This window comes from Neolewinella persica DSM 23188 (assembly GCF_000373105.1).
Lineage (GTDB): Bacteria > Bacteroidota > Bacteroidia > Chitinophagales > Saprospiraceae > Neolewinella > Neolewinella persica.
The window spans coordinates 1-57671 of sequence record NZ_KB890427.1 but is presented as its reverse complement, the minus strand read 5'-3'; the positions used below and the strand labels follow the sequence as shown (position 1 = coordinate 57671).

The window sequence follows — 57671 nt, the reverse complement described above, 5'->3', positions numbered from 1 at the left end:
CTTTGGGGTCCGGCTGATCAATCTTAGTGGCTTTGGCCACAAATGCGGTATACTCTTCCAGGCTCATTCCTGCCTCTTCAGCTAATGCGGTACACGGAAAAACGCAAAGGCTTCGTTTGAGGCGACGATCGGCCGTTCGTTCAAAGTACGTTTTCATCACCGGCTTCATGGCCGCCCGCTGGGCGGCTTGCTGGGCCGGAGATGCTGGCGGGGAGCGCAGATTAAAGGGGGCACGGATATTTATGTAGGCTTCGAAGTCCTCGATGGCCTTACGATAAAGGGTGGGCACATAGCCGAATTGATCTTCGCTGCCTAGTTCCCGCATGGCAGCTCCGTCTCCCTGAACCGACAGGGCATACTCCAAATGGCCACCGGCCTTGAGTACCTCACGGCGTATTTCAGCTACCAGGGGGGCTGCTTGAGTTGTGGAATTTACGAACAACCGTTCACCTGGTTGTAAGCTCACACAATAGTTGACGAGCAGCCGGGCGTAGGCATTTAGTTGGGATGGTTTCATGTATGGGCGGTTATCAGTTAGGGAGCCCGAAAAAGGGAAAATAAAAATCGGCTTAAGACAAAAGTGCAAAAAAGGGGGCTGCAATCATAACCCTCCACCAACAAACCGGATAAATAGCTGTCTGTGGGTTTAATTTTACCCCCTAACCGAATACTCTATGGGCAACCTTAGGGTACACTAAGCCTAACTTCACCTCCACAAAAAATGCTTATGCTCCGTATCCAAATCTTGCTCTTTACCTTCTTCCTTTGCACCTGCGTCCTCGCCCAATCACCAATGGCAGAAACACTGAAAAATAACCTAGCTTACGTCTGCCCTCCCTGCAATAGTGTTTGTGACGAATTGAAGTTTGGGGAGGCAGGAAAATGTCCGCACTGCTCCATGACGCTGGTTCACCAAGACTCGTTGGAGCCTCAGCCTGAAGCCCCTACTACTATCGCCTTCTACCTCCAATCCGGTGTAGAAGTCCTGGACTTTGCCGGCCCACTGGAAGTACTCACCTACGCCGGTTTTAAAGTCTTCACCGTTTCGAAGAGCCTGGATCCGATCATTTCCCAAGGTGTATTGAAGGTCCTCCCTGATTACAGCCTGGAGGATGCTCCCGAAGCCGACATCATCGCCGTATTTGGAGGTAACGGATTCAACACCAGCCAGGATACCGCCGTCACCAACTGGATTCGCCATCAGGAGAACACCCAACTACATTTCTCCGTCTGTACCGGTGCCCTTATCCTCGCAGAAGCCGGCATACTGGACGGTAAAACCGCTACCACCTTCCACAACACACTGGACTACCTGGAAGAAAGCTATCCAAAAATTAAGGTGCTACGTGATGTTCGCTACGTCGATAATGGCAACGTAATCTCCACGGCAGGCATCAGTGCCGGCATTGACGGTGCCCTTCACCTGGTAGCAAAACTCAAAGGGTATAATGCTGCCCGGGCTACGGCCTATAATATGGAATACGACAACTGGCAACCGGCAGACGGGCTATTGTTGTCGTCTGACGATCCGTACCGCCAGATTCCTGCGGAAGCAGTATTGTCTGAGTACGTAGGTATTTATGAGCACTGGAACTTACCGGAATTACAAATCCGGTACAACGCACGCGACAGGGGATTGGAGGCCATCTTTCGGGAATTACGCTTTCCTCTTTATTTCGAAGCGAAGGACGTATTCAAGGATGTGGGAGGTGACACAGTCACCTTTGAGCGGAGTGCAGATGGGCGGGTAATTGGTTATCGTCGCTCCTACGAGCCTGATCGCTTGATGAAGCGGCTATAACGTGTGCGATCAGCGTTCCCGCAAAAACTTTACCCGGTCAAGATTTCTGCTCAGTATCCGTTCGTAGCTCGCGGGCATCAGGCGGGTGATCTTGTCGATAAAGCGGGCGTCAGCACCGATGGGGATTCGGTTTTTACCTCGTTCGATTCCGTTGATGATAACGGCCGCAGCCTCGGCAGCCGTTGTTTTAGCGTTCTTATCGAATGTTTTGACGAACCGCGCATTAGCGGCATCATCGCCGCCTTCAGCGTTACGGGCGATGTTGGTTTTGATGCCACCAGGATGTACGCATACTACCTGCAAGCCCGTTCCCCGCATTTCCACCCGGAGTGTTTCCGTGAACCCACGTACGCCGAATTTACTGACATTGTAAGGCGCCTGCCCTGGAAAACCCATCAGACCAAAAACGCTGCTGATATTGACCAGGCAGCTTTCTGGCTGTTCCCGAAGGTGGGGCATAAAAGCAAGCGAGCCGTAGATAACGCCCCACAAATTAACGCGAATCACTTTTTCGTAGTCCTCGATCTCGCTGTGAATTATGGGATTAATCGCCAGGGTAAAACCAGCATTATTAACCACCACGTCTATCCGGCCCAATGCCTTCCTTGCGCTGGCAGCAAAGTTCTCCACGGCAGTACGATCACCAACATCGAAGGCTTCCATATAGCCACGCGATTCTTCCGGTATAATGTCCCATGTCTCGGCCAATGTTTCTTCTTTGAGGTCGTTCAGGGCAAGGATTGCCCCTTTGGCGGCAAATTGCATGGCTAATTCCTGGCCTATGCCGGAACCGGCTCCGGTGATCACGATTACCTTATTTTTGAAATCTTGCATGGTCGCAGCTTTAGCGCTAATTGTTTGAGCAAAGGCCAACAACCGATCAGGCGCAGCCAGAGAAGCACAGGTGCAATAAAGGGTTTTTTGACCAGCAATGTTTCGGAAACCTGATTTTCCTTGATTATTTCGGATCGACGAATACGCGGATGCCAACCTCTATTGTAGCCTGCCAGGGGCGGACAGCGGTAAATTCCTTCCGGCTCATTGACAACAGGTGGTACTGCAATACCGGCATAGCGTACATCCCGACACTATCATTGAAATGGTAATCAAAACCACCTCCCAGGCGGCCGACTACCGTCGAATTTCGGAAAGAATCGATGGTGTCATAGTCTTTCGTTGTTTCTGTAAAAACGGTTTTTATTGCTGTGCCCCCATATTTGCTCAGGCCAACCCCTCCTTCCACAAACGGACGCCAAAGGCCCCGCGCAGGAATTTCGTGACGTAGTGCAATAACCCCCTCTACGTTCAGGTGCCGGTTCCTTGTTCGCCAATCTTCCTCCGGTTCTCCCGAAGGTTGGTTAGGGTCAAACCCTCCAGAACCATCGTGTTGGGTTCCCCAACGAAGATTGTCGAACCTTAGCCTTTCGCCATATTGACTGAACTGCAAACTGGTACGCAACAAGGTTCGCTGCCCCACTAGGATACTGGCCCCAAAACCGAAGCGACTTGCTATGACCGGGCCAGATTTGAAGAGGCCACTCTCCATGCCTGTGGGTGTCCCAGAAATTCCGGTCCCTCCGAACACTTCAAAAGAGCCGTAGCATTGCGCTCCAATCATTAATGGGAAAAAGAAAAAACATAGCGTGAGGTATTTCATGAGAATGAGTTTAGGGTAAAGCTTAAGGTCTCAGCTGCGACTTATGACATTCGCTCCTCCGCGTGCTCCGCGCATTGAAAGCTGAAAGCCCTAAGGCGCCCCTAACGAAATCGATCGTTTTGGGCTTGCAGCCAAAACCTCAGGCTGTTTCTTCTGATCAGACCGAAAAACCGGTCTATTCCGCACATGTACCCTGAATTTTAACATTTCGTTTCGACTTCCCGCCCGTTCAGGCGTTGCTTCTCCATGACCATCCTAGATCTCCTGCGTCGGCACCCCCGCTATCTGACTTTCGGTTTCCTGCACTTCTTTTTCAGTGCCGTGGGCCAAACCTTTTTCATCAGCCTTTTCGTAGCCGACATGACGGCAAGGATGGCCTGGGGCGATGGTACTTTTGCTGGAATTTACTCCGGGGTCACCCTGGCGGCGGCCTTTGCTTTGCCGTTCATTGGCACCCAGGTAGACCGCCTCAAGGTCCGCTACGTCAGTACCGTCACTGCAATTGCGCTCATCTTCGGCTCGGTCACCCTTGGCCTTACCTCCAATATTTACGGATTGGTGGCGGCGCTACTTGTTGTCAGGTTGGGCGGTCAGGGGGTGATGACGTTGATTGGGTCAACGGTCATTGGCCGGTATTTCAACGAAGGGCGGGGTAAAGCACTTTCCGCTTCCATCATTGGTATTTCCGTTGCGGAAGTCGTTTTACCTCCGGCCGTAGTATGGCTCATGGTACGTCATGGTTACACCACCGTCTGGTTGGTCGCTGCAGCCGTCTTGCTGGTCGTCTTCATACCGGCCATCTGGCTCCTCATTCGGCGAAACGATAACTTTCAGCGAGCGGATACCGTAGCGGCAGAGCACCTTGTCACTGCTTCCGATAAAACCGAACAAGTATCGTGGACACGATCGCAGGTACTACACGACCGCAGGTTTCAATTGCTTATTCCTGCTTTCGTTTTCATTCCTTTCGTGTTTACCGGGCTAGTTTTCAACCAGTCATTTATTGCCGTCGAACGCGGCTACACTGCCACGTGGATGGCCTTGGGCCTGAGTGCCTATGGCCTGAGCAAGGTTTTTTGTCTACTCTCTGCCGGTGGCATCTCCGACCGTTTCGGACCGGGGCGGATGCTCCGGTTCGTTTACCTCCCCGTATTATTGGGCCTGCTGTGCCTTACGGTCATCGAAGGGAAGTACTCCATTCCGGTATTCTTTGTGCTCACGGGCATTACTGCGGGGATGGAATCCGTCATTTGGCCCTCACTTTGGGCCGACCGGTACGGGCCACGGTTCCTGGGCAGCATCAAAAGTACCGTCCGTTTTCTTGTGGTACTGGCCTCGGCTTCAGCACCAGTTATTTTTAGTTTCGGGCTGGGGTTTGGCATCCAAAACCTATTGATTGGCCTTATCGGCTACGGTTTATTATGTGTAGTATTGGTTTGGGTGGAGTATGGATTACGGGAGTGACTTTTGGGCGCGGACGCGGGTGCGGGGGTACGGTAAAAGAGAAGGCGGGGAAGCACTTGATGAATGCGGCGGGGTTGGTGTACTTCCGAAAAGTGCAGGGTGTACTTCCGTAGAAGTACGGGTTACTACAGCATTCAAAGTACTTTCAGCAAGTCCCATCCTCGTACTTCCGTAGAAGTACGGGCTACTACAAGAGTCAAAGCACTTTCTAAAAAAGTGCCATCCTACCCACTCCCAGCCCCCCCTTGCCCGAGTCCTGCACCTGCGACCGCGCAAAAAAATACGGCACCTCCAGCTCTGGAGCCGGATGGTGCCGTCGAACCTACTTCACAAAATTCTTTATCGCTCATCGCGCTAATCCCGTGGCTGCTCCCTGATGAGGAGTGCTTCAAGGCGGGCCAAACGAGTCTCGAGGCTATTGATTTTCGTTGCCTGCTGATCGATTATTTCTTGCTGCTCCTGCACTGCCTTAAGGGCAATGACGCTAAAGCCGGCGTAGTTAACCCCATACAGTTTATCTTCTTTGGAGTACGACACCAGTTCAGGAAAGATCGGAAGTACCTCCTGGGCCAGGAAACCAATAGTAGTTTCTTGCTCTTGGCTTGACTTGTATTCATAGGTGGTTGGGCGTAACAGGCGTACCTTATCCATTACTGAGCCAATTACGGCAACGTTGGTTTTCAGGGTTTCATCAGAAGACTGGGTGTAAGCACCTGTGTTCGCATTAATAAAGCCGCGTAGCGAGCCACCGTAATGAAAACGAAGGGCAAAACCGTGGGTAACGTCCCAATCCTGATTCGCCGTATTATCACTGAAGCGAAGGCCGGTGCCTACCGTTTGGCTACGTTGGTGAACGTGCAGACGAGCGGTTGGCGTACCGTTGATGCCGACCTCACCGTCTCCAGTGATCGTCATCCGATCCGCAGCGCCGGAAGCGTTGCGGAAATAGAAGTTAAGGCGAGCCGAGGAGGTCGTTGCGGAAGGCAAGCCGGCCACATGCCAGAAGGCACCACCGGCAGCATTATTCGTCAGCTCCAGGCGGGCATAATCGTTACCCACTTCTTCCAGTTTCAGCTGCGGTTTAAAAATGGTACTGTTGGCCAGTACGTGGGACCAGGCGCTGACACTGCTAATGCTTCCTACCTGAAATTCTCCATCCTGCCGGAACCGGAACCGGGTGATATAAGTGTTGGAGCCGCTGGGCTTGGACCGCAGCTGAAGGTCCGAGCCCGTACCAATGGTACTGAATGACCAGCGGGCGCCGGTGCCAGGATAGCCGATTTCAAGATTTCCGAGGTTGGATTGTACGAGCAGGTTTCCTCCTACGTGCATTTTCTCCTCCGGCTCATCGATACCGATACCAACGTTGCCCCGTCCAGTAGTGAGGGCTGCAACTCCAGAGGAGGTAGTGTAAAAGTGGCCACCAACGCCGCCGCCAAAGCCGTAGCCCTGTACGCCTACCCCTTCCGCAGAATTAGAGACGCCCTGCACCCCGGCATAGAAGCTGTTCTCCGAACGACCGTATACTCCATGAGCAAGTGTCGAAAAGCCCATCACCCCAGCCCGGTTACCCGGGATTGTTGAGGAACCCGTTGATCCCACTAGACCGAAACTGGCGTTGGTACTAATATTATGGACATGGAAGGCACCGCCGGATGGTTCTGACACCTCGTCGAAGTAGGGCAGGTCCAATGTAGTACTGCCACCGCCAGGCAGGTTAACGTTGCCGCCACCGTTGCTTAAACTCAGGTTGTTACCGGAGAGGCTAAGGGTCTGGATTTCGTTGGTAGGGTCGGCATCGGCGTCGTCCACTTGGTCCTGGAAAGCGCCGCCGCCGTTAGACAAGGTAACGGTGGGACCGACCTTAGTAAGTGTTTGCAGTTCGTTGTTAGGGTCTGCGTCGGCATCGTCCACTTCATCAGTGAAAGAACCACCACCGTCGGAAAGGGTCACGGTACTGCCTGCCTTAGTTATGGTCTGAATTTCGTTCGTCGGGTCAGCATCCGCATCGGTACCACCGCTGGGGAGTGTTACGGTACCGCCGCCGTCGCTCAGGCTTAATTCATTGGTGCCTGCATTAAAGCTGAGGCTCTGTAATTCGTTGGTCGCATCGGCATCCGCATCGTCCGTATCAATTGCAGAAATTAGTGGCGTAAGGTCCAGTGAGCCCCCGCCGTTGGAAAGACTAATGGTGGAGCCAGAAAGGGTAATGGTCTGAATTTCGTTCATCGGATCCGCATCAGCATCAGTGCCGCCGGAGGGGATGGTAATGGTGTTACCACCGCTAATGGTGAGTTCGTTGGTGGCTACGTTAAAGGTTAGGGTTTGGTTGTCCGTGCCGCCACCGCCAGAAGGAATTGTAACCGTACCGCCGCCATCGCTCAGAGAAAGCTGGTCTCCGGAAATGGTAATGGTCTGGATTTCATTCGTTGGGTCAGCATCCGCATCGGTGCCACCACTGGGAATAGTAATGGAGTTACCCCCGGCAATGCTTAATTCGTTGGTGGCAATGTTGAAACTGAGGTTCTGAATTTCATTTGTTGGATCAGCATCCGCATCATCAACGCCGTCCTGGAGGACGGAAAGGTCTACGGCGTTTCCGCCTTCGATACTGAGGGTCGTGCCGGATAGCGAAATGGTTTGGTCATCCGTTCCACCACCACCGCCGCCAATTTGCAGGGTTACGGAGTTACCGTCCGTTAGCGTTAACGTTTGTGTGACGGGGTCGTAGATCAGATTTTGTAATTCATCGGTGGGGTCACCGCCATTGCCAGACCCGCTCTCCTTGGCGTAGAGCGCATAGGGGACAGAGAGGAGTTGACTGGCCCCCAGGTTAACGTAGCTGTCACCACCCATCGGGTCGATGTCGATTTTGAGGAAGTAGCTGTCTGTTCCCCAGTCGATCGTGTTGATGTCGCCAGAGAGGGCACTACCATTACCGATGTGGAGGTCGAATACACCAAGGTCGGTGGTCGTTACCTCGTGGCGTTCTGAATAATCTACGGCACCGGAAGGACCGCCGCGCAGTAAACTGACGCGTACGGCTATATTGTCGGTAGCCATTACGTCATTGGCCGCATCACGGGCTACCGCCTGAAAGCGAAAACCACTGGGTGCCTGGGCGTAAAGCCCCGCACTGGTTAGGAAGAGTAAGAATAAGAGGATAGCGTGTCTCATGGATAATATATTTGGGATGATGTCTTTCCCTTTCATGCCAGGTGGACCCCATGCGTTACACTTTTCGCGAAAAATGTTTAACCCGGCAAAAAACCTTGCCATTAACCTTTCCTCGCACCTGCGGCCCCGCCTCCCAGGCAGTATCAAGACCAATAAAAAGCCCCCCCGAACCAATGTCCGGAGGGCCTTCAAACGTGTTTCGCAATTGAAATTTCGAGGGATTAGAGATTTGTGTTGAGACTATTAATTTTTATTATCTCCGGATTACCCGCAAGCTTTTCAATGGCCGCCCCTCCCGCAGGATCGTAAAAAAGTAGGTGCCTGAAGGGTAGGTTGCCAACGAAACTTCCGCGCGTTCCAGGGGCAGTACGCGCTCCACTAAGTGTCGGCCAAGTAGATCGGTCACCCTTAGTTGATCATCGTGTTTCCAGTCTCCCCTGAGGTTGACTAAATCGGCAGTAGGATTAGGGAACACCGTAATGTCCAGGTTTATCTCGGGGGAAGACCACACGGAAGTACTCAATAATTCGTAGATGCCGTGGTGAAATCCACGTTCGAGAATAAGACCGTTCGTCGTCCGGTCAATCGCGATTTCACCGACGGTAAAGTGGATGTTTCCTACGTTAACCGCAGAGAAGTAGCTGCCGGCGGAACCGACCACACTACGACTCAATTCCTGAGCGGTAAGAACCGAACTCAGGACAAAGGCGAAATAAATCACCAAGCCAGCCCGGAGCATTTTTTTCAGGGCGCGGACGCGGGTGCGGGGGGAGGTATAAAGAAGCATGGGTTGATAATCTTTGGGATGATAAAAATAAATAAATGGTTAGCGCATGAGGGTGATTTGCCCCCGAACCAACTGGCTGGTGCCGTCGGTGTAGCGGAGGGTGGCGGAATAAATGTAGGTGCCCGGAGGTAAAGGCTGCGTTCCGTCGGTGCCATCCCATCCAGCCTCAGAAGGTGGTAGTTCTGTTGTTTGCTGTTGGAACCGGATGCCGCCCCAGCGGTCAGCAATTTGGAGGCCAACTACGGCCTCCGTACGGGGTCCGGCAAATATTTGCCACCGGTCGTTATGATCGTCGCCATTGGGGCTGAAGGCCGTAGGAGCAAAAAAGCGCCGGTTGTCTTTTACAAATACCATAGTACTGTCGGTCACCGAACAGCCCCCAACTGCAATTGCTTCTACCTTGAACTGAGTATCGGCCATCGGGAAAGCCATTGGGTTGGGGCAGTCGTCGCAGGAAAGAAACGAAGTACCGTTCCAACGGTATTCAACTACTTCAAAATCGGTCGTCAAGGAAAGGGGTAAAGAGTCTCCTCGTTCTATGGTGGTTTCAGGCGGCAACGATGAAGTAATATTGAGTGGGGGAGGTTCCGTTAAGGAAGCAGAACCCGTCACGTTACAGCCATCGGCGTTTTCCACCATCAGTTCATAGTTGCCCGCGGGGAGATTCGTAAAGATGGTGTCCTGCTGGAAACTTTGTCCACCGTCGATGGAATACAACAGATCGGTATCACCGGAGGCGACAAGTGCTAAGGTACCCGAGCTACCGCCCGGGCAGGCCGGGGAGGTGGGGTTTGCCTGCTCAATTACCAGTTCTGTTACCGCCAGGTTGTGGCTTAGTTCCAGGGTACAACCGTTGAAGTCGGTCAGGGTAAGGGTGTAAGTTCCGGGGGCGGAGACTGGCGCATCGTCGCCGTCATTCCCCGTACTCCAGGCGTAGGAAGCGAACGCGCCGTTAACCTCTAAGCTGGCATTGTTGCCAGCGCAGATCCGATCAGGGCCGGAGATGACCGGCCGGGTGGCAAAGGCAACGGAGACTTCGTAGGTCTCACTGCTGTCGCACCCCGCTACGGTCATGAAATGCTCCGTGAAGGTCGTATCTGCCAAAATGCTACGCCCTCGAAATTGCTCTCCAAGGCAAAGGTCGATGAGGTAAAGTTCTTCGTAGGCAGGTAGTATGTTAAGGAATGTACTGACGATGCTGTCGCAAGTACCGTCTGCAGTTTTCAGTACCGTACGATGGTTCCCGCCGGTTGTTAGTGGCGTTGAGCCCACAAAAACGGTATCTCCCTGGCAGCGGGTGAGCCCCTGGCTAAAGGAGGGAATAACGACCGAAAGTCGGGTGGCGGAGGTCGTCTGCCGGCAGGCAGCATCGGCCAGGCAAGCCGGACTGAGGGCATACGCAAGGCGATAACTGATGCCGGAGGCGGGGCTGTTGATTGTTAATGTAGCGTCACCAGTTCCTGTAGCATTCCAGCTTGTTCCACCATCAAAGCTGCGCTCCCACTGGTAGAGGTAGACCTGACCATCCGTCAACGGACTCATGAAGGTGAAAGGACCTTCGGTGCATACTGTGGTCGTCGGCGGGAAGTCCTGCCCAGCGAGAACGCCGGAAAGCAAGGAACAAAACCAGAAAAGGATGGACCACCTGAGCATGGGCAAGGGATGTTTGTTCTTTGATGTCCGTTCCACGGGCAGATGTTACACTTATGTCGTGATAATTTTCGCGCCACCGTATTATCTTACGGCATGGCGGAGTACAAAAATCAATCAGAACCGGAGACAGGGGGTTTGAAGAACTGGCTGGACAATCTCCAGCAGGAAAGCTGGCAGCTGGAGCTCATCATCAGCGGTGTGGTCATCTTCCTGATGTTGGGCGCCTACGGGCCCATCATGGATGTTCAGCCCTTACTTGCCAAGAACTATCTGACGGGAGGGGGGCTTTTTGTCGTTGTTGCCGGAGGATATTTTATTTTCATCATCGCCTACTACGCTCTCCTCATCATTTTCATCATCCACCTGGTCCTGAGAGGCTTCTGGATTGGAGCCATCGGCCTGCGTTCCGTTTCCGGAGATTTTGACTACGATGTACTCGACTATCAGCCAAAATTCAACAGTTGGCTCCACAGCCAGTTGGGGTCTTTTGATGATTATATCGAACGCCTGGAGGTGCAGTGCAGCGTAGCCTTCTCCTTTGCTTTTCTTATTTTCTTCAGTGTGCTTAGTGTGGGCGCGTTCACCCTGGTAATAGCAGGAGCTACATTTGGCATGGCCACCATCTTAGGTGCCAACAATCCAGACGCGGCCTCCTGGAAGAAGGCGGTTGTTGCGGGGACCAACCTCTTCAGCTTATTTTTGGGCGTCATTTACCTGATTGATTTCACCAGCCTCGGCTGGTTCAAAAAGAAGCGTTGGTTACAACGCATCTACTTCCCATTTTACCGGTTGATGGGCTGGATTACGCTGGCGCGGTTCTACCGGCCCTTCTACTATAATATGATCGACCACCCTTTTGGTCGGAAGCTGGTGAAGCGGCTGTGGCTGATCATTTTCGGGACCATGCTGGCGACCTCGGTGACCATCATCCGGAATCCTTTTTACCCTACCAGCAAGACGATTAACAGCGTAGTTAATGAAGCCGTCTATCTCGACAATGTAGCCGTTGAAGAAATAAGTCATTCCCTCCCCAGCCTGGCCAGTCGGTACGCGGAACGGGATTACCTGGAGATTTTCGTCCCCTACCTGGGTGTACAAAACGATCGCACCATTATCCATTTATTCCCGGATTTAGCTCCGGCACTGAAGGGAAGTTTTGCTATCGACGGGCCGATAAATATGTGGAGTGCCCGCAACCGGTCCGTCAACAATGACAGCTTGCTGGTGGCCCAGCGGGCCATTCACCGGCTTTACCTTAACGACAGTTTACTGGCAGACGTACCGTGGCAATTTTATGAGCATCCTGTGCGGGAGCAACAGGGCCTATTGTACGATCTTCCGGTCTATGACCTGCCGCGGGGCCGGTACACCTTGCGTTTTGAGGAGTACACGCTGTCTTACCCAGATAGTCTGTACTGGGATAAAAAGGCCGAAATTCTGTTTGTGCGTTGAGTCGTAAAAAGGAAGGTGCTTTCGGGGCGGGGCCGCAGGTGCAAGGGAAGGTTAAGGGCATTGAAGGTTTAGGTATGCTCCCTGCGCTTAAAGTACCTTACCTTGCACCCGCGTCCGCGCCACAAAAGTGAACCTTTAGCAAAGGCTTACCTTTACATCTAAGGAAAGTAATTCCACCAACAACATCACCATCCAAAATTTACCACGATGACTCATCAACTCTACGACTTCGGCATGATCGGCCTAGGCGTCATGGGGCGTAATTTCCTCCTCAATGTAGCCGATGACGGCTTTGCAGCATTAGGTACCGACATCAACGAAGAATCCGTAAAAGCGCTGAATGAAGAAGGCGAAGGGATGAACGTGAAAGGGGTGCACACCCAGAAAGAATTTGTCAGCCTGCTGAGCAAACCCCGGAAAATAATGCTCCTGGTTCCAGCCGGTAAGATCGTGGACAAAGTCATTGAAGGACTGTTGCCTCTACTGGATGAAGACGACATCATCATCGACGGTGGAAACAGTCATTATGACGATACCAACCGCCGCTATGAGTTCCTGAAAACAAAAAATATCCGCTTCTTGGGAACGGGCGTTTCCGGGGGTGCGGAAGGTGCCCGCCGTGGGCCCAGTATTATGCCTGGCGGTGATAAGTCTGCCTGGGAGGTCGTCAAGCCCATCCTGGAAACCGTTGCCGCAAAAGTAGACGGTGATCCCTGTGTCACTTACATCGGCGAAAGCAGCTCTGGTCACTACGTAAAGACCGTGCACAACGGCATTGAGTACGGCCTCATGCAACTGATCGCCGAAGCTTACGACATCCTAAAGCGCGTCGGTGGCATGAGTAACGACGAAATGAGCGCACTCTTTGACAAGTGGAACAAGGGCCGCCTCAACAGCTATCTGGTCGAGATCAGCGCCGACATTCTCAAACAACGCGATGATGAACTGGACGGTCATCTTCTCGACGTTATCCTCGACAAAGCAAAGCAAAAAGGTACCGGTAAGTGGACCAGCCAAACGGCGATGGACCTCGGCGTTCCAACCCCAACCATCGATTCGGCGGTTACCATGCGCGGTATTTCCGCGTTTAAGGAATTCCGTCAGGACATGTCTACGCTTTACAATGTTGTACATCCCCATGAAGTCCTGCTGAAGGGAGACGGACTGGCCAAAGCAGTAGAGCAAAGCTTGTATTTCAGCTTCGTCATCTGTTATGCCCAGGGCATGCACCTGTTGGCAGAGGCCAGCGAGGAACTCAACTACGACCTGGACATGGAAGGTATTGCACGGATCTGGCGTGGTGGCTGTATCATCCGCGCTTCCCTTCTGGAGCAAATCCGCGGTGCATTCAGCAACCATCCGAAGCTCAAGAACATGATTTCCACCCGTCAATTTCGGGACGAATTGCACGGTTGCCGCGAGGCCATTGTAGAAGTTATGCACCTCACTAATGAACGGGGCATTTCCACCATGTGCATGGCTTCCGCGCTCCAGTACTTCGATGCTTTCCGCTCAGAACGCCTCCCGCTGAACATGGTACAGGCCCAGCGGGATTACTTCGGTTCGCACACCTACGAGCGTATCGACCAGAAAGGAACTTTCCATACTAAATGGGATAAGTAGGCTAAAGCTTACGTGTTGCAAGCAAGGCAAAGAATCTTATCAATGGCTACCCGACGAAGCCACAATGAGACAATGCTGCCAGACCTCACTTACGTGTAGGTACAATTAATTTTACAAAAACCTGTTTTTCAACTAACAACTATTGGCCAGAAGCGTTATAGTACCTGTTATAACCAACTAGGCCAGGATTAAACACAGTCTCCTGGCCAATAAATTCAAGTAATATGAAACGCTTTTTTGCACTAATTGCTATTTCCTCTCTTTTTGTCGCCTGTGGCGGCCCAGAAGGTACTGCCGTTGAATCTATGGATGCCGTAGACGCCGCTGCTGAAACTACCACCGAGCTGGTAGCCTCCGCTCAGTACAACGTTGACCCTGCTGCAAGCATCGTCAACTGGGAAGGAGCGAAGATCGCTTACGGCCACGTTGGTACCGTACCGGTTACAACTGGCCAATTGATGGTCGCGAATGACAACATCGTAGGTGGTAAGTTTTCTATCGACCTGCGCAAGATGGAGAATACCGACATCCCGGAAGCCGAGAAGAAGGCCAAGCTGATTGGTCACCTGCAGAGCCCTGACTTTTTCGATACCGAAAAGTACCCAATGGCCGAGTTCACCATTACCCAGGTACAACCTGCTGAGGCTGATTCGGGCCACACCCACAACATCACCGGTAACCTGATGATGAAAGGCCAGGAACGCAGCATCACTATTCCAGCTATGGTTAGCATGGAAGGTGGCATGCTGAAGGCTTCCACGCCTAAGTTCACCATCGACCGCACCGAATGGGGCGTGAACTACAACAACAGTGGCATTGCTGGTATCATTAAGGATGACATCATCAATGACAACCTCGGTCTCCAGATCGAGCTTGTTGCTGGCAAGTAAGTGAATTAAGTATCGTCTTAAGAGACGATCGTTAGCCCTCGAATATCTTCTTCATTGCCTTGTGCAGGAGTGGATGTTCGGGGGCTTTTTTATTGTGGCCAAAGGCTACCTCACCCGTTCGTAGACTAAGGTTTGCCCCAGGAAGGTTTCAAAATTGCCAAAAAAGTGGGCGTAGAGGACGCGTTCGGGAAAGATGTTGCGCGGCCGGAAGGCGCGCAGCAGCCGCGCGTCGTCTGCCTGGCCGGTAAGCAGTTGCTGCATCAGCTCACACTCTTCGACTTTATTGCAGTTGTACACCTCCTCGCAACAGGCCGGGAGGCCGAAAGGAGTAGTCATACTCTTGTAGTAGCGGCTGAAATACGTTTCGTGGAGGATGGCGTAATCCCAGTCAATGTCCATAAAGAAACGGGTACGACGCAGGTTTTTATGCTGGACATAGCCGGAAACGGCGACTTTAGCGTCGGCGGGGAGTTCGTTGTTCACGAACTCGCGCATGGCGTAGCGGGAATCAAACCAGTGGTTACTCTGGCCCACGACGGCAAAAGCCAGGGTGTAGGCAAGGACTGCCGCAGGCAGCCACGGGCGGTTTTTAAACCATTGCAGGCCGTAAGCCGCCAGCAAACACACTGCCGGCATAAAGATGTTGACCCGGCGAATGAAGGCAGTATCCACCGACCAGCGAACGAGGAACTCCGTGGCTAACCAGCCGAAGAGGTAAAGCAGGAGCCAACGACGAGGCTTCGCCCAACCCTGCTTTTCAGTTTCTTCATTTGCTCCTGCGTCCCCGCCCCGAAAAAGCTTGCGCAAGCCATACAATGCAAGACCAAAAACGGGTAAGCCGATACCTGCAATGACGCCGGCAGGGTAAACAATGAGGTTGTCCCGAAAGTGGTCATCAACCGGAACGCCTTCCCGGTTGAGCTTGCTCAGGGTTCGGAAGGTCGACTGAATATTGTTCCACGACCAGCCGTAGACGAAGGAGGCGATGAAGCCAGCCACCAAGGCGATCCCGAGCACCACGTACCACCAGGAAATGCGGCGGGTGATGGCGAGATAGAGGAGAAAAAGTCCGCCCCAGGCAAAGGGCAACACGTCAAATTTAAAAGCCATGGCTCCGGCGGTACCCAGCGCCAATAAGAGTAGGCTGACGATGTCTCGTTTGTCGTCTGCCGCTGAGCGGGCAAATCGAATACTGCCTAAAACAGCCAGGTAGCTCCAGAAAATATAACCGGAAGCTGGCAGGCAATAATGGCTGTAAGTAGCGTTGACGTCGCAAGCCGCCATTAACAGGGCGGCTACGCCGGCCATGGGAGGACTCAGGCCGCTGGCGCGGCCCATAGCCCAGACCACAACGATCAATAATAAAGAGAATACGGTGGACAGCTGACGGCCAAGTAAAATAAAATCGTGGTACCCTGGCGGCCGGTCGGCCAGCGAATACCAGCCGTAAGCTACGTAGGCCATGAGGTGACCGTAGCCACGGACGTTCCAGGGCGGGTTTTTATAATCACCGATGTCCGGACCACTTTGCAGGTCATTGTAGCGGGTGATGGCGATGTGGACATGCTGGCCCTCATCTGGCTCGAAGGTTACCCAGTCGTCCTTCATGTCTTGAGTAAACCACCCCGGTACGCGCAGCGCCAGGCCCAGGAACAGCGCCAACGGTAATAACCAGCGGGTGGAAAATGGCAGTTGCATCAGAGGCCGTTGAAATAGGTCTCCAGGTAAGCCCAGTGCTCCCGCCAATTACGCAGGATCAGGATCAGGCCAAGCAAAATTGCGAAGAACAGGATTTGCTTGGCCCGGCGACCGGCGGCGTCGTTGCGCTCGCGGCGGCTTTTGTAGCTGTGGCGGGTGGATTGTTTTGGCATTTGGCAAAGGTAAAGTTTGATGGGGGAACCATCGTACTCAATCAATATCCGCAAACGCACTTTCCGTTTAGAAAGGGCGCGAACGCAGGTACAAGTTAAATGGATGGGCAAGCTTCGACCAGACATGCTCACAGATCGAAGCTAAGGGTGGTATATTCCCTCCTTCACCCATTCTTTTATTCACTCATTCACCATGCCCATCATCCTCCAGGGAATCAACTGGGACGAAAAGTCCTCTTACCAACAAGGCCCGGCGAAGGCACCGGCGCTCATTCGGGAAGCCCTGCATTCCGGCTCCATGAACCTCTCCTCAGAACTGGGAGTGGAACTGGGCAGCCTTGGCCTTACCGATGCCGGTGATTTTCCGATCACGGATTACTTCAGCATTGAAGGGATTACCGCCAGGCACCTGGCGGGTGGCAATAAAGTGTTTACGCTGGGGGGAGATCATTCCATCACTTACCAGATCATCAAGGCACACGCGGCACATTATCCCAAGCTAGATATTCTGCAGATCGATGCGCACAGCGACTTGTACGACGAATTTGAGGGTGATAAATACTCCCACGCCTGCCCCTTTGCCCGAATTATGGAAAGCGGGCTGGCCGTACGTTTGGTACAAGTTGGCATCCGAACCCTGAACCCGCACCAGGCAGCACAGGCAGAACGGTTCGGCGTCGAAATCCATGAGATGCGGAACCTGGACCTGAAGGCCATTCCGAAGTTCAATAACCCGCTGTACCTGACGCTTGACCTCGACGGGATTGACCCGGCCTTTGCGCCGGGGGTGTCTCATCATGAGCCGGGTGGATTAACCTCACGGGAAGTCATCTCCCTAATTCAGAACCTCGACGCCAACATCGTCGGTGCCGACATCGTGGAATACAACCCTGATCGGGACCACCAGGGGATGACGGCGTTTTTGGCGGCTAAACTGATGAAGGAAGTTTTGGGGCGGATGGGGAGTTAGGGTTTAGTTTTCAGTCGGCAGGATTCAGTTTTCAGTGGATGGTTAAAATGTCTGATAGGATACTAAGGCCGTGATCAGTATCATTTTACTTCCAACTTAACCCTACAACAAAATGCGAATTTACCTCCTCCTGATCCTGAGCATTGCTGCCGCTAACCTTGGTGCACAGCGTAATAAATCAGCCGGAAAAAATGGCTGGGAAATCAGTGCCAGTTTTTCACCAGATCTGGACAAAACGGTCATTACTGAAAACGCCCAGTTTGAATTTATCCCTGAGAATGTTCCGATCAGCCAACGGCCAAGATCAAGCTTCGATACGGTGATGATCGGGGGAGTTGACAGGCTGTTTAACCGTGGCGGTGCGACTGGTCTTAGGATCAAGCCAGCGGAGGCAGACTTCTGGTACGCAGCAAATGTGAAAGTACATCGTCGTTTGGCCGCATTCGATTTCGCTGGCGGGCTATACTACAGTAGTGGTGGCTACACTAGTCTTCCGACAGAAACAAATGAAGACTTCGGCGGGGTGGTTTCCTCTTCAACCACGGTATTGTATGAGGTAGCCGACGTCCGCTCGCAAAACATTGGCCTGGAAACATCCATGCATTACCACCTGCTCAAAAAGTTCCGGGTACATCCTTACGTAGGTGGTGGAGTATTACTGCTGCACAACCGGACGGAACGCCAGGTAAATAACCGGGTACACAGCGAAGACTTAAGCGTTTTACTTGATTCGCCGAATGCCGGCGTCAACCAGGTTAATAGTTCTTTTAATCTGGAACTGGTCGTCAGCCTGGGCGTGATTTATGAAGTAACCGAGCAATGGTCCGTTGCGCTGGAAGTGAATGGGCAGCATGATTTTGCCCGGGGTTTGGTGGGTTTACAGGTCAGGCGGATGCTGTAAGTAAAGACGTGTGTACGCTCTTGCCCAAAGGGCTCCGCACGGGGCTTCTCATTGCCCTTTCAACCTTTCCTTTGCACCCGCGCCCGCGCCAAATGCTTTATCTTGAGCAGACCAAAACCATCCATTATGCGTCTGCTACTACTCCTTTTCGCCCTTTCTCTTTCCTCTTTTTGCTTCGGCCAGGCCCGCTTCGCGGTGACCCTGCCAAAGAATATGGCGGATAAGCCGCTCGATGGCAGACTGCTGGTTTTGCTCTCCACTAATAACGACGCGGAACCAAGATTTCAAATCACCGACGGTGCAAATACGCAGATTGTGATCGGCGCTGACGTAGAAGACTGGCAGCCCGGAAAAAAGCAACTGGTGGGCTCAGCTGGCCACGACAGCTACCCCATCGCCAGCCCGGCCGAATTACCTGCCGGCACGTATTATGCACAAGTATTACTGCATATATACGAGACCTTCAACCGCGCCGACGGGCACGTAGTAAAACTCCCCATGGACCGCGGAGAAGGACAACAATGGAACCGCGCGCCCGGCAACCTGATCAGTACCCCGACTCAGGTGACCGTGAGTGGAAAACCTGGAGAAGTAATTGATTTGGCTTTCGACCAAGAGATTCCCGCCATCGAGCCAGCGAAGGATACCGAGTGGATTAAGCACATCAAGATCCGCTCTAAGCTATTGAGTGAGTTCTGGGGCCGCGATATGTACTTAGGTGCCCACGTGCTGCTGCCTAAAGACTGGGATAAGCACCCCGACGTAAAGTACCCGCTGGCCGTTAACCATGGGCATTTCCCGTCCGACTTCGGTGGTTTCCGCACGACCCCACCCGATGAGTCGATGCCCTGCGAATACAGCGCCCGTTTCGGTATGGCTTGCTACAACCGAACCGTTCAGCAGGAGGCGTACGATTTTTACAAAGCCTGGTCGGGTCCGAATTTCCCCCGCGTGATTGCCATCGAGATCCAACATGCCAACCAGTACTACGACGACAGCTACGCCGTAAATTCCGAAAACCTGGGGCCCTATGGAGATGCCATCACCTACGAGCTCATTCCCTACATCGAGGAAAAATTTCGAGGTATTGGAGAAGGCTGGGCACGTTTCCTCTACGGCGGAAGTACCGGTGGTTGGGAAGCCCTGGCCGCCCAGGTGCTTTACCCCGACGACTACGGCACCTGCTATGCCGCCTGCCCAGATCCGATCGACTTCCGGGCGTATACCGTCGTTAATCTCTACGAAGATGACTATGCCTACCACGTGGGTAATGGGTTCAAAAAAACGGACCGGCCCGGGCGGAGAGACAGCCTCGGCCACGTCTCCACCACCCTGCGCCAGATGAATATGCGGGAGAAAGCGCTGGGCAGCAAAAGCCGCAGCGGGCAGCAGTGGGACATCTGGGAAGCGGTGTACTCTCCAGTCGGTGATGATGGCTACCCGCAACGCATCTGGGACAAAACTACGGGCAAGATCAACCCAGCCGTAGCCAGCTACTGGAAAGAAAACTTTGACCTGGCCTGGATCATGAAACGCGATTGGGCTACCCTCGGGCCAAAATTGGCCGGCAAGGTCAATATTTACTGCGGAGACATGGATAATTATTATCTCAATAATGCGGTCTACCTCGCAGAGGAATTCCTGGAATCCACCACTACTCCTTACTACAACGGCGAAGTGGCTTACGGCGACCGTGCCGAGCACTGCTGGAACGGGGACCCGACTCAACCTAATGCCATCAGCCGGCTGCGGTACCACCGGATGTTTATCCCGAAGTGGGCTAAGACGGTGGGGGTGTTGGCGCCGGAGGGGGCGGATTTGAGTAGCTGGCGGTACTAAGGGGGGGATAAAGTAAGAAAGAGCTAAAGGAGGGAAAGGGTTAAATGGGAGCGAACCTCTTTCTGCTTATTGACCGCTCGGTTACTGATGGTAATACCTTTCATGTACTGCCACTCCATGATCTCGTGATTCCTTCGGGATCTATTGTAGAACGTTTTCGAAGCAATACCATTTTCGACTTTGACCTATCTCTCAACATAGGTCTGTCATATCAACTGTCAAAGACCCGGGCCCTTGGAGTGGAAGTTGATTCTCATGGTGATCAATTTGCCGGGCCATTCCGGTTACAGCTAAGGCGGCGAATTCAATCACAAAAAAAGGCGCTACCCACCGGATAGCGCCCTAATTATTTAGAATAATGACCGATAAAAGGGACCTTAAGCCAACGCAGTAATCCGCTTCCGCAGTTCCGTTTCAGAAGCCATGCCTTTCAGGCTGCTTTTGATCTTATTGCTTTCCATAAAGAACAAAGAAGGAATGCTCCTTACCTGAAACTTTTGTGCCAGGTCTCTCTGCTTATCAATATTGACTTTTACAATTTCCACCTTACCGGCAAATTCGTCCGCTAATTTCTCTACCGTTGGGAGCAGCGCCTGACAGGGGCCGCACCAGTCGGCATAAAAGTCAAGAACAAATGGTTTGCCACTGGCGACCAAGTCATTGAATTGCTTATTTGATTGAATAGCTTTCATCGTAATTGATTTTGAGGTTATTGATTACGTAAGCAAATTTAGGGATGGTTGCAGGCCATGACATACCAATACTTCCCGACGATGTATCAGTCTTTCCCTAAATCGGTGGACTACCGTAAATCCTATAGGTGGACTTGAATATCGCCGCCTACACTACTTAGTTTGCTGTCGTATCGCCTAATGTTTACTTCCCCAAAACACCCCTTTCTATGGCCAATCGCTTACAATTCGTCCCCTACACCCCCGCACACGCTAAAGCCTGGTTCGACCTCAACGAGGCCTGGATCAGCGAAAACTTCACGATGGAAGACTCCGACTATGCTTCTTTGCGGGACCCACAGGGATATTTTCTGGATCAAGATGGACATATCCTGATTGCGGAGTACGACGGTGAGCCCGTTGGCACAGGAGGACTGTTAAAAATGGAGCATAGCACTTACGACTACGAGTTGGCTAAAATGTGTATTTCACCCAAGGTTCAGGGGCGTGGCTTCGGCTTGCTGCTCGGCCAGGCTTTATTGCATCTCGCGAAAGAGCTGGGGGCAACTTCGGTATACCTGGAGAGCAACGATAAACTAGCTTCGGCCCTTCGGTTATATCAAAAACTTGGCTTTGAGGACGTTGACGGGAGAAATAGTCCGTATGCTCGCTGCAACGTTAAAATGGCCATCGCACTTTAGAGTATGTCTGAGTATTTGCCTGAAGTTTACCTTTTCACCTCCAACGTCGCTTGTAAATCTCCTAACACTCTCTTCATCTTCCGCTCAATGTACTTAAACGGCATCTCCTCATTTCCTGTGTAGATAAAAAGCAGAGAATATTGTTGTTCGGGCACAACGCCCTGTTCGGTGTGTGCTCCAATCAGGTGTTTGTGCAAACGATAAGCCTCTCGCATTCGACGCTTGATCAGGTTGCGGTCGACTGCTTTTTTGAACCGGCGTTTTGGGACGACGAAGGCCGCCTGAAAAGGGAAGGTTCCCCGCATTTCTTCCGTCTCCGCATAGGCCAGCCGAATGGGATAGGATTTGACCGCGCGCCCATCTCTGCCAAATAGCCGGCCGATCTCTTTGCGGGACTTCAGCCGCTCTTTATTATGGAATTTGTCAGACAAGAACAAAGTGTTTTAGCAGTAGACCTCAGAAGTAGAATAACGAGAGAGATAACTGTCCTAATAGACCAATAGACCAATAGACCAAAATACTAGTCAACTCCCTCATAAGCCGCCACCACCTTAGCCATCCGTTTAGAATTAGTGCCAAGGTCGCTGTGTCCCACCCGGCTCGCGCTGCGGTAATGGATCAACTTAGCCTCTTCGTCGAAGAGGAATTCCACATCATCAATGAAGGGAATTGGCCAGGTCTTGAAGGTATAATGCAGGTAGTTCTCCGACTCCGTTTTAAGCCTCGTCCGCTTCATGCCGTCTACGGCCTTTTTAAGACGAGCCTTCGCTTCGGCAAGGCTACCGGTATAGGCGATGGGGGCACGTTTCTTATCTGCCTGGTCCGTCTGGGTACTTACACAGTTGGGGCTTTGGGGGCATGGTTTGAGTTGATCGGGCATTTGGTCGTTAGCGTAAATTAGTTGATTAAGGGCTTGCTTGTCGGCAGCCATTAGGTCTTGTTTCAAGCTTAGGCTGGCCAGTACTTTGTCGTCGTCGATGCCACGTACTTCCGCGAGGAGTTCCGGTCCATCCGTTTTCCAGACATAATGGAGTAAACCGTAGTTCTTCACCCCGATCAAGGAACTGATTCGGTGGCTGTTCGGTTCATCCGCAGCTTCGTAAGAATGTGTCAAACCACTGGCGGTCACTTCATAAATGGGATAATTCCCTTCTTTCACCTCACTAATTTCAGCCAGGTGGCGGTCTCCGCTGAGCAGTAGCGGCATGTTTGGCTTGGTTGCCGCCAGTAAGGCAAGTAATCTCCGCCGGGCAGAAGGGAAATTCTCCCACTTCTCGTAGCCGTGCTCCTGGGGTAAAACCTGAATACTACTTGCGATCACGTGAGCCGCTGCGGGACTATCAGTCAGTTCTTGTTCCAGCCAGGCCCATTGCTCATTTCCCAGGATGTCCCCGGTTTCGTTCTTTCCATACCGGTGTCCTTTTTGTGTGGGTGGAACCACGGCGTCCCGAAAGTAACGCGTGTCCAAAAGTATGATTTTTACGCTTCGGTCTCCCTCCCCAACGGTATAACTCTGGTAGACGCCAGTGTGTTTTCGCACGGGATTTCCGGCCGGGACATCCAGAAAGTCCAGCAGTTGCTCCTTGGCTTTGTCCTTATGAGTCCACTCCTTACCGCCATCGTTAAGGCCGTAGTCGTGGTCATCCCAAATACCAAAAACCTGCGGGACATCACGCAGAAATGCCGTGTATTCAGGCGCATTTTTTTGTTGGTCGTAATCGGCCTTCATCCGGCCCATGTCATCGGTATCGGAATAAACATTATCGCCTAACCAGAGCCAGACGTCGGGTTGATGTTTGCCGATGGTGGGCCAGAAGTCCTGTGGACTTTTCTGCCGGTTACAACTACCAAAGGCGATGGTCAATACTTCTGGAGGAGCTGCATGCTCCATCTGTAGCACATCCGGGCGAACATCTTGGGAAACACCAGCCGTGTAAAATAAGAAAGCAACAAAGGCCAGGACTATGGCCAGAACAATTTTCAGGCTGGTCTTAAGCATAACGACGACGAACTAATTCGATGAATTCCCTGGCGGTTTCTTTTTTGCTCTCATCCGCCCATTCAAACCGGCGAGCCAGGCTGACCATTACTGGCTGAGCGGCAGCCATGGAACCTGATGAATTCAGGGTCCTCAGGGTGGTGTTCAACAGGTCATTATCGTCTCCAAACAGATCCTTACTGAACAGTACCCGGTTGTTGATCGTCAGAGATCGGGTAAGATCAGCTAAAGGCTGACGGCCGAAAGGACTGGCGAGATCGTCTTCAGAAAACAAGTCCCTTAAATCCGAACTAAGAGAGGTATTGATGGCCGGAGCTGGCGTTGGGGCCGACGCTGGTGGCGGCGGTGGAGGTGCTGGCTTAGGCGTCTCCACCACGGGTGCCGGTGGGGGCGGTGGTGGAGGTGTCGGCTTGGGCACTTCCACAACCGGAGGCGGAGGAGGCGCGGGCGCAGGAGCAGGGGGAGGTGTAGGAGCTGGCGGTGGAGCAGATGGTGGCGCAGCCACCACTTTTGCAGGAGCCTCACCATGCGTAGCGTATAGTTCATACAACTCTCGCAGGTACCCCAGCATCAGATCGCGTTCCATTGCGGAAAGTTTTCCTCCCGCATCCAACTGCAGGCTTTTATGTAAGGCATTGATACGACTGATGAGGCGATCGGAGGAAGACTGAGACATGAGTAGTTGGTATTTTGGTCTATTGGTAGTATTGGTCTGTTAGTCCGTTGAGCTTGTATTACATTTGGGCGAAGATACAGGAGTAGCTTGGTTCTTTTAACAATTACCATATCACCTATTTCAACAGACCACAATACCAACGAAGTAAAGTACTAAAAAATGTTTCTCGAACCTCATTTCAGTGGTCAGCGCAGTGGATGGATAGAAGTCATCTGTGGAAGTATGTTTTCCGGTAAGACCGAAGAATTGATCCGCCGGTTAAAGCGTGCCCGCATTGCGGGCCAGCGCGTCGAGATATTCAAACCCAAGATTGACACCCGGTACGGAGAAACCAAAGTCGTCTCCCACGACAGCAATTCCCTGCTCGCCACCCCGATTATCGATACCAGTAAAATCTTACAAATTCCGGACGACGTGACGGTAATCGGCCTGGACGAAGCGCAGTTTTTTGAGCCCGCGGTAGTCTCCCACGTGCAGGAACTAGCCAATAGAGGGAAGCGCGTCATCATTGCTGGTCTCGACATGGATTTCCGGGGGAAGCCTTTCGGGCCCATCTGCAGCCTGCTGGCCGTTGCCGAATACATTACCAAGGTCCACGCCATTTGCTCCCACTGCGGGAACCTGGCCAGTCATTCCTATCGTCTAACGCAGAACCAGGACACCGTTGTTCTTGGGGAAACGGACCTTTACGAAGCACGTTGTCGCAGGTGCTATGGGATGGGGAATATTCTGGAACTTAAGTAATAAGTAGTCTGGTAGTCTTATGGTCTGGTGGTATAGTAGGCTCCGCAAGGGGATGCTCACTACGCTCGTGGGTACTATTCATAGACAGTTTCACCATATAAACGAGCGCAGCGAGCATCCATATGCGGTAGACTACAGGACTACTAAACTACAAGACTAATGATTGTGCCCGCTATGGTCTCCCCCTTCATGGCTGTGCCCGTGGTCTTCCACCACGTTCGCGGCCGCGCCGAGCGCGGCGTTCATAGAAGATTCCACCTTAGCGATTTCACCGGCCTCCTTTCTGATGTAGTTGATGATGGCATCGTTGTCCATACTTTCTCGGAGTTCGTCAAGCGGCTTGAGGTCCTGCATCCAACTCATCATGGCGTCGTTGGCATCTTCCAGTTGCTCGTTGGCGGCTTCCAACACTTCTTTTTTGCTGGCCTCCAGGCCTTCACTATTGAGTGCTTCCTTAATGGAACGTTGCGCAGCGGTGATTTTGCCCATTAGCGGCATCACCCGATCATGGCCTTCCATCATGGCATCATAGGCGGTTTGCTGAGAGGCGCGGGCAGCATCCATCGTTGCTTTTTCGGCAGCGGCGGTGTCTTCTCCACAAGATGTCAGAGAAAGACTCAGAATAAGTAATAAGCTTAGGTAACGCATGGTTGATTGTTTTCTTAGTAGAAAGGTTTTCCGGAGCTACCGGTTCATTTTGCAAAGGTACGAGTCGCTGCGCTCCTGTTGCAGGAGTTGCAGGGTCGCTGCGCTTCTGTTGCAGGAGTTGCAGGGTCGCTGCGCTCCTGTTGCAGGAGTTGCAGGGTCGCTGCGCTCCCGTTGCAGGAGTTGCAGGGTCGCTGCGCTCCCGTTGCAGGAGTTGCAGGGTCGCTACGCTCCCGTTGCAGGGGTTGCAGGGTCGCTGCGCTCCTGTTGCAGGGGTTGCAGGGTCGCTGCGCTCCCGTTGCAGGAGTTGCAGGGTCGCTGCGCTCCTGTTGCAGGGGTTACAGGGTCGCTGCGCTCCTGTTGCAGGGGTTGCAGGGTCGCTGCGCTCCCGTTGCAGGAGTTGCAGGGGCGCTGCGCTCCTGTTGCAGGGGTTGCAGGGTCGCTGCGCTCCCGTTGCAGGGGTTGCAGGGTCGCTGCGCTCCCGTTGCAGGGGTTGCAGGGTCGCTGCGCTCCCGTTGCAGGAGTTGCAGGGGCGCTGCGCTCCTGTTGCAGGGGTTGCAGGGTCGCTGCGCTCCCGTTGCAGGGGTTGCAGGGTCGCTGCGCTCCCGTTGCAGGAGTTGCAGGGTCGCTGCGCTCCCGTTGCACCTCCTGCAACCTCTGCAACCTCTGCAACCTGCTCCTTCATCCCTCCCCTTGCACCAGCGGCCGCGCCATATTTGGGTAAAAAACCGGGCCTACGTAAAAAGGGCGCCCCCAATTCCGGGACGCCCTCACCATTTGAGACTAGTAATACAAGCTTTAATCGAGCTCAATATCTCCGTAACTGGTCGAGATATTAATCGATCCTTTTCCAATGCCCGGCATGTTACCGGTTGCTGAGCGGGAAGATCCGCTCTTGTTGCTGTTTACGTTCTTCGCCCGGCTGGAGTCGTAGGAAATATCTCCGTAACGCGTCCGAAGTTCGAATTCATAGCCAGCATCGGAATCCACATCAATTTCTACGTCAATGTAGTTAACCCGGATATAGACGCGCTCGAACCCGGCCTTGAGTTGATCGATTTCGAGGTCGCCGTAAGAAGCGTCCACCTCAATTTCTTTCACCACCTTACCGATGGATACGTCGCAGTAATTGCCGTCGAGGTAAATACGGTCTACGGTGCCGACTTCAAGGTCATTATAGTTGCCATCGAGGCGCAGCTCACGGGCACTTTCCACCTCTAGTTCTTCGTAACCGGCGTCGATGGTAAGGCGGCCAACGGTGCCGATACGGGTTTCGCTGTAACGACCATCATAGCGTAGTTCTGATGCTTTCCGGATTTCGTTGCCATCGCAGTAACGTACCCGAAAGGTGCTGTTTTCGCCCATCTCGTCGATGCGGGCGGAGCCGTAGCTGACGCTTACTTCGTTACGGCCGGTCAGGTCACCAGCCACCAGGTTGCCATAACCAACACTGATGTTGGTGTTGCCCGACAAGTCAGGAAGGCTGACGTCGCAGTACTTAGCTTCGGTTTCCAGACTGGCCGAGGCGGGCATTTTGACGCGGTAGTAAACCTTGAAGTCATTAGAGTTGGAACTACCTCTGCCGAGGGACGGCCATTCTCCGTTTAGAATTGATTCGATGAAGCCCTTGGAGTTACGCCCGCTAGTACCAATATTCGTTATAGCCGTAGCGCTGTTGGAGCCACCACTAAAGTTGACTTCAATGCGGTCGAAAGTGCGGTCAGCATCTTCTTGGTCAGCGGCAGAAACCTTTACCCGAACGTCAATTTTAACCTCATTACGATCCCAGGTTTCCACCTTGATCTCACCGTAACGATTCGCCAGGCGGACTTCTCCATCGCCATCAACCTGAAAAGTTTCGGTATACGTTTTCTCGTAATCTTGCTTTAGCAAAAAAGGAGCATCGGCCGCCTGCAAGGCGGGGAGCAACAACAGAAAGGCCGTTGCTGCCAGAAATGGTTTTATGGATTTAAGAATCATTGGTAGTTTGTTGAGTAGTAGTAGAAGTAGAATCGTTGGAAGGCAGGTGCTGCTGAATGCGCAACAAGATGTCAAGCTTCGTGCGGTAAGTCTCAATGAGGCGATCAATGAGGACTGCACGTTGGGATACGGGTACTTCGAGCAGGGATGCCCGGATTTCTTCGGTGGCCTCATCAATTTCGGCCAGGTCTTTTTGCAGTTGTGGGTCGTTACTCACCAGTTTTACTTTCGTAGCCTGGGTAGCGATTTCGCCACGGTAGTAGTTTTCAGTTTCGGCCAGTTCCGGACTGATCTGACGGAGTTCTGCCGCCATCTGATCTTCTTCCGCACTCCGGTAACCATTCTGGGTACCAATGGTGAAGGCCGCAGCGATGAGCAACAGCATGGCCGCAGCCACACCCAGAACCCGCATACGTCGACCACGCCCGCCTAAGATGGCGCGCAGCGGCGGCATTGGGGTAGCGCCGGAGACTTGTCTGACTTCGTCTCCGTCCATAGCGGCGAAGACCAGACCCTCGATTCTCGGTGGTGGGGTGCTGTCATCGAAGGCATTGCGATTCTTGGCGATGAAGGTCTCCAACGGATCCTTACCATTACCTGAGGAATCAATGGCGCTTTCGATCTTGCTCCACAGGTCTTCACCGGGAGTTTCGTCATCAAAGGCCGCTCGGTTATTGAGGATAAAATCCTCTAGCTTATCGGTAGACATGGGGAGGATTATTTTTGATCGTTTAATAATGCAGCCAGGCGCTTACGTGCCCGACTGTACTGTGATTTGCTCGTCCCGACACTGATGCCAAGAATATTCGAGATCTCTTCGTGGTCATATCCTTCGAAGAGGTAAAGAGAAAGTACCACCCGGTAACCTTCACTTAATTGTAAGGTGGCGCGTTTGATCTGCTCCACACTTAATTTCAGGGCCTCCGGAGCAGGTTCGGCATTCGTCGCTTCATCAACAGAATCATGGCGATTGGGGTCCAGATCAGTTGTTAGCAACCGCCGCTTCTTCAGATGGTCGATACAGCGGTTGACAACAATACGCTTTATCCAGGCACTGATCGAAGCGTCAAAATTAAACGTCTCAATCTTACCAAAAATATCCACGAAGGCCACTTGCAAAACATCTTCCGCGTCATGGGCATGCCTGAGCATTCTCAGGCATAGGTTATACATTGGTTTGGCGTAGTGGCCATACAACGCTCTTTGCGCCGTGCGGTCCCTGCGCTGGCAACCCAGCACTAATTCGCGGTGCGTGTCGCGATAGTCGGCAGCTGTTGGCATGGTTTGTATGATTGGCTGTGCTCCCACAATGGTTCTTGGTTACTGTGTTTGATTGTAATGACGCAAGGACAGCAGCAGGGTTGCACCTTTTGATGGAATATTTTGGTAAAAAGGAAGGGAAAAGTAAAATAGGTATTTAGTAGCCAACTCTCCATGGTATGAACCTATCCATACCACTGGACATTTTTCTAAAACCGCTGATTGAAGGCTGCTTTTCGGAGACAAAGTTGCATTAGTTGCAGGTGTTGCCCCCCTGCAACTACTGTAACCCTTGCAACAATTTCTTAAACGTAGTCATCGGAATAAAGGTGGCTAAACAAAAATGTCCAGTAGTGTGAAACCTCTCAAACTAAAGTAGATGCTGCCCAAAGCGGTAGGAGCTGAAGCCGTGTTAACCGGCGCTCGTGGTTGCTGTGCCGGGCTTCAGTCGGTCTAATGGCCTTAAGTTACTACTCTTTTTCCCGCTGGGGAATAGCAAGTAATGTACCACGAACGGCACTTGCAGCTGTCCCTTATCTATTTATTAAGTTCCCCTTTCCTCCCTTCTTCCTTTCGCCCATAATCCGCTTCTGACATTCTCCCCTTCACTATTTCCCGCGCCTGATTATCTTAGCGGCCCCGAACGACCGGACCAAAACTCCAAAAACAAGCATGGCCAGCATCGACATTGAAGCCCTAAACGAACAAATCAAGATTGACAGCGAAGTCGTCGAACGTATCCGTCAGGAGACCGCCAAGGTCATCGTTGGCCAGCAATACATGATCGACCGCCTACTATTGGGCTTGCTCAGCAAAGGCCATATCCTGCTCGAAGGCCTGCCGGGACTTGCAAAAACGCTGGCGATCAATACCCTGGCGCAGACCATCTCTGCAGATTTCAGCCGGATCCAGTTCACCCCTGATCTGCTGCCGGCCGACATCGTCGGTACGATGATCTACAACCAGAGTGTCAACGATTTCACCGTCCGTAAAGGCCCCGTTTTTGCCAACTTCGTCCTCGCTGACGAAATCAACCGTGCCCCCGCCAAGGTGCAATCGGCCCTCCTTGAAGCCATGCAGGAGCGCCAGGTCACCATCGGTGACAAAACTTTTAAGCTCGAAGAGCCCTTCCTCGTTCTGGCCACCCAGAACCCCATAGAGCAAGAAGGTACTTACCCATTGCCCGAGGCGCAGACAGACCGTTTCATGCTCAAGTGCACCATCGGCTATCCCACCCGGGAAGATGAGCGGGAGATCATGCGGCGCAACCTTGAAAAAGGCTTTGCCAAAATCAACGCCGTTGCTACCACTGCCGAGATCTTGCACGCACGCGAAAGTGTCCGCAAGATTTATATGGACGACAAGATCGAACGCTACATCATCGACATCGTCTTCGCCACCCGCGAACCCGATGCTTACCGACTTGGCGACCTCAAGCCGCTGATCAGCTTTGGCGGCAGTCCTCGCGCCAGCATAAACCTGGCCAAGGCAGCCAAAGCCCATGCCTTCCTCGAACGCCGTGGCTACGTGACACCGGAAGACGTCCGCGCCGTTTGTGAAGACGTCCTGCGCCACCGCATCGGCCTTACCTACGAGGCGGAAGCTGAGAATATTCGCCAGGAAGACATTATTGGGCGGGTGCTTAATGTGGTGGAGGTACCTTAATTAGTCAAGTAGTCAGATCGTCTTGTAGTGAAGTAGTGCTACCGCATGGGAGTGCTCACTTCGTTCTTACGGAATAGTTGACCTTTGCCCGTAACTTTGGACAATAACCGAAGCTCGTTTTCAATTCTGGCGCAGGTGGCTCACTTGGGCAAACGTAATGACCATTGGTGGTAACCATGCGCGTTTTTTTGCGGGGACGCGGGTGCATGGGAATGAGTAGAAGGAGCAGGGACCAATCCGGCTGAAGCCGGAGGTACACGTGTGCCGGACAGCTCTAAAATGAGCTGGTGCTACCACCCCTTGCCCTTCAACTTCCCCGGCACCTGCGCCCCCGCCCAAATGAAGCACCTGCCGCCCCTAGCGAACCTATTCCCCCCATCGTCGTTAAACCAGCAAACCAACAATACACGATGCGCGTAACTTTTTCTACCCTGCTCCTCCTCCTGCTCTTCACCGCCTGCGGCGACAGCAGCAACACCTCAACGGCTACCGCCGAAGCTCCCACCGAAACACCAGTAATGGAAAACAAGAAAGAGGTCGTCATGACCCCGATCTTCCATGCTGCCGTGGTGCTGGAGTACGATGGGCTGACCATCTTCGTAGACCCCTACGACAAGCCGGAAAAATTCACCAGCTTCGGTGCGCCAGACATGGTGGTGATCACCCACACCCACGGCGATCACTTCAACGAGGAAGTCCTGTCTGCCCTGGACCTCAGCGGTGCTGAACTCTTCGGCCCAGCTGCCGTCACCGAAAAAGCGGGAGAAATGGGCTTTGAAAAAGTAACCACTCTCGCCAACGGTGAGGATGCCGCCCGTGGCGACATCACCGTCAATGCTGTAGCTGCCTACAACCTGCCCAAGGCCGAAGACAGCTTCCACCCACCCGGCAAATTCAATGGCTACGTCATCGATATGGGCGGCCAACGCTACTATTTCTCCGGAGACACCGAAGACGTGGAAGAAATGCGTGCCCTCCAGGACATCGACGTCGCCTTCGTTTGCATGAACCAGCCCTATACGATGGAAATGGCCGCAGCTGCTGATGCAGTGCTGGATTTCAAGCCCGAAAAAGTTTACCCATACCACTACCGCAACCAGGACGGCTCCTTCATGGACACTAAGGAATTTGCCCGGCTCGTTGAGGAAGGGGACAAAACTATTGAAGTAGTTGTTGCTGATTGGTATAAGTAAGCTTTAGCCCGTCCGCCGAGGCGGCCCCTGGCCTGACTTGTCGGCCGGGCGGGTCAAAAAATCACGAAATCACTCGGCAGCCGGGTCCGCTCCTTTGTCGAGCCTTGGCTGTCGAGTGATTTTCAGCAAGCCAGCTATTTTCCGCTTTCCCCTTAAGTGAGAAAACAGTCCCATCTTTAAGCGCCAAACCCATTCAAAAGCCAACCTCCACCTCCCATGCGTGCGCTGAAAATTACCGGTATTGTCCTGCTCATTCTTGTAGTGGTTCCGCTCATCGCCGTCAGTTTTTTCGGCGGTCCAATCGCCCGGGCGGTCGTCAACTCCCTGAGCAAGAAATTTCCCACGGAAATAAAAGTAGCGGAGTACGATGTTGCTTTCTGGCGTAGTTTCCCCAGCTTATCCGTCAATCTGCAAGACGTACAGGTTCGCGGCAGCGACGGCAGTGACCTGCTGGTGGCCGAGCAATTAAGTTGCCTGCTGGACCTGGGCAGCTTGTTCGGTAAGATCCGGGTAGAAGAGATTGCTATTTCCGATGGCAAGCTCAACCTCATCACCGACATCGACGGCAACACCAACTACCAACTGGCTGGGTACACCCCCGTCGGAGAAGAAGTGCCGGAGGGGGAACCTACCGAGTTTGCTATTGCCGACGCGCAATTGAATGGAGTAGTGTTTACCTACCGCGACGCCCAACTCCAAATCGATATTGCCGGAAATGTTGACCAGGCCACTTTCAGCGGTGACTTTGGCGCCAAAGATTACCTGCTTGCCGCCGAAGGCCTGCTGGACATCTACCACCTCGACCAGGAAGGGGTCCGCTACCTTAACGAAACAAGACTTCGGCTGGAGTCAAAAACAAACATCAATAACGAGGAAAACAAGTACACCCTTGCGCCACTCCGGATCGAATCCGGCGATCTCGAAATTAGTGTGGTTGGTGACCTCACCTCGACCAAAGACGGACTTCTGACTAACCTGCGGTTAGAAAGTGAGTCGGGCAGCCTCGAAGATGTTCTCGCCCTCATCCCTCCAGCCTACGCTGGCACCCTGAATGAGTTGGAAACCCGGGGGGAGCTGTCCCTTTCCGGAAGCATTACCGGCCCCTGGACCAAACGCAAGTATCCCAAAATGGATGGCCGGCTGACCTTTACCAATGGCCGGGTCGGTAGCCCACGCATCAACGTCGGTGCCAAGGACCTCGACCTAAAGGCCCGTTTTGCGTACCTGGACGGCCCAACTGGCGGCGTTCAGTCTTTTGCCATTGAAGAACTGAAGGGGACGTTTCGTAACCAGCCCTTCTCCCTGAAACTCAGCATCGAGAACCTCGATGACCCACGCATCGATTTCTCCGCCGACGGAGCATTCCCTTTGGGCACCTTGCCCGCCATCCTTGGCGAAGGGCCGGTGACCGACGGCGATGGATACGTTCGTATCCAGGGCCTCCGGCTCACCGGACGTTACGAAGACATGCTGCGCCCACGGCGCATGGGCCAGGTGGCGGCCGCTGGCCGCCTCACCTTCGACGGTGGAGAGCTGACCATTAACGAGCGGCAACTATCTTTCCCTTCGGGCACTCTGGAACTGCGAGACAACGAGATGGAGCTGACCAATTTTGCCTTCGAGGGGGCCGAAACCGAGATAAGCTTCACCGGCAAAGCCACGAACCTGATTCCCGTTCTGTTCGCCGATTCCCTAAACACCAATGACGCCGAACTCAACTTCGACGCCCGGCTGACCGGTAAATCATTCGACATCGACGAACTGCTGAAGCTGGCCGGCCCAACGGAAGAAGAGCAGGAAATTGCCGAAGCCGCTGGTACAACCGATAGCCTGCGCGCTAAAACAATGGTCCGCCGAGCACAAATAACCGACCTGCTTCGCGGTCGATTCGATGCAAACGTAGAAGAATGGAACTACGGAGAAATTAAAGGAGAGAATTTCAGCGGACAACTCATCTTCACGCCCCGACAATTAGACGTCCGGGGCATTACCGATGCCATGGAGGGACAGCTTAAGGTAGACGGTGAAGTCTATTTTCAGGAATTGCAACGTGTGGAAGGCCGGATAAGTGGTATCGGGATCGACGTCAACCAGTTCTTTGCTCAAGGTGAGAACTTCGGCCAGGAAGTGCTGGTAGCCGATAATATTGAAGGAAAAATGGACGCCAAGCTCTGGATCCAGGCCTATTTTGATGAGAAAGGAGAACTCGACTACGAAAAACTCAAGGTGCTGGCAGGCATGGACATTTCCGATGGCGAACTGAACAATTTCGGGATGCTGGAGAATTTTGCCTTCGCCCTGAAAGCAGGCGACCTGGACAAGGTCCGTTTTACGCGTCTTCAGAATTTCTTCGAAATCACCGACGAGACGCTGTACATCCCGGTCATGTTCGTACAGTCCAGCGCGCTGAACCTTGAATTGAGCGGAAGCCACACGTTCAACAATTACCTGGATTACTTCATAAAAGTAAATGCCGGACAAGCGATTGCCAATAAAATTGGTCGACACGATCGTAACCTGGACATGCTACCCGCCCGTAGAAATGGCTTTTTCAACCTCTACTACACCGTTAAAGGCCCGCTCGAATCCTATGCAGTGGAAAGTGATAAACGAGCGGTTAAGAACGACTTTAAGCGTAGCGAGTATCGCAAAAACCGTGTCCGACTAGAGCTGGCAGCATTGTTTGCTGAGCCAATTGAATTGGTGGAGGCTCCGGAGGAGACGGCTGATGAAGGAGGGGAGTAGCTTATATCTGGCTTGTACCCCTTTGATCGCTCTTCTCCTGTGTTCAGGCACATTTCGCCTGCCTGAAGAAGTCTTATATCGTCTGCTACAGCCCGTTGGAGATCTTTTTCTATTGTCTCTTACCAGTACGTCGCCACGTACGGATAAGTAGTCTGGTACTGCTCCTTAACCATCTCCACCAATCGCTGGCGGAGCGCGTCCAGGTTTTCTTTTGTGTGGGCAGAGATCAGCATGGCTTCGTGACCAAATTCACTTTCCAGGCTCTTACGCAAACCTTCTTCTACTTCATCGCGGCCTTCCTCGTCGAGGTAGAGGTCGTAATTGCGTTCGCGGAACAGGTCGACTTTGTTGAAGACTAGCACCGTAGGCTTTTCCTCCACGCCCAGTTCTTTGAGCAGGGTTTGTACCGTCCGGATCTGATCGGCGTGGACGGGGTGGGCAACGTCGACAACGTGGAGCAATATGTCGCTCTCCCGTACCTCGTCGAGCGTAGATTTGAAACTCTCGATCAGGTGGTGAGGTAGTTTGCGGATGAACCCTACGGTGTCCGTCAACAGGAAGGGTACGCCTTCGTAGGCAACTTTCCGAACCGTGGTGTCCAGGGTGGCGAAGAGCTTGTCTTCGGCGAAGACATCGCTTTTCGTCAACAGGTTCATTAGGGTAGACTTCCCAACGTTGGTGTAGCCCACCAGGGCAACACGGACCATGGTGTCCCGCCCCTTACGCCGCGTAGCTGCCTGGCGATCCAATTTTTCCAGGTCTTTCTTCAGTTTACTGATTTTATCGCGGATGATCCGGCGATCCGTCTCAATTTCCGTTTCACCAGGGCCTCGCATACCAATACCACCGCGCTGCCGCTCCAGGTGTGTCCACAAACCACGCAATCGTGGAAGCATGTACTGCATCTGAGCGAGTTCGACCTGCGTCTTGGCCTGGGCGGTCTGCGCCCGCCCCGCAAAAATATCGAGGATGAGGGAAGAACGGTCAATGATCTTAACCTTCATCAACTCTTCGAGGATACTGACTTGCTTGCCGCTGAGATCATCGTCGAAGATGACCATGGTGATCTCCTCGTGCTCTTCTACATACTTGGCAATCTCGTTAGCTTTACCGCTACCCACAAAGGTCCGGTTGTCCGGGCTATCCAGTTTTTGGACAACTCTCTTTTGGGTAATTGCACCAGCCGTGAGGGCCAGGAACTCCAGCTCGTCCAGGTACTCAGCTACCTGCTCTTCCGTCTGCTGACGGGTAACCAGGCCGACTACGACCGCATATTCCGTTTCTTTCTTCAGGCCGGACTCTTTTTGTCCGACATTCCATTCGTTTGCCATTGTTAATAGTACATTGTCTTTAACTCAATAGTTCATAGTCGGTAGTTCATAGTTCAGTAGTTCTTAGCCGGTAGTTCAATAGTTCAGGAACAAAGACTATGAACTAGCGACTAAAGACTACCTTTTATTCGTGTATAAACGTAAGTATGCGTTTAAATGACGACTAATAAATTGAAAGTACTGGATGTTTACATCAAATCAACCATCCATGGCTATCACCACATTTAAAACCTGGGCTGTTTATCCAAAGGCCTTGTCTTCAGGCACGAAGAGTAGCGGCCTTGAGCAAGGCATGGCCTAAGCACGAACGGTTTGCTTTGACGGACCAGGTAAAACGTTCTTCCCGCTCCGTTTGCGCCAACCTTGTGGAGAGTTTCGCAAAACGGCGGTACCCCAAACACTTCCTATCCAAAATCACCGACAGTGCCGGCGAGAATGCGGAAACGCAGGTATGGTTTGACTTTGCCCTCGACGAAGGATTTATCTCTGCCGTCCAACATCAAAAACTCATGGCTGAATCTGTAGAAACCGGTAAGCTATTGACCTACACGGAACACCGCCCCGGACAGTATGCTCCGAGGAAGAAGTAGTTAGTTAATAGTGTAATAGACTATGAACTAACTACTATTGAACCATGAACTAACTATTGGCTGCCGCCAATAAATTAGCCATATCCACTTTAGGGCCAATAAACGCGGCCAGGTCTTCGATTTTGATCCGTTGTTGCTCCAGCGTATCACGGTCACGGACGGTAACGGTGCCTTTGAGTTCTCCTTCCTCGATCGTCTCAAAATCAACGGTGATACAGAAAGGTGTGCCTACGGCGTCCTGACGACGGTAGAGTTTACCAATCGCACCGGTGTCGTCGTACTGTACGTCGAAATGGAAACGGAGGTCGTTGAAAATACCTTTGGCCACCTCGACAATTTCCGGTTTGTTACGTGCGAGCGGCATAATGGCTGCTTTGATCGGAGCCAATGCCGGGTGCAGTTTCATCACGTCCCGAACGTTGGCCGGATCGTCCTGGCCAGGAACCTGCTCGGTACGCAGCGCGTGGCTCATTGTTGCCAGGAACAAGCGGTCGGCACCGATGGAAGTTTCCAGTACGTAGGGCACGTAATGTTCTTTCGTCTCCGGATCGTGATAAGTCATTTTCTTGCCCGACAGCTCCATGTGGGCGCCCAGGTCAAAGTCGGTCCGGCTGTGGATGCCTTCCAGTTCTTTAAAACCGAAGGGGAAGTCGAACTGAATATCCACGGCAGCGTCGGCGTAGTGGGCCAGGTTATCGTGGTCGTGGAAGCGCAGTTTCTCAGCGGGGTGGCCGAGGGCAAGGTGCCACTTCATCCGGGTCTCCTTCCACTTCTTGTACCACTCCATCTGGGTACCGGGCTGGATGAAAAACTGCATCTCCATCTGCTCAAACTCCCGCATGCGGAAGATGAACTGCCGGGCTACAATCTCGTTACGGAAGGCCTTACCGATCTGGGCAATACCGAAGGGCAGCTTTTGGCGCGTGCTCTTCTGTACGTTGAGGAAGTTGACGAAGATACCTTGCGCCGTTTCCGGGCGGAGGTACAGTTTACCTTCCTCACCGGCGATGTTACCGAGCTGGGTGGAGAACATCAGGTTGAACTGGCGCACGTCGGTCCAGTTGGCCGAGCCAGTGTCTGGGTCCTTGATGCCAAGATCGACCAGCATTTGACCAAGTTCTTCCATGTTACCGTCGGTCATCGCCGTTGCGAGGCGCTTGGCCACGGCGTCCATTTCTCCCTGATAGCGGAGAACGTTGCCGTTCGTTTTGCGGTACTCGGCCTCGTCAAAGGCCTCGCCAAAACGCTTCTGCGCCTTAGCAATCTCTTTATTGAGTTTGCTTTCTACTTTATCGATGTAGTCTTCGATCAAGACGTCGGCGCGGTAGCGCTTCTTGCTGTCCTTATTGTCGACCAACGGATCGTTGAAAGCATCGACGTGGCCGGAGGCTTTCCAGGTCTTCGGATGCATGAAGATGCTGGCGTCAAGGCCGACGATGTTGTCGTGCATTTGCACCATCGAGCGCCACCAGTATTCCTTCAGGTTGTTCTTCAGCAATACGCCAAGGGGACCATAATCGTAAGCGGCGGAGAGGCCGTCGTAGATTTCAGAGCTTTGGAATACGAAACCGTAATCTTTGGCGTGGGAGGTCAGCTTTTTGAAGTCGGCGAAAGTCGTGGACATAGTTAGTCTATTGGTCTGTTAGTCTGTTGGTCTCTTAGTGAGATGGCGCGCCCTTGTTGTCAGGAACATTATGCCACCTCAAGACTGATTTGGGCGGGCAAAGATAAACAGTACCTTTTTAGTGTTTAGTTGCAACGGGTAAGGCTTTTACAATACCATAGGTCTGGCACCAAAGTGTTGGCATATGTGGCGGGGCCGCAGGTACAAGGGCAAGGGATAAAAGAGCAAGGTAAAAGGTTCCGGACCTCCCGGTCCGGCTTACGTGATCCGGACCGGGAGGTCCGGAACCCTAACAGTGCCTTGCTGCTTTCGTCCATGATTTTGCATCCTGCGGCCGCGCCCATAAACAGAAACCGGTCCTCCTTTTATTTCCCTGTTGACTACCCTTTACCTGGAAAGATGTGTCAATTCTCTAATTGATAGTAAAACTATCATAAAAGATAGTAAAGCTGTCATTTTATCGTCACATGAGTACTTTTCCGGCAACCAGATCCTTCGGGATTCAGTTAGGTGAGTGCATCAGACGGCAGTAAACACCCCACTAAAAACAATCGGGATTGTGCTTATGCCGTTAATCACCACTTTAAATATTCCCAATGAGATATCCCCTTAATTTCCTGGCCATTCTTGCCCTAAGCATCGCCATCGTTTCCTGTAGCCCAGCAGAGCCTAAACCACAGGAGGCCACCGTCACCGCCCAGCGCGCACAACCAATGAAGGGAGTTGTCGAGGACGTATTATCCAAAGAAGAACAGGATGCATTAACGGCCGACATGGTCATCCAGTCCTTTAAAGAAGGTAATGACCGGTTCCTGAGAAACGACCTGACCGCCAGGGACCATTCCGAACAGGTGAGAAAAAGCACACTGGCGCAATTCCCCAAGGCCATTGTACTTTCCTGTGTAGACAGTCGTGTACCCGTTGAGGACGTTTTTGATCGTGGCATTGGCGATGTATTTGTTGCGCGCGTTGCCGGTAATTTTGTCAACGAAGACATCCTGGGAAGCATGGAATTTGCCTGCAAAGTTTCCGGCTCTAAGCTAATTCTGGTAATGGGCCACGAGCACTGTGGTGCCGTGAAAGCCGCCGTCGATGACGTAAAACTGGGCAACATCACGCCAATGCTGGCGAAGATCAGACCGACCGTTGATAAAGTCGTTTACGATGGAGACCGTACTTCAAAAAACGATGAGTTCGTACACATGGTTTGTGAAAGCAACGTCCAGCACACTATTGAGCAGATTCGCCTCAACAGCCCCATCCTGAAGGAGATGGAAGATAAGGGTGAGATCAAAATCGTCGGCGCCGTTTACGATATGGATAACGGTAAGGTGGATTTTTTGCAGTAGTCTTAATGGACCTTTGCTGTCCTGATCTGGCTAGTCAGTTTAAGGGAAAGAGCAATTCATGCAGCTCATCATGATGGTGGTAAACCGTTGCTCCTGCAGCAGCCAGCATCTGATCATTCCCATGGCGAGTTAGGCCGTAGGCGGTGAACCCACCGTCTACGGCCCCCTTAATTCCCGTCGGGCTGTCCTCCACCACCACGCACTCTGCAGGAGGATAGCCCATGGTCGCTGCGGCGTGCAGAAATACGGCGGGGTCGGGTTTCCAGCGCTTCAGGTCATAGCAGCTGAAGGTGTTTTCTCCGAAGTACCCAGCCAGCCCCGTCAACTTCAGGTTCATCCGGATCTTGTGCGGCGGCCCGCTGGAGGCCACGCATACGGGCACCGTAAGCCGGTCGAGTAATTCCTTGATGCCATCCACCGGCTTAAGGTCGGTTTTGAATTTGGCGAAAGTTCTTTTTCGAAAATCAGGCTCGAAGGTGGCTAACAGCGACTGCCCAGTCTCCGCCTCTAAAAAAGCGATGATGCTGTTGAGTGATTTACCCAGGAAGTTAGTCTCTAATTCTGCTTCGGAAAGCCTCACCCCAACTTCCCTACTCATTTCTGCCAATACCGAAAAGGTGATGTGTTCGCTGTCGACGAGGATGCCGTCACAGTCGAAGATGATGCATTTGGGTGGAGTAACTGGGCTGAAATTCATGGGGCGAAGATCGATAAATCAGTGACCACGGAGTGGTCGAACTTTTTTCGCCCCCGGTGAAAGGTCGCGGAGCGGGCTTTTACCCGGGGTGCGAAAGGGTCCCCTTACCTATGGCGGCGCGCAGCGCCGCAATACTAATCGCCCATCTTTTACCCCGGATTTCGGCGTGCAGCCTCATCCAGGACAATTAAAATTTGACCACTCCTTGGTGGCTACTTCGCCAACCCCCCTGCTTGCTGTAGTAGCGCCAACTGCCCACCAAAAGCCTGCTTCAGCAACTCCGGCGTAAAAACTTCTTCCGTTGTCCCGTGGGCGATCAATCGTTGGTTGAGGAGGATGACATGGTCAAAATACTCGGGTACTGCCTGGAGGTCATGGTGGACCACTAGCAGGGTTTTACCTGCTTCGGAGAGCTTTCGGAGTACGGCGATGATCTTCTCTTCGGTCGGAATATCCACCCCAACGAAGGGTTCGTCGAGCATAAGAATGTCCGCCTGCTGGGCCATGGCCCGGGCCAGGAAAGTCCGTTGCTGCTGCCCCCCGGAGAGTTCCCCGATCTGCCGGTTTTGCAGATTGACAATGTCCAGTTCTTCCAGCGCCGCATCGGCCAGCTGGTGGTCTTCTTTGTTCAGGCGTTGAAAGACTTTCTTGTGGGGATATCGGCCCATCAGCACTACGTCCCGGACGGTTGCCGGGAAGGTGAAATCAATCTCGCTTCGCTGCGGTACGTAGACCACTTGCCTGCGGACTTTCTGCACCTCCTGCCCCAGTACCTCAACGGTACCGGTGTAGTCTTCGATTAAGCCCAGAATTGCTTTCAGCAAAGTTGATTTACCCGACCCATTGGGGCCCAATATCCCGTACCGATGCCCTTCTTCGATCTCCAGGAAGATATTGCTGAGTACGCGTTTGCGGTCGTAGGCTACGGAGAGGTCGGAAACTGTTATGGCGGGCATGATGGTTAATTGTTAATTGGTGATTCTTAAATTATCTGGTTCCGCTTCGCAATTTACACATCGGAGGAACTCGTAAAGCGGGGCTTCGCCCGTTACACGCCTCCGATGAGAAATCGTTTCATGGTCATCCTGGCGGTTTCTCCTCCGGGCGTTGAGCCAGACGCAAAGCGGATAGCGCGAGCTCCCCGGAGGTGTAAATCGCATGATTCGCGTTTTGAATTGATGATCATTAGGTTTTACTTAAGCAACACCCCGATTAATCCTTTGCACCATAAAGAAAAATGCCCCCGCCATAACTGCCAGAATAATGCCCAGCAGGATAAGCTGCTGGCCAGCCTTTGGGCCCATACCATCCTTGATGTCGGTAGTATTTCCTTTCAGGGCCTGCACGATGGTGTTGGTATTGGAGCTAAGCATCCCCAGGTAGGTGCCAGCTTCGGTATCGGGTTCCCCCAGGGAGTCGGCGTAGAGGTAGCCGCCGATGATGACGTTGTTGTCGATTGCAATCTGACGGATAAGCTTAGGGTTGATGGTGCTTTCTACGAAGATGGCCGGTACGCCAGAGTCGCGGATGATGTTGGTTAACCGGTTCACGTCGGAGGTCTGCACTTCAGCGTCGGTACTGGTGCCGAGAGCGGCTTCGACCTGGATACCGTAGTGGCGGCCATAATACCGAAAGGCATCGTGACTGGTAATCAGAATCCGGTCTTTTTCGGGGATGGAGGCGATTTGCCGGAAGATTTCGGCGTCGAGGTCCTCTAGCTGTTGCAGGTACACGCCGGCGTTGAATTCATAGACCTTACGGTTAAAGGGGTCTAACTCAATGAGGGCATCGCGGATGTTACGAACGTAAATCAGACCGTTTGCTGCCGTCATCCAGGCGTGTGGATCGCTGGAGTTGGCGTATTCTTCGCTGGCAATTGATCCGATGCCTTCGGTGATGGTAATCGTCTCAGCGGAAGTCCCGCTGTTTTCGATCAGCTCGTTCATCCAGCCTTCGAACGTCAGGCCGTTGATCAGGACCAGGTTAGCACGGGCCACCAGCTGGACGTCGGCCGGCGTTGGTTCGTAAATGTGCGGGTCTCCGCCAATGGGTACCACCGATTCGATGCGGACGTGGCCGCCGGCGATCATCGCCGTCATGTCAGCAAAGATGGAAGCGGAAGTTACTACCAGGGGGAGGGTTTCATCCTGAGTGGCCTGGGCGAAGCACAGGCCGTTAAGGCCGCAGAACAAGAGTAGGAATTGACAAATCAGGCGCATGGTGGAGGTTATGCTTTTTGCAAAGTTAGGCTAATCTAACTTTTTCACCTGAATTGATTCTGGGCACCTCGCTTTTCCCCTAATGTTTGACGATCATCAGCCCTGATAATCAACTTCACTGCTGATGGCACACCGTCTTTCTGTAGTCGTTTTTGCAAATTGCGATTCACCGGTAGCGCTCTGTGCTGCTCTGCAACGGCAACCAACAAATTTAAATTAAAACTGCGCCCGCTTCTCCGACAAATACTTCCAGTACCGCTTAGGCACGTGCTGCAAATGCAATTTCATGTTCCTCCGCTCCGGGATATTCACGTTGTCGAAGTAACTTTTCCAGAGAATCTGGTACTCAGGTTCCGATTCGTCCAGTACACTTTCGTTCAGCTGCCGGTATTGCAGCTGTGTATCGTCTTCAAACGTGATGTATTCGGTTTTGTCTTTGTTGTAAAAGATGCCGTAGTGCCGTTTAACATCATAGATCAACCACTCCTGAGCGGGGTAACGCTTTTCAAAATGATCGTTCAATAATGGAAGTACGTTGAAGTCAGGCTCGATGACGGAGTAGTAAATGTCATCTTTCGTGCACTGGAACCGGACAAAGGCGTGCATCCGGTGTACTTCCCGCCCGATCTTCTTCTTTATTTGGTGGAGTTGCAAAACCGTGTCGTCGCCAAAGTTATCCGTAATGTCGATGTTAGAGTTGACTGACTTTTTAATAAAATCGAAGATCAGCATGGAGATGCCCGGTAGTTCCGAAAGGAAACAATGATAAAGTAGTTTGGTGGCCTTTTTAGAACTCTTTTTCTGTACGCCAATCAAGACCCGCTTTGCCCATTCCTCATTCGTTGCCACGTGAGTGGGGTGCTCAAACAGGCTGTTCTGCCATTCATCCTTAGGGATGATCTCAGCTACCGCAATCTTCAAGCGATAGGTCTCGAAAATAGCGGACAACAACCCCTCAAAAGTTCCATCGTAGGTTAAGACCATTTTCTATTTTAAATTAGGTCAAACGATCAGCCAAACAGACTAAGCTGGTTGAATCCGGCTTTTTGTCGACTGGGAGCAGTAAATATTTGTCGGATTACCAGCGGATCTTTGCCCAGGAGATTAAATTCCTTGTCCGCGCACGTAATGAAAAACCGGGCCCTTTTTAAGACGACACCTATTTTCTTCAGGTTATCAAAACGTAGTTTTCCGTGCCTTCGTGCCGAAACAATCTTCTTGGCAGATCTAACCCCTACCCCTGGCACTCGCAAAATCTCATGATAGGTGGCGTTGTTAACATCGATTGGAAATAAGTGTGGATTGCGAAGCGCATAGGCGGCTTTCGGGTCCAGCTCCAGATCAAGCTCCGGATGTACCTCATTCACGATCTCATCCACCTTGAATTCATAGAACCGCATCAGCCAATCTGCCTGATACAACCTGTTTTCCCGGATCACCGGCGGCTGCTTGAGGGTGGGCACCCTGTTGTCGGAACTGATCGGCACGTAACCAGAATAGTAGACCCTTTTTAGTTGCTGCTGCTGGTAAAGATTATCTGCCAGGTTAAGTACCGTCAGGTCATTTTCGGGCGTTGCGCCGATGACCATTTGCGTGCTTTGTCCGGCAGGCGCAAATTTAGGCGTGGATCGAATGGCCGTCTTTTCCTCCTTAAAACCTTGTATGGCCCCCGTCAGGTAATTCATTGGCTTGTAGACCTCTTTATAGTTCTTCTCAGGCGCTACTTTTTTCAAACTCATTTCCGAAGGAATCTCCAGGTTCACACTCAACCGGTCAGCATACAGCCCAGCTTCATGGATGAGTTCATCGCTTGCGCCTGGTATTGCCTTAAGATGAATATAGCCATTGAATTTGTGTTTCGTTCGCAGCTCCTTAGCGATACGGACCAATCGTTCCATTGTGTAATCCACATCTTTGAAAATACCAGAACTCAGGAACAGTCCTTCAATATAATTCCGTCGATAAAAATTGATCGTCAGGTCAACGACCTCTTGTACGGTGAAGGCCGCTCGTTTGACATCATTACTTCGGCGGCTCACGCAGTACGCGCAGTCGAAAATACAGTGATTGGTCAGCAATATTTTCAGCAGGGAGACACAACGTCCATCTTCCGTATAGCTATGGCAAATACCCACTCCATTCGAATTCCCTAAGCCACCTTTGGTGTTTTTTCGATTACTGCCGCTTGATGAACAGGACACATCGTACTTCGCTGCATCAGACAGAATCTCTAGTTTTTCCTTTACTCTTTCATTCATAAGTGGTACCAAAAGGCAGGTTTGACGACGTAAAGATAGTTGCCAAAACGATAACAAACAAAAAGTTTATATGTATTTTAATGAAATAATTTTTGTTTAATTTCATCTTTTACGAAAGTCCATCCCTGCCCATGTCTCTTTCTTTTAATCCTTTCCCTTGCACCTGCGGCCCCGCCACCTTCTAAGAGAGAAGCCCTGCCAAATTCCCCAACCGAGACCCATACCAGGAAAAAAATTCCCCATCAGCCAACGCAACTTTCGCCTGGGGCAAAATTTCCAACCATTCGGTTAAATGTTCCGCTTTAAAGGGATAAGGTTCGGAAGAAAGGAGGATTTGTTCCGGGGCCAAAGCCCGAATCTCTTCGACCGAAAGGGTAGGATAACGCAGCTGGTCACTTACCACATTTTCATAACCGATTTCCCGCATCACATCGCTGATGTAAGTATCTCCGCCCACGCTCATCCATGGGTCTCGCCAGATCAGGTAGAGCGCTTTTTGCGGGCTCGGTAATTTGTGCTGTTCCAGCGCCTTCCGGTTGGCGGTAATGATGGCCGCAGCGCGTTCTTCCACGGCGAATAGACGGCCGAGACTGGTGATCATTTCATTTGCCTCCGCCACGGTGCTCACCTGGCTGACCCACACCCGAAACTGCCCGGCCAGGAACGCCACGTCCTCCTGCGTATTCTCCTCCTTATTGGCGATGATCAGGTCTGGAGACAACGCCGTCACTTTCTCCAGACGCACGTTTTTTGTACCTCCGACGATCTTTTGGCGGGAACGCAGGTGCGAGGGACGGACACAAAATTTGGTGCATCCCACCACCGAGCTTTCCAGTCCCAAATCGACCAACAACTCCGTGATCGAGGGCACCAGGCAAACAATGCGCCGGGGTATCCCCGGCAGCTCAAGCACCGTCCCCAATTGGTCCGTCGTCGTGATCATTTCTCCGTAACGTTGACGTGGTCATACGGGCAATGCCGGCAGGCGTTGCCGCAGCAAAAACCGCGCTTGCTGTGAAAGGCGGCCGTCATCACCATTAGGCCGTTGTCGTCGAAGTAGTAGTCTTCGGATACGGCGACTGTGGCAGTGTCTTCCTTTTTTTTAGGGGATTGTGGATCTTTATTTGGTTGTGGCATTTTTACGTTTTACACCTCTTGGGAGGTTGGTCAATGGTTGGTGGCCACTACGTCCCAAGTCGCCTCTCCCCCGGAGAGGGGTGGCCCAAGCATTGATGTTTATAGGTGAAAAGAGGATGTTTCTAGAGCTTAATCTCAAGTTTCCAACATCATGGCAACACGAGCGAAAGCGAGCAGAAACGTCTCCCCTCTCCCGGGTAGAGGGGCCGGGGGAGAGGCGAACCCCTACATACTCCGCCGATACTGCCCCCCCACCGAAAACAAAGCATTAGTGATCTGCCCCAACGAGCAGTGCTTCACCGTATCCAGCAGTTCTTCGAAGACGTTTTCGTTGTTAACGGCCATGGTTTTCAGTTTGGCGATGCTTTCCGCAGATTTGTCCGAGTGAGCTTCATGGATAGCGTTCAGGTTGGCAATTTGCAGTTGCTTTTCGTCTTCCGTTGCCCGGATGACCTCCTCCGGAATTACCGTCGGCGAGCCCTTGCTGGACAGGAAGGTGTTTACCCCAATGATCGGGTATTCGCCCGTGTGCTTCAGCATCTCGTAGTGCATGCTTTCTTCCTGGATCTTACCGCGCTGGTACATGGTTTCCATGGCGCCGATGACGCCTCCACGCTCCGTCATCCGGTCAAATTCCAGCAGTACGGCTTCTTCCACCAGGTCGGTGAGTTCATCGATGATAAAGCTGCCCTGTAGTGGATTCTCGTTTTTCGCCAACCCCAGTTCGTGGTTGATGATCATCTGGATGGCCACGGCCCGGCGGACGCTGTCTTCCGTAGGCGTGGTGATCGCCTCATCGTAAGCATTGGTGTGCAGCGAGTTGCAATTGTCGTAGATCGCGTAGAGCGCCTGCAGGGTGGTGCGGATGTCATTGAAATCGATCTCCTGTGCGTGCAGGCTCCGCCCACTCGTTTGAATATGGTATTTCAGCTTCTGGCTGCGGTCGTTGGCCTCATACTTATACTTCATTGCCTTGGACCAGATGCGCCGGGCCACCCGGCCAATGACAGCGTATTCTGGGTCAACGCCGTTGGAAAAGAAGTAGGACAGGTTGGGGGCAAAATCGTTGATGTCCATCCCCCGCGAGAGGTAGTATTCCACGAAGGTGAAACCGTTGGACAATGTGAAGGCCAGCTGGCTGATCGGGTTAGCACCCGCTTCGGCGATATGGTAGCCGGAGATCGAGACGGAGTAGAAATTCCGGACACCCTGGTCAATGAACGTCTGCTGCATATCTCCCATCAGTTTCAGGGAGAATTCGGTAGAGAAGATGCAGGTATTTTGGGCCTGATCTTCCTTCAGAATGTCGGCCTGGACGGTGCCGCGCACCGCCTTCAGCGCCTTGGCTTTGAGGTCGGCGTAGACGGCAGCGTCGAGCACCTGGTCTCCGGTCAATCCCAGGAGCATGAGGCCGAGGCCATCGTTGCCGTCGGGGAGCTCGCCGTTGTAGCGGGGGCGTTCGATCCCCTTATCGTCGTAATGTTTTTTGAAGGCAGCCTCCACTTTGGCTTCCAGTCCGTGCTCCGTGATGTAACGCTCGCACTGCTGGTCGATGGCCGCATTCATAAAGAAGGCAGTAACGATGGCGGCGGGGCCGTTGATGGTCATCGAGACGGAAGTCTTCGGATGGCAAAGGTCGAAGCCGGAATACAGCTTTTTGGCGTCGTTGAGGGAGCTTACGTTAACGCCGGAATTACCGACTTTACCGTAAATATCGGGCCGCTCATTCGGGTCCTCGCCGTAGAGGGTGACCGAGTCGAAGGCAGTGGACAGGCGCTTGGCGGGCGTGCCCTTACTGAGGTAGTGGAAGCGCTTATTGGTCCGTTCCGGCCCGCCCTCTCCGGCAAACATCCGGGTAGGGTCTTCGCCCTTCCGCTTGAAGGGAAATACGCCGGCGGTGAAGGGGAATTCTCCGGGTACGTTCTCCTGACCGGTCCAGCGGACGATCTCACCGTAGTCCTTCCACCTGGGAAGAACCACCTTGGGAATTCTATTGTGGCTAAGAGATACGGTGAAGTTCTCCACCTTGATCTCCCGGCCGCGCACTTCGTAGGTAAAGTGCTCGCCCTGGTAGCTGGCTTTCTTGGCTTCCCAGCCGTCGAGCAGGGCTTTGTTTTCAGGGGTAAGGGCCTGGCTAACGGCGTCTCTTGCTTTTTCTAACTCTCCTTGCACCGGCGCGTCGTCGCCCATATGCTCCATCGTCCGCTGAATACCGAACAGGGTCCGGGCCAGCTCACTTTGCTCCTCCACCTCCTTGTCGTAGCGACGAATCGTTTCACTGATTTCGGAGAGGTAGCGCACGCGTGACGGCGGGATGATGTACTGCTTTTCGCTTTCACCCTCGTCCAGTTTACCGGCAGTTTCCTCCGGGAAAAGACGGCTCATCAACGCATTGGAAAAAGTATTGACGCCGGGGTCATTGAACTGACTGGCGATGGTACCGAAAACGGGCATGGTCTCCAGGTCCTTGTCCCACAAATCATTATTCCGCTGGTACTGCTTGCGGACCGCGCGAATGGCATCGAGGGCACCGCGTTTATCGAATTTATTGAGCACGATCAGGTCGGCAAAATCGAGCATATCGATCTTCTCCAACTGGCTCGGCGCACCGAATTCCGGCGTCATTACGTAGACACTCAGGTCGGCGTGGTCCACGATTTCGGAATCGCTCTGGCCAATGCCGGAGGTCTCCAGAATAATGAGGTCGAAGCCCGCCGTTTTCATCACCGCGATGGCAGAATCGATGTCGGCAGAGAGTGCAGCATTATACTGGCGGGTGGCCAGCGAGCGCATAAACACCCGGTCATTGGCGATGGCGTTCATCCGGATCCGGTCGCCCAGGAGGGCACCGCCGGTTTTCCGCTTTGAGGGATCAACGCTGATGATGCCCAGTTTTTTTTTGGGGAAGCGGGTCAGGTAGCGCAGCACCAGTTCGTCGACCAGGCTTGATTTTCCGGCACCGCCCGTACCCGTGATGCCCAGCACAGGAATAGGGTTTTCTTTGGCTTTTGCCTTCATTTCCGGCAGCCAGCTGGCGTTCTCCTTCGGGTAATTTTCCGCAGCCGAGATCGTACGCGCAATCGTATGGTGGTCTTGGGCGGGAACGCGGGATGCAATGGAAGGATCAAAAGCATTGCCGACGGGGAAATCACTCTTTTCCAGCAGGTAATTGATCATGCCCTGCAGGCCCATGGACCGGCCGTCGTCGGGAGAAAAAACCCGGTCGATACCGTGAGCATGCAGTTCTTCAATTTCTGTAGGAAGGATAGTGCCACCACCACCGCCAAAGATCTTGATGTGCCCGGCGTTCTTCTCCCGCAACAGGTCGTAAGCGTACTTAAAGTATTCCATATGGCCACCCTGGTAGGAGGTCAGTGCGATACATTGCACGTCTTCCTGAATGGCGGCATTGACCACCTCCATCACTGGCCGGTTGTGGCCCAGGTGGATGACCTCGGCGCCGCTGCGTTGGATAATGCGGCGCATGATGTTGATGGCCACGTCGTGGCCGTCGAAAAGCGAACCGGCCGTTAAAACGCGGATCTTGTTGGTGGCTTTGTATGGGGCAATTTTTTCCATGATGGTGGTAGTGCGGTGTGGTTGGTTGGGGCTGGTTGAAATCTTTAGAAAGGGGGACAAAACCCGTCAGACGGACTTTCTCATTTTAGCTCCTTCGTCGCTAATGAAAAAGCATCCGTCGGACGGGCGGTTCGACCGTCCGACAAATTCTTTTGGCCTGGCGAAGCCGGACAAAAGTTTGTCGGACGGCTAATACGAGGAGGAAGACTTCCAGAAGCTTCCATTAGTGTACCACCATTCAAGACTAAAGTTTATTGTCAAGGCAACTTTTTCACACTCCTCTTAAACTAGCTATCTTGCCCCCCATGTTGCGCCTAGTCTACCTGCTCCCGTTATTACTCCTGCCAATTCTGCTGCAAGCCGATTGCACGCCTGCTTTCTACGGCTACCAGTTTCTGAATCCGGACCTGTTGGAATACGACAGCAAATTGGGGCCGATCTATCAGTCCTTCGCCAACCGCTACCGGCTGGAAGGCAACCCGGACGCCATTGCCCGGGAACGGGACAACCTCGCCGAATGGCACGAGCGGTACTGTGAGCAGGTGGAGATTGCGGACCTCAAAAAGCTGATCTACGGAGAAACGTTGGGCAGTTTGCGGGAGATTCTCCGGGTGATGGATAATAAAGACAATACCTCCACCGCACTTTCTTCCACCCTGCGCAAGAATTCCTTCGCCCGGCACCTGGTCGATTACCGGTGTACCGAAGTGCTGACCTACCTGATCTTTGCCAAACGGGTAGAGCCATATACTTCACGGGTCGCCGCCAATTTCAAACGACCGGAGACCGATCGGGTAGCAATGGAACGGCTGATCAATGATGGGCTGGATATGTTTAAGTCCACCGAGAGCCACTACATCCGTCTGCGCTACAGCTACCAACTGCTGCGACTGGCCCATTATCTCAAGGAGTACGCCTACGTTATCGAGTTGTACGACTATCTGATGCCGAAGGTGGAGGCCAACCCCAGTATCCTATACGACTGGGTAGAAAGCCACCGGGCCGGTGCGCTACAAGCCCTGGGGGACAACCCACGTTCTGCTTACATCTACAGCCGTGTTTTCGAACGATGCCCGAGTAAAAGAGAAAGTGCCTACCTGAGCTTCAAGATTACCTCCGACGCCGAATGGCAGGCCGCCAGCAACCTCTGCGCTAACGACCATGAACGCGCCATGCTCCACGTGATGCGTGCCCAGAACCGCCGGGCAGTGATACTGGAAGAAATGGAAAAAATCTACGCCCTCGAACCTGCCAATACCGCCCTCGAACCACTGGTGATGCGCGAACTACTGGAATTGGAACGTGATTTGTTGGGGCTCAACTTCAACCCAAACGCCCAGGCAAATAAACGACAACGAAACCGGCCGCGGCCCAATGCTGCGAAGCGACTGATTGCCCTGCAGGCTTTCGTCAATAATGCCGTTGAGCGAAAAAACACCGCCAACCCCAGTTTGTGGCTTATGGCTAAGGGAACGTTGGAAATGCTCTCTGGGGATTACTTCTACGCCCGGCAGTCTTACCAAAAGCTGGCTGATCAAGCACTGGAAGACACTTTAGCCAATCAGGTGAGAATTCTGCGGGAAGTACTCAACGTACTTGCCCTGAACCGGATCAACGACTCCGTAGAGCTGTATTATTTCGACTTACTTGCCAACGATGCTTTGCGTGCACGATATCCGGACCTTCGCCCACTCGTCAACGACAAACTTGAAGCAGTCTACCGTAATACCGGACGGACGGGGAAGGCCGCCCTACTACAGTATGGTTTTGACGCCCTACGGATGAACCCCATGCTCAACCACGTCAAAGAACTGGAAGGAATGGCCGATAGCCTCCTGGGTAATCGCTTTGACAAAGCCCTGCTCGCAGATCGAATCGGTCCAACACCAGAAGACGACATCAACGACCTGCTCGGCACTTACTACCTCCAAAAAGGACAGTGGGAAACGGCCATAGAAGTCTTCAATCGCGTAGACCTGGGCCGACAAGAAGCCTACGGAACCTACGCCCCTTTTATCAAGCAGTTTAAGGACCGGGTTAACTTCCGTCCGTCTGCCGCCGCCGTTCGTTACACCAAAGCCGACCTGCTGGCCCGCCTGTTGGAACTGGAGGATGAAGCCCGACGCACAGACAATGATACCATTGCCGCGCGAAATTTTTTCAACATCGGCCTCGCCCATTACAATATGAGCTATTACAGCTATAACTGGCAGTTGGCGGATAACTTCCGCTCGGGCAGCAGCGGTGCCCGTGCTGCTGCCAAGCAAACGAGAGACTGGGTGTTTTCTCATCGTGATGCCCCCTTGGGTAATCGCGAAAGCATGAGTATGGACCGGGCAAGCTACTATTTCGAGCGGGCGCTGGAACGCGCGCCCGGCCGTGAAGCCGCCGCCGAAGCAGCCTTCTTCGCCGCAAAAGCCCAACGCAACCAACACTACGCGGCCGGAAGCCCCGGCCAACGGCCTTTTACTTATTTCCGCTTACTCAAGGATGCTTATTACGACACTAAGTTCTACCAAAAGGCGGTGGAGGAATGCCGGACATTTGCCTGGTTTGTGGGAAGGTAGAAGGCAGTGTTCAGGGCCCAGCATTCAGTAATCAGAAGTCAGTGTTTAGGGTTCATTACTCAGGGTTCAGTCGGTTTGCCTCGACTTTGTTCCGTGATCGATCCATTTATGAACCCTCCATCTCGCTACGCGCGACGGCGTACCTAGAAGGGAATGATCCCTGAACCTGGTCTACTGCAGTAATGGCAACCTGATTCCTGAAAACTGAACCCTAAACCCTATCTTGCACCATGCGGGAAACCGATTTTATCGAAAAAAACAAGGACAAGTGGAAGCGCTACGAGCGGGCCCTGGAACGCGATGAGCAAAACCCGGAATTGCTCAAGCAACTCTATATCCATACGACGGATGATCTGTCCTATTCCCGGACCTTTTACCCCAACCGCTCCGTCCGGGTGTACCTCAACAGCCTCGCCCAACGCACCTTCCTGCAGATTTACCGTGGGCGCAAAGGGGAGACCAGCCGTTTCTTTTCCTTCTGGACCGATGAACTGCCCCGCGTTGTCTATGCCCAGCGGCGGCCGCTGACCATTGCCTTGGTTACCTTCGTACTGGCGATGCTGATCGGCATCATCAGTTACCGGATTGACCCGGCCTTCGCCGAAACGATCATGGGGGAGGCCTACATCAACATGACGGAGGCCAACATTCAGGGAGGTGATCCCATGGCGGTGTATAAGCAGACCTCGCCCTTTACAATGTCGATGCAAATCACCCTGCACAACATTTCTGTAGCACTGCTGACCTTTGTCTCCGGTGTTTTCTTTGCCGTAGGTTCCATCGTTCAGCTGATTCGTAATGGCGTAATGGTGGGCGTCTTCCAGTATTTCTTCTATGCTAAAGGACTGTTTCAGGAGAGTTTCCTGACCATTTGGATTCACGGCGCGCTGGAGATCAGCAGCATTATACTGGCTGGCGGAGCCGGCCTGGCCATGGGTAAGGGACTACTGTTCCCGGGCACCCTGTCGCGCTTCGATGCTTTCAAGGCTTCCTCCCGCGACGGACTAAAGATCATGCTGGGACTCGTCCCGCTATTCATCATCGCCGGCTTTCTGGAGGGCTACCTGACCCGACATACAGAACTTCCGGATGCCATCCGCGCTGTTTTTATTCTACTTTGCTTTGCCTTTATCATCTGGTATTACGTCGTTTATCCACGGGTGGTGGCAGCCCGGCCACGGGCAACGGAGGAGGCCCCCGCCCGCCGACGCGATGACGGCGAAGACGTCGTTAGCCTCCGTCAGATCCGGGGAGGAGGAGAAACGCTTACGGCCAGCTTTGCCGTGCTTCGGCGATCCCCCGGCTACCTCTTCGGTGGGCTGGCGGTCATTACCGGAGTTTTCGTTACGCTGGCTTTCTTCTTTTATAACTCAGCTTCCGCAACGCGCTACGTATTTGACGGCACTATTCTTGGAGATTTCCACAATGTCCATGAGTTGACGACGACGTTCTCCCGGTCCCGGGGGCCAATTTATCTGCTGTTGGTAGCTGCGGGGTTTTATGGCATGTTGCGGCTTTCCTTCGAGCTTTTCTGGCGGGCATCAGACATCGAAATACTTCCGGCGAACTGGCGGTCCGAGGCCTTTTTGTACCTCGTTTGTGTGGCCATCGCTACGGGCCTTGCCTTCAACGGAGCCATTGCTGGCCTCTTCGTTTTCCTGACACTCCCCTTCCTGCTGACCTTTGCTTATGCCGGGTATTCTGGCCTGGCTACTTTTCGGGAAACGTTCTCCTTTGTCTACACCAATCTAGTATCGAGTTACGGTAATTTCATCATGGTCATACTGCTGGCCGTACCGGCAATGTGGGTATTAGACACGGCGGTTGGCAGTTTGGTTTTTTCCTTTCTCGACTGGGTTTTCTACGCAGATGCCGTCACCATCGACAACGTAAACGTCATCCTTCAGGCCATTTCCTACTGGTTCCTGTTTGGCATCGTTTTCACCATGTGGGCCGTTTCCTCCGCCCTTAATTTTTACACGCTTCGCGAGATCGAGCGGGCGGATAGTTTGCTGGAAGATATTGAGCAGTTTGGTGCTAAGCGTCGGATTCGGGGGATGGAGGTGGAATAGTGAATGGTTGAATAATTAAGTGGGGGAATAGCTGCTGTACGCAACGTTCGCGTCGTTGCGCTTGCTCATCGTAGCAGACAAGCGTAGTACAAAAGTCTTCACAGCGGTAGCCAATCACTCATTCACTATTCTTACATTCACTTTTTGGCGCGGCCGCAGGTGCAAGGTAAAGGGATAAGAAAGCAAGGGCTATGGCCCGAGGTTTTTTATTTGCAACCTCGACTTTCTAAGGGCATAGCCCTTAAGGAAACACTTCTATTTCGGGAAAAGTGAGCTAGTCCCCGTCCTTTTACCCTCCTCTGCACCTGCGACCGCGCCAAAAAAAGCTGCTTCGGATATACCGTTCAACTGTTGTAAATCCGTTAAAGCCAACGTAAAAGTGTTGTTTTACCGTCTTTCCTCTTATCTTAGACGCCCCGAACTATCACCCCCCATAAAACATACCCGCTTTGATGAACTGCGCCACCCTTGGCCTGGAAGCCTACGTACCCTCGGCCGAGCAGCCGTGGGACGTTGGCCGAGTCCAGCATCTTTATCGCCGTGCCGGCTACGGAGCCCGCCCCGATGAGATCGAACAGGCTTTGCTCGACGGTCCCGCCCAGACCGTTGCCCGCCTGCTAAACGATGCCGCCACCCGAGAACAACGGACGCCGCCGGAATGGGCCAACTGGAATTACGAAGCCTTTGAAGCCGCCGAGGTTGACGTCTTCGAAGCCTACGTTACCTGGTACTTTGGCTTTATGGAGGAATCCATCCAATTCGGCGTTCGGGAAAAACTGGCGCTCTTCTGGCAAAATCATTTTGTCACCCTGTACGAGAGCCACAGCTGTGCCAGCTACCAGTACCAGTACATGAAGGTGATTGAGGACGACGCCTTCGGCGACTTCAAAAAGCTGGTGGAGGACATTACGATCACCCCTGCGATGCTCTTTTTTCTCAATGGTTTTGAGAACACGAAGCAAGACCCTAACGAAAATTACGCCCGTGAGCTCTTCGAGTTGTTTACACTAGGAGAAAACAACGGCTATACCCAGGAAGACATTGTAGAAGCCAGCCGTGCGCTGACCGGCTGGAATGGTTGGACGAGTTACTGTGGCAGTGTAGAGTGGGCCGATTGGGGGTACGACGATACGGAGAAAACCGTCTTTGGGGTTACCGGAAACTTCAATTATTCCAGCCTGATTACGACCCTGTTTGAACAGCGGGGGGAACTGATTGCGCGCTACATCTGTGAAAAACTTTATAAGTTTTACGTCAATAAATCGGGAAGCGAGGAAGTGATCAATGAGATGGCACAGACCTTTATCGCCGAGGACTTCCAGATCCTCCCCGTGCTACAGCAACTTTTTGCAAGTGCTCATTTTTTCGAGGAGGCCAACATGGGGGTACTTCTGAAAAGCCCCATGGAGTTGATGATTTCCTTTCTACGCCAGGGGGATTTCGGCGACTTCGAAAACCGAAACAACTGGGGTTTCTGGGGCATTGCCAATATGGGACAGTATCTCGGCCAGCCGCCAGACGTTGCGGGTTGGAAGGGAGACCGGGCCTGGATAGACTCTAACCGGATCACCCTGCGCTGGCAGTTCATCGATGGTTTTAGCTGGGCGGTACACAACAACAGTGAATCGATCTATCCTGATTTTGCCAAAGCATTAACTGAAGATAGTAACTCGCCAGAGGTCATTGCCCGGGCCATTGTAGATTATTTCATTCCCCGCGGATTACTGACTGAGGAAGCCTATGATAATGCGATTGATGCCCTGAAGTGGGAAATTCCTTCGAATTACTACGATACCGGCGAATGGAACCTGAACTGGGACTCTGCTTCCTGGCAAATCGTAATTCTGTTGCGACACATCGGTCGCTTGCCCGAATTCCAGCTCACCTAATTGATCCATCCGGCCCCGATGACTTTCGGGGCTGAAAAACATAGTCCACCAATGGGACAAACAAACAAAACAAACCCCGGCCTCCGGAAAGGCGATAGCCTGAAGGACGGCCTGGCACACGATCAGGAGCATGGCCGGCGCAATTTCCTGCGCAACCTGGGCATCCTGGGAACTTCCGGCTTCCTGCTAAATAAATTGCCGGTCAATGCCATGGCTTCGTCGCCGTTATCTGCTGCGCTCAGCGCAGCTGACGATGAGGACCGCGTCCTGGTCCTCATCCGGCTAAAGGGCGGTAACGACGGTCTCAACACCCTGATCCCGATCCACGATTTTGGGAAGTATGAGATGTTACGGCCCGATATCCACATTCCCCGTAACGAAGCGGTTGAACTCACTTCCACCCTCGCCCTCCACCCGCAGCTTGATCCGTTGAGTGGGTTATGGAACAGTGGAGCAATGCGTGCGGTACAAAACGTTGGATACCCCGAATATAATCTTAGTCACTTCCGCTCCTCCGATATCTGGGCCTCGGCCTCTGATTCAGACGAGACGGTGACCAGTGGCGTATTTGGTCGCTACTTTAACGATCAATACCCTGACTTCCTGAGCAGCCCGCCAGAAACACCACCTGCGATTCAGATCGGTGGCCCCGGTAACCTGTTGTTCAATAATGAAGAGGACTTCAACTACGCGATCTCGACGGAAAATCCGACACAGCTGTACGAAATTGCCCGCACGGGGCAGTTATACGACGTCTCCAGCGTTCCTGAATGCACCTATGGCGAACAGCTTGGCTACGTTCGGGCGGTTGCCAACACTACCTTCCGGTATGCGGGCGTGCTGGCCGAGGCCTACGACGCGGGGAGAAATACTGCGGAATACGAGAACGATCGCCTTGGCGATCAACTGGCACTGGTAGCAAGGCTCCTCAGAGGAGGTTTAGGGACCAGGCTTTTTGTGGTCGAGCTCAATGGTTTCGATACGCACGCTAATCAGCCCATGGCACATGCCAACCTGATGAACAGTCTCGGCAAAAACGTAAAAGCGTTTTTTGACGACCTAAGCGCGGGCGCCATTGATGACCGGGTAATGGCCATGACGTTTAGTGAATTTGGCCGGCGGATTTTCCAGAATGGTTCCAATGGAACTGATCACGGCTCAGCAGCGCCTGTATTGCTCTTTGGCAAGGGCTTGAATGGCAACGGACATACGGGAGGACTGCCGGACCTTAACGACGTGGATAACGGCTTTAACCTAAAGTTCAAGGTTGACTTCCGATCCGTTTACGCTACTCTTCTAACCAACTGGCTTTGTATTCCTGCTGATTTGGTGGACCAGGTCATGGGGGCAAGCTTTGAGCGGATGGAAGACCTCGGTCTCTTCTGCCAGGGGGCAACAAGTACCCGAACGCCGGGTCAGGCCGCCAGCCTGAAGATGAACGCCTACCTTAATGGCGGAGAAGTGGTGATTGATTACACCCTTGCCAGGGCTTCGAATGTGGGCATCCACTTCTTCGACGTGGCCGGCCGTAAGCTGAGTAGCCCTTTCCGGGGCAGACAGGCTGGGGGGCAACAATCCCAACGCTTCTCGCTGAACAATATTGGTTGGGCCTCGGGCATCTATGTGGTCAGCCTTGAGGTGGACGGGCAAATGTACAGCCGGAAGGTGGGGCTGTTTAGGTAAAATAACGCTACCGATAAAAGGTAACTTGAGACATCCCGAATTTTCGCTGCGAGAGTTCGGACCTGAAAAAACATGAGTCATCCCGAATTTTGGCGATGACAAAAAATTAGGCCTTTTGTGTATTTTCGAGGAGTTCTCACACTTCAAGAAAAACTCAAAAGGCCTATGTTTTTAAAGTTACTGCAAGATAAAGCAACTACTCCAATAAAGCGAAAAGCAGGTCCATTTCTCCTTCGTCAAGTAGATCGTTACACCCGTCAGATAAGGGTAGATTTGGATGCTGCTATTGATAAGCGACTGGTGGGGACTTTT

The 57671-nt window shown here is 52.7% G+C and carries 45 protein-coding genes (1 of these 45 running past the window's edge); 19 read left to right on the top strand and 26 right to left on the bottom strand.

Features of this window, described 5'->3' with window-relative positions; all coding sequences use genetic code 11:
* Positions 1 to 517, bottom strand: partial view of an aminopeptidase gene (locus B036_RS0110995; protein ID WP_020568769.1) — the beginning only. The gene continues 593 nt to the left of window position 1, outside the view; the window shows 517 of its 1110 coding nt (coding positions 1-517); it begins with the start codon at positions 515 to 517; the stop codon falls past the left edge of the window.
* A gap of 210 nt (positions 518 to 727) precedes the next feature.
* Here B036_RS0110995 and B036_RS31955 point away from each other — a divergent pair, with 210 nt between their 5' ends.
* The gene (locus B036_RS31955) at positions 728 to 1801 is read left to right on the top strand and encodes a DJ-1/PfpI family protein (RefSeq protein WP_052333947.1); all 1074 of its coding nucleotides are present in this window, start codon (positions 728 to 730) and stop codon (positions 1799 to 1801) included.
* A 9-nt stretch (positions 1802 to 1810) separates the two neighbouring features.
* On the opposite strand, the gene B036_RS28955 is transcribed toward B036_RS31955, so the two are convergent.
* Together B036_RS28955 and B036_RS0110980 are read right to left on the bottom strand one after the other, a co-directional pair.
* Positions 1811 to 2635 (bottom strand): SDR family NAD(P)-dependent oxidoreductase, encoded by an 825-nt coding sequence (locus B036_RS28955; protein WP_020568767.1) that lies wholly within the window; start codon positions 2633 to 2635, stop codon positions 1811 to 1813.
* Positions 2636 to 2759: 124 nt separating this feature from the next.
* Positions 2760 to 3458 carry a hypothetical protein gene (locus tag B036_RS0110980; RefSeq protein WP_020568766.1) on the bottom strand — a complete coding sequence of 233 codons (699 nt, stop codon included), beginning with the start codon at positions 3456 to 3458 and terminating at the stop codon, positions 2760 to 2762.
* A 246-nt stretch (positions 3459 to 3704) separates the two neighbouring features.
* Between B036_RS0110980 and B036_RS0110975 the strand changes: the two genes are divergently transcribed.
* Positions 3705 to 4922: an MFS transporter gene (locus B036_RS0110975; RefSeq protein ID WP_020568765.1), complete on the top strand. Its 1218-nt coding sequence runs from the start codon at positions 3705 to 3707 to the stop codon at positions 4920 to 4922.
* Positions 4923 to 5276: 354 nt separating this feature from the next.
* On the opposite strand, the gene B036_RS31950 is transcribed toward B036_RS0110975, so the two are convergent.
* The 3 genes from B036_RS31950 to B036_RS0110960 all read right to left on the bottom strand — a co-directional run bounded on the left by B036_RS31950 (position 5277) and on the right by B036_RS0110960 (position 10539).
* A complete protein-coding gene (locus B036_RS31950) occupies positions 5277 to 8099 on the bottom strand; it encodes a tail fiber domain-containing protein (protein ID WP_052333946.1) in 2823 nt (940 codons plus the stop codon).
* A gap of 253 nt (positions 8100 to 8352) precedes the next feature.
* A complete protein-coding gene (locus B036_RS0110965; protein WP_020568762.1) occupies positions 8353 to 8886 on the bottom strand; it encodes a T9SS type A sorting domain-containing protein in 534 nt (177 codons plus the stop codon).
* A 39-nt stretch (positions 8887 to 8925) separates the two neighbouring features.
* Positions 8926 to 10539, bottom strand: a complete 1614-nt coding sequence (locus tag B036_RS0110960; protein ID WP_020568761.1) for a T9SS type B sorting domain-containing protein — start codon at positions 10537 to 10539, stop codon at positions 8926 to 8928.
* Positions 10540 to 10581: 42 nt separating this feature from the next.
* Between B036_RS0110960 and B036_RS0110955 the strand changes: the two genes are divergently transcribed.
* From B036_RS0110955 to B036_RS0110940, 3 genes are all read left to right on the top strand, one after another.
* Complete coding sequence (locus tag B036_RS0110955) at positions 10582 to 11991, top strand: hypothetical protein (protein WP_157472126.1); 1410 nt, start codon at positions 10582 to 10584, stop codon at positions 11989 to 11991.
* 207 nt (positions 11992 to 12198) lie between these two features.
* Positions 12199 to 13614: an NADP-dependent phosphogluconate dehydrogenase gene (gene gndA, locus B036_RS0110945; protein ID WP_020568758.1), complete on the top strand. Its 1416-nt coding sequence runs from the start codon at positions 12199 to 12201 to the stop codon at positions 13612 to 13614.
* A gap of 224 nt (positions 13615 to 13838) precedes the next feature.
* The gene (locus B036_RS0110940) at positions 13839 to 14504 is read left to right on the top strand and encodes a YceI family protein (protein WP_020568757.1); all 666 of its coding nucleotides are present in this window, start codon (positions 13839 to 13841) and stop codon (positions 14502 to 14504) included.
* 105 nt (positions 14505 to 14609) lie between these two features.
* Here the strand turns inward: B036_RS0110940 and B036_RS0110935 are convergent, their stop codons facing one another.
* On the bottom strand, positions 14610 to 16202 hold the full coding sequence (locus B036_RS0110935) for a hypothetical protein (RefSeq protein WP_020568756.1): 1593 nt from the start codon (positions 16200 to 16202) through the stop codon (positions 14610 to 14612).
* Complete coding sequence (locus B036_RS33525; protein WP_157472125.1) at positions 16202 to 16375, bottom strand: hypothetical protein; 174 nt, start codon at positions 16373 to 16375, stop codon at positions 16202 to 16204. Before B036_RS33525 ends, B036_RS0110935 begins: the two co-directional genes overlap by 1 nt.
* A gap of 193 nt (positions 16376 to 16568) precedes the next feature.
* Here B036_RS33525 and speB point away from each other — a divergent pair, with 193 nt between their 5' ends.
* The 3 genes from speB to B036_RS0110915 all read left to right on the top strand — a co-directional run bounded on the left by speB (position 16569) and on the right by B036_RS0110915 (position 20085).
* Positions 16569 to 17345, top strand: a complete 777-nt coding sequence (gene speB, locus B036_RS0110925) for an agmatinase (RefSeq protein WP_020568754.1) — start codon at positions 16569 to 16571, stop codon at positions 17343 to 17345.
* Positions 17346 to 17457: 112 nt separating this feature from the next.
* Positions 17458 to 18246, top strand: coding sequence for a hypothetical protein (locus tag B036_RS0110920; protein ID WP_020568753.1), 789 nt, complete (start codon positions 17458 to 17460; stop codon positions 18244 to 18246).
* Between the two features lie 126 nt (positions 18247 to 18372).
* Positions 18373 to 20085: an alpha/beta hydrolase-fold protein gene (locus B036_RS0110915; RefSeq protein ID WP_020568752.1), complete on the top strand. Its 1713-nt coding sequence runs from the start codon at positions 18373 to 18375 to the stop codon at positions 20083 to 20085.
* A 377-nt stretch (positions 20086 to 20462) separates the two neighbouring features.
* On the opposite strand, the gene trxA is transcribed toward B036_RS0110915, so the two are convergent.
* Entirely contained in the window at positions 20463 to 20777 is a 315-nt protein-coding gene (trxA, locus tag B036_RS0110910; RefSeq protein ID WP_020568751.1) for a thioredoxin, read from the bottom strand.
* A gap of 209 nt (positions 20778 to 20986) precedes the next feature.
* On the opposite strand from trxA, the gene B036_RS28945 reads away from it, so the two are divergent.
* Entirely contained in the window at positions 20987 to 21457 is a 471-nt protein-coding gene (locus B036_RS28945; RefSeq protein WP_020568750.1) for a GNAT family N-acetyltransferase, read from the top strand.
* A gap of 26 nt (positions 21458 to 21483) precedes the next feature.
* Here the strand turns inward: B036_RS28945 and B036_RS0110900 are convergent, their stop codons facing one another.
* The 3 genes from B036_RS0110900 to B036_RS34100 form a co-directional block, all read right to left on the bottom strand.
* Positions 21484 to 21888 (bottom strand): ribonuclease P protein component, encoded by a 405-nt coding sequence (locus tag B036_RS0110900; RefSeq protein ID WP_026231879.1) that lies wholly within the window; start codon positions 21886 to 21888, stop codon positions 21484 to 21486.
* Positions 21889 to 21977: 89 nt separating this feature from the next.
* On the bottom strand, positions 21978 to 23456 hold the full coding sequence (locus B036_RS31945) for a DUF1499 domain-containing protein (RefSeq protein WP_020568748.1): 1479 nt from the start codon (positions 23454 to 23456) through the stop codon (positions 21978 to 21980).
* A complete protein-coding gene (locus tag B036_RS34100; RefSeq protein WP_157472124.1) occupies positions 23449 to 24132 on the bottom strand; it encodes a hypothetical protein in 684 nt (227 codons plus the stop codon). Before B036_RS34100 ends, B036_RS31945 begins: the two co-directional genes overlap by 8 nt.
* A gap of 159 nt (positions 24133 to 24291) precedes the next feature.
* On the opposite strand from B036_RS34100, the gene B036_RS0110885 reads away from it, so the two are divergent.
* The gene (locus B036_RS0110885; RefSeq protein ID WP_026231878.1) at positions 24292 to 24876 is read left to right on the top strand and encodes a thymidine kinase; all 585 of its coding nucleotides are present in this window, start codon (positions 24292 to 24294) and stop codon (positions 24874 to 24876) included.
* Between the two features lie 156 nt (positions 24877 to 25032).
* On the opposite strand, the gene B036_RS0110880 is transcribed toward B036_RS0110885, so the two are convergent.
* From B036_RS0110880 to B036_RS0110865, 4 genes are all read right to left on the bottom strand, one after another.
* The gene (locus B036_RS0110880) at positions 25033 to 25524 is read right to left on the bottom strand and encodes a hypothetical protein (protein ID WP_020568745.1); all 492 of its coding nucleotides are present in this window, start codon (positions 25522 to 25524) and stop codon (positions 25033 to 25035) included.
* 795 nt (positions 25525 to 26319) lie between these two features.
* Positions 26320 to 27501, bottom strand: a complete 1182-nt coding sequence (locus tag B036_RS0110875) for a DUF4097 family beta strand repeat-containing protein (RefSeq protein ID WP_020568744.1) — start codon at positions 27499 to 27501, stop codon at positions 26320 to 26322.
* Positions 27491 to 28210 carry a hypothetical protein gene (locus B036_RS33925; protein ID WP_020568743.1) on the bottom strand — a complete coding sequence of 240 codons (720 nt, stop codon included), beginning with the start codon at positions 28208 to 28210 and terminating at the stop codon, positions 27491 to 27493. Before B036_RS33925 ends, B036_RS0110875 begins: the two co-directional genes overlap by 11 nt.
* Positions 28211 to 28218: 8 nt before the next feature.
* A complete protein-coding gene (locus B036_RS0110865) occupies positions 28219 to 28782 on the bottom strand; it encodes an RNA polymerase sigma factor (RefSeq protein ID WP_026231877.1) in 564 nt (187 codons plus the stop codon).
* Between the two features lie 651 nt (positions 28783 to 29433).
* Between B036_RS0110865 and B036_RS0110860 the strand changes: the two genes are divergently transcribed.
* From B036_RS0110860 to B036_RS0110850, 3 genes are all read left to right on the top strand, one after another.
* Positions 29434 to 30426, top strand: coding sequence for an AAA family ATPase (locus tag B036_RS0110860; protein ID WP_020568741.1), 993 nt, complete (start codon positions 29434 to 29436; stop codon positions 30424 to 30426).
* A 287-nt stretch (positions 30427 to 30713) separates the two neighbouring features.
* Positions 30714 to 31619, top strand: coding sequence for an MBL fold metallo-hydrolase (locus B036_RS0110855; RefSeq protein WP_157472122.1), 906 nt, complete (start codon positions 30714 to 30716; stop codon positions 31617 to 31619).
* A 216-nt stretch (positions 31620 to 31835) separates the two neighbouring features.
* Positions 31836 to 34364 carry an AsmA-like C-terminal region-containing protein gene (locus B036_RS0110850; protein WP_020568739.1) on the top strand — a complete coding sequence of 843 codons (2529 nt, stop codon included), beginning with the start codon at positions 31836 to 31838 and terminating at the stop codon, positions 34362 to 34364.
* Between the two features lie 119 nt (positions 34365 to 34483).
* Here the strand turns inward: B036_RS0110850 and hflX are convergent, their stop codons facing one another.
* Complete coding sequence (gene hflX, locus B036_RS0110845) at positions 34484 to 35695, bottom strand: GTPase HflX (protein ID WP_020568738.1); 1212 nt, start codon at positions 35693 to 35695, stop codon at positions 34484 to 34486.
* Between the two features lie 281 nt (positions 35696 to 35976).
* Here hflX and B036_RS0110840 point away from each other — a divergent pair, with 281 nt between their 5' ends.
* Complete coding sequence (locus B036_RS0110840) at positions 35977 to 36285, top strand: four helix bundle protein (protein ID WP_020568737.1); 309 nt, start codon at positions 35977 to 35979, stop codon at positions 36283 to 36285.
* Positions 36286 to 36334: 49 nt separating this feature from the next.
* On the opposite strand, the gene B036_RS0110835 is transcribed toward B036_RS0110840, so the two are convergent.
* Positions 36335 to 37909 (bottom strand): glycine--tRNA ligase, encoded by a 1575-nt coding sequence (locus tag B036_RS0110835; RefSeq protein ID WP_020568736.1) that lies wholly within the window; start codon positions 37907 to 37909, stop codon positions 36335 to 36337.
* 596 nt (positions 37910 to 38505) lie between these two features.
* Between B036_RS0110835 and B036_RS0110830 the strand changes: the two genes are divergently transcribed.
* Positions 38506 to 39258, top strand: coding sequence for a carbonic anhydrase family protein (locus B036_RS0110830; RefSeq protein ID WP_020568735.1), 753 nt, complete (start codon positions 38506 to 38508; stop codon positions 39256 to 39258).
* 34 nt (positions 39259 to 39292) lie between these two features.
* Here the strand turns inward: B036_RS0110830 and B036_RS28935 are convergent, their stop codons facing one another.
* From B036_RS28935 to B036_RS0110790, 8 genes are all read right to left on the bottom strand, one after another.
* Positions 39293 to 39955: an HAD family hydrolase gene (locus tag B036_RS28935; protein ID WP_020568734.1), complete on the bottom strand. Its 663-nt coding sequence runs from the start codon at positions 39953 to 39955 to the stop codon at positions 39293 to 39295.
* A 212-nt stretch (positions 39956 to 40167) separates the two neighbouring features.
* A complete protein-coding gene (locus B036_RS0110820; protein ID WP_020568733.1) occupies positions 40168 to 40911 on the bottom strand; it encodes a metal ABC transporter ATP-binding protein in 744 nt (247 codons plus the stop codon).
* 240 nt (positions 40912 to 41151) lie between these two features.
* Positions 41152 to 42174: a metal ABC transporter solute-binding protein, Zn/Mn family gene (locus B036_RS28930; RefSeq protein WP_020568732.1), complete on the bottom strand. Its 1023-nt coding sequence runs from the start codon at positions 42172 to 42174 to the stop codon at positions 41152 to 41154.
* Between the two features lie 216 nt (positions 42175 to 42390).
* The gene (locus B036_RS0110810) at positions 42391 to 43158 is read right to left on the bottom strand and encodes a TIGR03915 family putative DNA repair protein (protein ID WP_020568731.1); all 768 of its coding nucleotides are present in this window, start codon (positions 43156 to 43158) and stop codon (positions 42391 to 42393) included.
* Positions 43159 to 43184: 26 nt separating this feature from the next.
* Positions 43185 to 44432, bottom strand: coding sequence for a putative DNA modification/repair radical SAM protein (locus B036_RS28925; protein ID WP_020568730.1), 1248 nt, complete (start codon positions 44430 to 44432; stop codon positions 43185 to 43187).
* Positions 44433 to 44613: 181 nt separating this feature from the next.
* Positions 44614 to 45375, bottom strand: coding sequence for a helical backbone metal receptor (locus B036_RS0110800; RefSeq protein ID WP_020568729.1), 762 nt, complete (start codon positions 45373 to 45375; stop codon positions 44614 to 44616).
* Entirely contained in the window at positions 45372 to 45569 is a 198-nt protein-coding gene (locus B036_RS0110795; RefSeq protein WP_020568728.1) for a DUF5522 domain-containing protein, read from the bottom strand. The genes B036_RS0110800 and B036_RS0110795 overlap by 4 nt, the downstream gene beginning before the upstream one ends.
* A gap of 225 nt (positions 45570 to 45794) precedes the next feature.
* The gene (locus tag B036_RS0110790) at positions 45795 to 49148 is read right to left on the bottom strand and encodes a methylmalonyl-CoA mutase family protein (protein WP_020568727.1); all 3354 of its coding nucleotides are present in this window, start codon (positions 49146 to 49148) and stop codon (positions 45795 to 45797) included.
* 305 nt (positions 49149 to 49453) lie between these two features.
* Here B036_RS0110790 and B036_RS0110780 point away from each other — a divergent pair, with 305 nt between their 5' ends.
* From B036_RS0110780 to B036_RS0110765, 4 genes are all read left to right on the top strand, one after another.
* Positions 49454 to 51715 carry a hypothetical protein gene (locus B036_RS0110780; protein WP_020568725.1) on the top strand — a complete coding sequence of 754 codons (2262 nt, stop codon included), beginning with the start codon at positions 49454 to 49456 and terminating at the stop codon, positions 51713 to 51715.
* A gap of 230 nt (positions 51716 to 51945) precedes the next feature.
* Complete coding sequence (locus B036_RS31940; RefSeq protein ID WP_020568724.1) at positions 51946 to 53787, top strand: stage II sporulation protein M; 1842 nt, start codon at positions 51946 to 51948, stop codon at positions 53785 to 53787.
* Between the two features lie 452 nt (positions 53788 to 54239).
* Positions 54240 to 55676 carry a DUF1800 domain-containing protein gene (locus B036_RS0110770; protein WP_020568723.1) on the top strand — a complete coding sequence of 479 codons (1437 nt, stop codon included), beginning with the start codon at positions 54240 to 54242 and terminating at the stop codon, positions 55674 to 55676.
* Between the two features lie 51 nt (positions 55677 to 55727).
* A complete protein-coding gene (locus B036_RS0110765) occupies positions 55728 to 57359 on the top strand; it encodes a DUF1501 domain-containing protein (protein ID WP_020568722.1) in 1632 nt (543 codons plus the stop codon).
* Positions 57360 to 57671: the final 312 nt, after the last annotated feature.

Coding starts and splice junctions, on each gene's coding strand:
- B036_RS0110880 (WP_020568745.1), bottom strand. CDS start 25,524: ATGCGTTACCTAAGCTTATTACTTATTCTGAGTCTTTCTCTGACATCT.
- B036_RS0110780 (WP_020568725.1), top strand. CDS start 49,454: ATGTTGCGCCTAGTCTACCTGCTCCCGTTATTACTCCTGCCAATTCTG.
- B036_RS31945 (WP_020568748.1), bottom strand. CDS start 23,456: ATGCTTAAGACCAGCCTGAAAATTGTTCTGGCCATAGTCCTGGCCTTT.
- B036_RS31955 (WP_052333947.1), top strand. CDS start 728: ATGCTCCGTATCCAAATCTTGCTCTTTACCTTCTTCCTTTGCACCTGC.
- B036_RS0110795 (WP_020568728.1), bottom strand. CDS start 45,569: ATGCCACAACCAAATAAAGATCCACAATCCCCTAAAAAAAAGGAAGAC.
- B036_RS0110800 (WP_020568729.1), bottom strand. CDS start 45,375: ATGATCACGACGACGGACCAATTGGGGACGGTGCTTGAGCTGCCGGGG.
- B036_RS28925 (WP_020568730.1), bottom strand. CDS start 44,432: ATGAATGAAAGAGTAAAGGAAAAACTAGAGATTCTGTCTGATGCAGCG.
- B036_RS28930 (WP_020568732.1), bottom strand. CDS start 42,174: ATGCGCCTGATTTGTCAATTCCTACTCTTGTTCTGCGGCCTTAACGGC.
- B036_RS0110955 (WP_157472126.1), top strand. CDS start 10,582: ATGTTACACTTATGTCGTGATAATTTTCGCGCCACCGTATTATCTTAC.
- B036_RS0110920 (WP_020568753.1), top strand. CDS start 17,458: ATGCGAATTTACCTCCTCCTGATCCTGAGCATTGCTGCCGCTAACCTT.
- B036_RS28945 (WP_020568750.1), top strand. CDS start 20,987: ATGGCCAATCGCTTACAATTCGTCCCCTACACCCCCGCACACGCTAAA.
- B036_RS33525 (WP_157472125.1), bottom strand. CDS start 16,375: ATGCCAAAACAATCCACCCGCCACAGCTACAAAAGCCGCCGCGAGCGC.
- B036_RS34100 (WP_157472124.1), bottom strand. CDS start 24,132: ATGTCTCAGTCTTCCTCCGATCGCCTCATCAGTCGTATCAATGCCTTA.
- speB (WP_020568754.1), top strand. CDS start 16,569: ATGCCCATCATCCTCCAGGGAATCAACTGGGACGAAAAGTCCTCTTAC.
- B036_RS0110820 (WP_020568733.1), bottom strand. CDS start 40,911: ATGCCCGCCATAACAGTTTCCGACCTCTCCGTAGCCTACGACCGCAAA.
- gndA (WP_020568758.1), top strand. CDS start 12,199: ATGACTCATCAACTCTACGACTTCGGCATGATCGGCCTAGGCGTCATG.
- B036_RS0110865 (WP_026231877.1), bottom strand. CDS start 28,782: ATGCCAACAGCTGCCGACTATCGCGACACGCACCGCGAATTAGTGCTG.
- hflX (WP_020568738.1), bottom strand. CDS start 35,695: ATGGCAAACGAATGGAATGTCGGACAAAAAGAGTCCGGCCTGAAGAAA.
- B036_RS0110885 (WP_026231878.1), top strand. CDS start 24,292: ATGTTTCTCGAACCTCATTTCAGTGGTCAGCGCAGTGGATGGATAGAA.
- B036_RS31940 (WP_020568724.1), top strand. CDS start 51,946: ATGCGGGAAACCGATTTTATCGAAAAAAACAAGGACAAGTGGAAGCGC.
- B036_RS0110935 (WP_020568756.1), bottom strand. CDS start 16,202: ATGCAACTGCCATTTTCCACCCGCTGGTTATTACCGTTGGCGCTGTTC.
- B036_RS0110940 (WP_020568757.1), top strand. CDS start 13,839: ATGAAACGCTTTTTTGCACTAATTGCTATTTCCTCTCTTTTTGTCGCC.
- B036_RS31950 (WP_052333946.1), bottom strand. CDS start 8,099: ATGAGACACGCTATCCTCTTATTCTTACTCTTCCTAACCAGTGCGGGG.
- B036_RS33925 (WP_020568743.1), bottom strand. CDS start 28,210: ATGTCTACCGATAAGCTAGAGGATTTTATCCTCAATAACCGAGCGGCC.
- B036_RS0110770 (WP_020568723.1), top strand. CDS start 54,240: ATGAACTGCGCCACCCTTGGCCTGGAAGCCTACGTACCCTCGGCCGAG.
- B036_RS28935 (WP_020568734.1), bottom strand. CDS start 39,955: ATGAATTTCAGCCCAGTTACTCCACCCAAATGCATCATCTTCGACTGT.
- B036_RS0110965 (WP_020568762.1), bottom strand. CDS start 8,886: ATGCTTCTTTATACCTCCCCCCGCACCCGCGTCCGCGCCCTGAAAAAA.
- B036_RS0110810 (WP_020568731.1), bottom strand. CDS start 43,158: ATGGTCTTAACCTACGATGGAACTTTTGAGGGGTTGTTGTCCGCTATT.
- B036_RS0110915 (WP_020568752.1), top strand. CDS start 18,373: ATGCGTCTGCTACTACTCCTTTTCGCCCTTTCTCTTTCCTCTTTTTGC.
- B036_RS0110830 (WP_020568735.1), top strand. CDS start 38,506: ATGAGATATCCCCTTAATTTCCTGGCCATTCTTGCCCTAAGCATCGCC.
- B036_RS0110975 (WP_020568765.1), top strand. CDS start 3,705: ATGACCATCCTAGATCTCCTGCGTCGGCACCCCCGCTATCTGACTTTC.
- B036_RS28955 (WP_020568767.1), bottom strand. CDS start 2,635: ATGCAAGATTTCAAAAATAAGGTAATCGTGATCACCGGAGCCGGTTCC.
- B036_RS0110960 (WP_020568761.1), bottom strand. CDS start 10,539: ATGCTCAGGTGGTCCATCCTTTTCTGGTTTTGTTCCTTGCTTTCCGGC.
- B036_RS0110850 (WP_020568739.1), top strand. CDS start 31,836: ATGCGTGCGCTGAAAATTACCGGTATTGTCCTGCTCATTCTTGTAGTG.
- B036_RS0110980 (WP_020568766.1), bottom strand. CDS start 3,458: ATGAAATACCTCACGCTATGTTTTTTCTTTTTCCCATTAATGATTGGA.
- B036_RS0110860 (WP_020568741.1), top strand. CDS start 29,434: ATGGCCAGCATCGACATTGAAGCCCTAAACGAACAAATCAAGATTGAC.
- B036_RS0110875 (WP_020568744.1), bottom strand. CDS start 27,501: ATGATTCTTAAATCCATAAAACCATTTCTGGCAGCAACGGCCTTTCTG.
- B036_RS0110765 (WP_020568722.1), top strand. CDS start 55,728: ATGGGACAAACAAACAAAACAAACCCCGGCCTCCGGAAAGGCGATAGC.
- B036_RS0110790 (WP_020568727.1), bottom strand. CDS start 49,148: ATGGAAAAAATTGCCCCATACAAAGCCACCAACAAGATCCGCGTTTTA.
- B036_RS0110835 (WP_020568736.1), bottom strand. CDS start 37,909: ATGTCCACGACTTTCGCCGACTTCAAAAAGCTGACCTCCCACGCCAAA.
- trxA (WP_020568751.1), bottom strand. CDS start 20,777: ATGAAAGCTATTCAATCAAATAAGCAATTCAATGACTTGGTCGCCAGT.